The following is a 55705-nucleotide window of genomic DNA, read 5'->3' on the forward strand; positions in this document are numbered from 1 at the left end:
AGAAAAAGCGTGCTTAAGCAAACCAACCGGTTTGATTTTAAATTCCGTTATCCTTCCAAGAACGGGCTGGGCATTTTAAAAAAGCTGATGAAGCCTTAGCTTTCATCCAGCCTTCGCTTTCCTGCCCCGTTAGCTATAACTAATAAAGGCGCACCGTTGTCGGCGCGCCTGTTTTACTTGGATGAATGTTTTCTGCGATGCGGCATATTGCCCTTTGTCTTCACTTCGCCGCCCTCCGTCTCCAGTCCGTCGTCGCCGGGCTTAAAGATCCGGCGCAGCGTCCCCAGCATGGATAGCGCATAAGCAACGGTAACGAAGCTGAATGCAATCTCCAGCACCACGACAAGCCGGGACGTATTATCGACAGGGGCTACATCGCCATACCCGACCGTGACAAACGTCGCCATGCTGAAATACAGGAAGGTAATGAACTGGCTCAGCAAATCCTGACCGAGGTTCTCGCCTTCGAAGGAAACGCCCCCGAACAGCTTATAGATCGACATATACACCACCGTGAAAAATAGAATGCACATCCCCGCCGCCATGCTGATCCGAACCAGGGTCGTTTTCATATCGACATGCTGATGGACAGAGTCTGCAATCTTATCGAAGATATACAGCACATAGAAAATAACGGAGCATAATGAAAACAGCAGGATCAGGGCCCGCATGCCGCCTTCTCCGGGTACGACATGCATGAGATCAATCCAGCCGAGCAGATCCTCGACCGATATCAGGACATAAATGAGCAGCGGCGCCAGCAGCAAAGGCCTGCTGGACCACTTCTTGTCCATGCTGTAAAACAGATAGATCAACAACAGCAAGCCTGCCAAATTGAGCAGCCACATCCACCAAGACATCTCAAGTCCCTCCTTCAGCTTGAGGCCCGCAACCTGCAGGCCGTGCCATTACGTCCTATTACCCTCGAAACGGCACCTCTGCACCTGGAGGTCATTGGCAGCTGGCAAGAACTGACTATAGCCCGTGGTGATGTCCGGATATCTTGTGTTGCGTCGGCCCCAACACTCGCCCGCGGCAGCTCCGAAAGCTTGCGCGATGCGCCGCTAACATTTAACGGTTCTTCTCCATCCACGACACGGCATAATCCACCATGGCCCGCTGTTCAGCCAGTATGCAGTCCGCCTTTCCTACGCGTCCATGGATATACGCATCGGGGCACTGCGCTTCGAACGAAGCCCCTAATGCCTCGAAGTCGTCCGAATGATAGTTGATATCCTGAAACGCCTGCCACTCCGTTACTCCCTGTACCCTGCGGACTGGCGCATGAGCGGTAACCGCCTCCTTGCCCTTCCAATTGGCGCGGTATTCGCTGAGGTGGAACGACGTATTGTTGCCATAACCACTGCCCAGCATAAGCACGTACGCGCCCGCATCATATAAGCGTGCCAGTGGAGACGCTTCGCCTAAGCTATGATCCAGCGGATGGGATTGCATAAGGACTCTGGCATCCCTGCCGCGTGCCGCAAACGAAACATGCGGATGAGCGCTTCGGATAACCCCTTCTTGTTTACGGAACGCTTCCGGAATGATCCCCATTCCCGAAGTGACCGTCAGATCCGGATCATACGGCGGCATGCCCTCGCGGATCAGATTCCACCATTTTGGATCGGCCGGCGGATTTCCCCATGTCTTTGGATCGGTTAAGTTCGCGGATTGCGTCGGCATCACCAGCGTCCCTTCTTCCCCCAGCACGTCTTCGAGTGCCAGTATGACGGCCTCCGGACCGCCGACGATCCACCCGCCCACACTCTTGAGCGAGGAATGGACCAGCAAGGTCATGCCCTTTCGTACGCCCAGAGCGGCCAAATCATCGCTAATATCCTTTGTCGTAATCGGTCTTTCTATGATCAAGCGACTCACCTCAGATTCAATTCGAAGATTTCCTGTCCTATGAAAAAAACACATAAATTATAGCACAACAAAAAGCGCCTGTACCGAAGCCATGCCCCGGTCAGACGCCTTGGGTGTTGAAGTTAACCGATTAAACGCTAAGCCAGCGCTTAAACAGCTGTTTGGTCGTATCCTTGTTCATTTCCGCAATGGACGTTGTCAGCGGAATGCCCTTCGGACAAGAACGCACGCAGTTCTGCGAGTTGCCGCAGCCCTCGATGCCTCCGTCCTGCATCAGCGCCTCCAAACGCTCCTCCTTGTTCATCTCGCCTGTCGGGTGAGCATTGAACAAGCGAACCTGGGAGATCGCGGCCGGTCCGATAAAGTCCGTTTTTTCGTTGACGTTCGGGCAAGCCTCCAGGCATACGCCGCAGGTCATGCACTTGGACAGCTCGTAAGCCCACTGACGCTTCTTCTCCGCCATTTTGGGGCCAGGACCAAGGTCATAGGTGCCATCGATCGGAATCCACGCTTTCACGCGCTTGAGAGCCGTGAACATGCGGCTGCGGTCGATCACCAAGTCTCTCACGACCGGGAACGTCTTCATCGGCTGAATCCGAATCGGCTGCTCCAGCTTATCGATCAAGGCCGCGCATGCTTGGCGCGGCTTCCCGTTAATGACCATGGAGCAAGCTCCGCAAACTTCTTCCAGGCAGTTGGAGTCCCAGCATACGGGTGCGGTGGTTTGGCCCTGCGCATTTTTGGGATTGCGCTGAATTTCCATCAGCGCACTAATGACGTTCATGCCGGGACGGTACGGAATTTCGAATTCCTCGGTATAGGACTTCGTCTCCGGATTGTCCTGACGTGTAATGATAAATTTAACGCTCTTTGAGGCAGCTGCCGTTTGAGACATCGTAAATCCCCCTTCCTTCTTACTTGTCTTTCGAATAGTCGCGAATCCGCGGCGGGATTAAGGAAACATCCACTTCTTCATATGAAATCTGTGGTCCATCCGGCGTCCAGGTTGCTTTGGTTGTCTTGAGGAAGTCTTCATCGTTACGATCCGGGAATTCCGGCTTGTAGTGAGCGCCCCGGCTTTCGTTCCGGAGAAGCGCACCCAGCGTCATGGCCTCGGACAGCTCCAGCATGTTCCACAGCTGACGCGTGAACGCCACGCCCTGGTTGTTCCAGCGGGAGGTATCCGTCATATTGATATTGCGGTAACGCTGCTTCAATTCCTTGATTTTGCCGATGGTTGCTTCAAGCTTGTCATTGTAACGAACAACCGTCATGTTGTTGGTCATCCATTCACCGAGCTCTTTATGGATCACATAAGCATTCTCGGTTCCTTCCATCTTGAGCAGGCCTTCGTACTTGGTGGTTTGCTCTTTCGCTGCGCGGTCAAATACCGTGGAGGATACATCCTCTGCGGATTTCTTCAGGCCTTTGACATATTCGATCGCTTTCGGTCCGGCCACCATGCCGCCGTAAATGGCGGATACCAGGGAGTTGGCTCCCAAACGGTTCGCGCCGTGATATTGATACTCGCATTCGCCGGCTGCGAACAGCCCTGGAATGTTGGTCATTTGGTTGTAATCGACCCACATGCCGCCCATGGAGTAATGGACTGCCGGGAAGATTTTCATCGGGATTTTGCGCGGATCGTCGCCCATGAATTTCTCATAGATTTCGATGATGCCGCCGAGCTTGACGTCCAGCTCTTTCGGATCCTTATGGGAGAGGTCCAGGTAGACCATGTTCTCGCCGTTGATGCCGAGTCCCATATCAACGCAGACGGAGAAGATTTCGCGCGTAGCGATATCGCGCGGCACCAGGTTTCCGTAAGCAGGGTATTTCTCTTCGAGGAAATACCAAGGCTTGCCGTCTTTATAGGTCCAGATCCGTCCGCCTTCGCCGCGTGCCGACTCGGACATCAAGCGGAGCTTGTCGTCGCCCGGAATGGCCGTCGGGTGAATCTGGATGAACTCGCCGTTCGCATAATGAACGCCTTGCTGATACACGGCACTAGCCGCTGTTCCCGTATTGATAACCGAGTTGGTTGTTTTTCCGAAAATAATGCCGGGACCGCCGCTGGCGAGAATGACGGCTTCAGCCTTGAACGACTTGATCTCCATCGAGCGCAGATCCTGGGCGGCAATGCCGCGGCATACGCCTTCGTCGTCGATGATCGCATTCAGGAACTCCCAGTTCTCGTATTTGGTCACAAGCCCCGCGGTTTCCCAGCGGCGAACCTGCTCGTCAAGCGCGTACAGCAGCTGTTGGCCGGTGGTCGCGCCGGCAAACGCGGTACGGTGGCGCTTCGTTCCGCCGAAGCGGCGGAAATCGAGCAGGCCTTCCGGCGTGCGGTTAAACATAACGCCCATGCGGTCCATCAAGTGGATGATGCCCGGCGCCGCTTCGCACATCGCTTTGACCGGAGGCTGATTCGCAAGGAAATCGCCGCCGTATACGGTATCGTCAAAATGCTCCCAAGGAGAGTCACCTTCACCTTTCGTATTTACGGCTCCATTGATGCCGCCTTGCGCGCACACGGAGTGAGAGCGTTTAACGGGTACAAGCGAGAATAGATGAACGTGAGCGCCTGCTTCCGCCGCTTTGATGGTTGCCATCAGCCCGGCGAGGCCGCCGCCCACTACGATAATATTAGATGCCATTTTTCGTTCACTCCCCTTTAACTTAAGACTGTCTTAACTACATCAATCGCTGCCGTCGCCGCCTGGAATTCGGAACCGCGGAATGCTGTCATGGCAAGAACGAACAGCACGCTCATCAATACGAACAAGCCCATGCAGATGTAAGTGGATACCTTCTGCGCGCGCGGACCGACGGTGATGCCCCAGCTGACGAGGAACGCCCACAGGCCGTTAGCGAAGTGGAAGGTAGCGGAAACAACGCCGATGACGTACAGAATAAACAGAACCGGATTGTTCATGATGCCGTGCATCGTGGCGCCCAAATCGTCATGCGTGATTTTGCCGATCATGATTTGGAAGCGCGTATCGTACATATGCCAGATGACAAAAACGAACGTAATAACGCCGGTGATCCGTTGGATGGTGAAGCGGATGTTCCGTTCATAGTTGTAGTTGCCCACGTTGTTATTCGCCTGGTAAGCGATGTATAACCCGTAGACGCCGTGATATAGCAATGGCAGCCAGATCAGGAACAGCTCGAGGAAAAAATCAGCGGCATGCTGTTCAAAAAATGCACCGCGCTCGCGAAGCCTTCCTTTCCACCCTCGAAAGCCTTAAAGTTGGAAATCATATGGCTGAGCAAAAATGCCCCAAGCGGTATGACACCGAGCAAAGAATGCAGCTTTCTGGAATAATACCCTTTCATCAGTTGACGTTCCCCTTTCCAATGTACAGCGTTTTCATTTTCAATCTTTCCTATTTTCAGAACAATTACACTTCCCCTGCCCTAAAAGAGGTTGTTCAAAAAGCCATGCAACGACAAAAAGTTGCCTATTTCAGCAATCGTGTGAACAACTTGTGTCATGTTTCATGTTACTCCTTTTTTTCTTATAATGGAATTGCAATATAATTATTAATCGTTATAATCTATACGCATAAGCAACGTTTTGCACGCATGTCTATTTTAATAGGAGGATTTCCATGTTCGAAGAACTGGACGTGTTCGCCGTCGTCGTGGAGCAATCCAGCATCAATCAAGCCTCCAAGCTGCTCAACTTGTCACAGCCGGCCCTGTCCCGAAAAATAGCCAAGCTGGAGGACCAGCTCGGACTGCAGCTGTTCAACCGCCGCGGCAAAAGGCTGGAGCTTACCTCCATCGGGCAGATTGTGTATACCTTCGCCCTGGAGCAGCGCCAGCAGCAGATCAAATTCTTGCAGACCTTGGCCCATTACCGGGAAGGGGACCAAATCTCGATTAACCTGGGCGCCAGTCTGACCACGCTGCAGACCACCCTGCCCCCGCTGGTCAATGCCTTCATGGAGCGTCATCCGTCAGCCGAAATCAAGCTCATCACCGGCAAGACCCATGAAATCGTGTCTTATGTAAGAGATAAACGGGTGGATGTCGGCATTGTTGCTTCATCCATCAATCAGCCGGGCTTGAACTGCATCCCGCTGTTCGATGACCATCTGGAGCTTGTCATCCCGTCTTCACATCCGCTGGCGGAAATCGAGGATGTGGGCATCGAACAGCTTCAAGGCCTGCCGATGATCATATTTTCGACCGGAACCTGGTACCGCAAGCTGACGGACGATCTGTTTCACCGCTGGGGCATCATGCCCGATATCCGGATGGAGATCGACTCCTTCGAAGCGATCGTCAGGCTGATCCCGACCTGCAAGGCGGCCGCGCTGCTGCCCAAATCCTATCTGAGGCCGCAGCTGCTGTCCGATAACGGGCTCGTCGACATTCATATTCCGGCACTCATCGAAACCCGGCGAACGACTTCGCTGATCTACGGACAAGCCTCGGAGCTGAGCAAGGCGGCCAGCCGCTGGATCGAAGAAACGGAGATCCTGTTCCGCAAGCTGGAGGAAAATAAATCGAAAAAAAACTGACGATATTTCGCAATCGTCAGTTTTTTTCTACTATATTTATTTTTCGAGCATATTCACGACTTCGGACTCAAAGCGGTCCACGTTGTCATTGGAGCCGATGACGACCATAATGTCGCCGGAGTTCACGACGTCCATGGCCGTCGGAGCAACGATAATGCCGGACTGTTTATTCAGCGCCACCACGCTGACGCCGTACCGGACCCTCGTATTAAGCTCGCTCAGCGTTTTCCCGTCCATGCAGTCCGTGACCGTCATCTCCACAATCAGATAATCCTTGGATAATTCGATATAATCAAGCAGGTTTGGCGTCACGAGCTGGTGCGCTACCCGGATCCCCATATCCCGCTCGGGAAAGATGACCCGGTCCACGCCAAGCTTCTCCAGCGCCCGGCCGTGCAGCACCGATATCGCCTTGGCAACGACCATCGCGACACCCAGCTCTTTCAACAGGATGGCGGAGAGGATGCTCATCTGAATGTCGTTCCCGATCGCAACGATCCCGCAGTCGAAGTTGCGGATGCCGAGCGATTTAAGCACTTCCTCATCCGTCGCGTCCGCCACCACCGTATGCGTCAGCAGCTCGCTCATGTCCTCGACGACCTCTTCGTTCCGGTCGATGCCGAGCACCTCATATCCCTGTTCCATCAGCTCCAGCGCCAGACTGGCGCCAAATCGCCCCAAACCGATGATTGCAAATTGCTTTGGTTTCATGTCTCTCCTATACCCCTTATCCAATTATCATTTTGCCTTCCGGATGACGATATAATTCTTTACCCTTTTTCGGCCCTAGTGCATAAGCAAGCGTCAAAGGCCCCAATCGACCCGCAAACATCGTAAGGCTGATCAGGATCTTGCCGAACACGGTCAAATCGGGCGTTAAGCCCATGGAGAGACCTACCGTACCGAAGGCGGATGTCGTTTCGAATAGAATCTCCAGGAAGTCCCCTTCCTCTGTCGTCGACAGAATCATCGAGACGGTTAGAACGAGCAGCAGGGCCAGCAAGGCAATGGTCAGTGCCTTCAGCACCCGCTCCTGGGCCAGGCGATAACGGAACATGACGATGTCTTCCCGCCCGCGCATCATCGCAATGACCGCCCCTACCATAATGGTAAAGGTCGTGGTTTTGATGCCGCCGCCGGTTGACCCTGGAGATGCTCCGATAAACATCAGGATGACGATAAAAAATTGCGTTGCCTGTCTGAGCCCCGTAATATCTATAGTATTCGCGCCCGCCGTACGCGGCGTTACGGATTGGAATAACGCGCCAAAGAATTTCCCGCCCCAGTTCAGGGAACCCAGCGTTCTCGGGTTGGTAAATTCAAATATGAGAATGACGATAAATCCGACCGCAAGCAAGGCAGCCGTCATCGTGAGCACCACCTTGGAGTGCAGGGAGAGCCTCCGCTGTTTTCGGTAATCGATCAGATCGGAGAGCACAATAAATCCAATGCCCCCGGAAACAATTAAGAACATCACGACGAAGTTGACTACCGGATCGTATACATACCCGGTCAAACTCCGAAAATCGCCAAACAAATCGAAGCCGGCGTTGTTAAACATCGTCACCGCATGAAAAACTCCGTAATATATCGCCCGGCCCAGCGGCATTTCAAACGCCCAACGAACCGATAAAAGGACTGCGCCGCAGGCCTCGATGACGAGCGAGTACAGCAGTACTCTGCGTATCAGCCTTACGATGCCTTCCATCGAGGACTGATTCATCGCTTCCTGCAGGATTAGACGGTCTTTGAGCGATATGCGTCTCTTCAGAACCAAGGCGAATAAAGTAGCCATCGTCATGAATCCGAGCCCGCCGATTTGAATCAGCAGCATGATCACGACTTCTCCGAAGGAACTGAATGTCGTTCCCGTATCCACCACGACCAGGCCCGTTACGCACGTTGCCGAGGTCGAAGTGAACAAGGCGTCAGTAAATCCAAGCGGTTCGCCCGTCGTCGTCGAGATTGGCAGCATTAACAGCCCGGTCCCGATGAAGATGATGGCCGCAAAACCAAGCACGAGAATTTGGGGCGGAGACAATGTAAGCCAGTTTAATTTAGCGTTCAATCGGACACCTTCTTTAAAAAAATCAACGAAAAAAGACACTGGAAAACGCAGTGCCTTTCGGTCTGGTTCCTGTGCAACAGCCTACGAGGTTAGCTGACGGATTCGGGCATTTCCACAGGTCGCCCTATTCATTATTCCGGGAATAATGAAATTCACCCCAATTACATGGTTCCCCCATTTTCATTACGAAATTCGGCTGGAATATTCGGTTCCTTCAAGCATGATGTGATTATAACTCAATCCGGTACGTAAACCCAATGCCGTTTTTCGCCCGAAATATCTTTAAAAGAGCGCGAATTGGGCATATTCAAGAATACAAGCGTAGGGTTCTCTAACGTTTTCGAAACCTTTCATTCATTTTCATCGATTTATTTCAATATTCCGATAATTGGGATAAGCTGCTTATGGCTTTCATACTATGTTATATTGACTCTATGCGTTCTTAATCAGGCATATCGAATACCAGTGGGAGTATCAACTTTCTTAGAGGAGGAATTTCATGAATCGTGCAAGAGAGCCCTTGAAGCTGAAGCCCAATCTGAAGCAGCTCATCGCGCCTGCCGCAGTCGGCCTGATTCTGTTCCTATTATTTCAGGTATTTCCGTGGGCGAATCCGGACGATACCGAGATGGCCTCGCCGGATATCATTTCCAAGGAGCAGGCTCGGCAGGCAGCTTCAAGGTTTGCTCAGGAGCATCTGCAGTTTGCGGCTGCGGACACGGACGAAGCCTTGGTTACATATCAATCCAAATCGGAACTTTACGGATATCTGGCGAAGGAGAAGAGACTTTCGGAATATAACAAAACCTATGAAGCCAAATATCCCTATGACGTATACCGCGTTCGCTTCAGCGAGCCTGGAGGCGATGCCCTCAATGTGGACGTGCACATGCAGAATTCCGGCATCGTCGGATTCTCGTATGATTATGCCCGCTCCAGCTTTGACCGGATCGAGCTGAACAAGGGCGAAATTCAGAGGCAGATGCTGCTCGTCGTTGAGGACGGCATGACATTGGCCGAGAAGCAGGCGCTGGCCGAGCCATGGCTTCAGCGGGCGGGTTATGACCTGTCGAATCTGGAGCTGGTTACGAAGGAAGGGGAGCCCCGTCTCAAATATGTGGACCCTGAATCCAGGATCGGGGACTCCAGGCTGGAGCACCGCTTCACCTTCGAGCAGGGGAAATTGCGCTCTTATGAGCCCTCCTTCTCGGTCCCGGCCGCCCACTCCGCTTATGTCAACAAGCAGACGCAGGATGCCACCCTGCTGACGCTCGCCGGGTACGGCCTGTTCACCCTAATCCTGGGCATTCTTGCGATTGTGTACAGCGTAAAGACCAGGGCCTACACCTCGTTTAAGCGCGGCCTGTTCTTATCGGCGCTGCTGTTCGTCATTCAGATGCTGAACACGTACAATCTGATTCCCGTTTTCAAATCCGAAGGCATGTCGCAAACCGGCGTGCTCGGGATGATGATTTTCTATGCCGTCTATTCGCTCGTTTTCTCCGCCCTGCTCTATTTCTCCCTTGTCGGCGGCAGCGGGCTGTGGCATAAAGAAGACGGGCTCAATCCATGGCCGCGCGCCAAAGAACCCGGATACGGGCACTACGTGCTGGACAGCATGAAGCTGGGGTATATGTGGGCCTTCATCCTGCTTGGCGTCCAATCCGTCATCTTTATCGGTCTTGGCCTGACCCTGAATACATGGTCCACCACGGATGCGACGCAGTCGCCTTACAACATGCTGTATCCTTGGCTGTTTCCGTTGATGGCCTGGCTGGCCGGCATATCCGAGGAGGCCGTGTACCGGCTGTTCGGCATCAAGATGGTGAAAAAGATCGTCCGCAATACCTTTGTCGCAAGCTTGATCACCTCGCTCATCTGGGCGCTGGGACATACGCTCTATCCGATATACCCCGTGATCTCCCGGCCGATTGAGCTGGTCATCATCGGTTTGCTGTTCAGCTACATCTTTTTGAAATACGGGTATTTGGCGGCCATGTTCTCCCATGTCATCTTCAACAGCATCCTGATGGGCATCAGCCTGATCATGCTCAAGGATGCAGCCAACTTGTTGACGGGCGCTTTTTACATGGTGCTTCCGGCGATTGTCGCCTATGCGATTTACCGTTTCAACCCGACAAAAAAAGAGAAGCCGTATGTCACGACTCCTCCTCACGAAGTGCATTAAGAATTTCCGTAGCTAATTTTTCACCGATTGAAAGGGGCTTGAAGTCTTCGACTGAAGCCTCTTTTATTTTTTTGACCGAGCCAAAATGCTTCAGCAGCATTTTGCGGCGCTTCTCCCCGATGCCCGGGATCGAATCCAGCTTGGACGTCACCATCGACTTCCCGCGCTGCTCGCGGTGGAAGGAAATCGCGAAACGGTGAACCTCATCCTGAATGCGCTGGAGCAAATAGAACTCCTGGCTGTCACGAGGCAGCGACACCGGCTCCGGCGGGTCTCCGACCATCAGCTGCGTCGTTTTATGCTTGGCATCCTTCACAAGCCCGCAGACCGGGACGAACAGCCCGAGTTCATTCTCCAGCACGTCGATGGCCGCTGAGATCTGTCCCTTCCCCCCATCGACGACAATGAGGTCCGGAAGCGGCAGGTTCTCCTTCAATACACGCTCATACCGCCGCCGGATCACTTCACGCATCGTATCGTAATCGTCCGGCCCCTGCACGGTACGGATCTTATATTTGCGATATTCCTTCTTATCCGGTTTCCCGTTGGTGAATACAACCATGGCCGATACCGGGTTTGCGCCCTGAATGTTCGAGTTATCAAACGCCTCGATCCGGTTCAGCGACTGAAGGCCGATCACCTCGCCCAGATTGGCCGCTGCAACCGAGGTCCGCTCTTCATCGCGCTCAATCAAGCGGAATTTCTCGTCCAGGGACACCTTTGCGTTATCCGACGCCATGCCGACCATCTGTTTCTTCAAGCCCCGCTGCGGCACGTGAACCTTCACGCCCAGCCATTCCTGCAAGGCGGCAGCGCCCCCGGCAGCATCCACGAGGCCGGCGGCCTCCGCCTGCTCCGCCTGGGCTTGAACAAGGATTTCCCGCTGTTCTTCGGATGCATCCGTGGTCAGCTTCTTCTCCGTTTCCGCGGCTTCGCCTGCGTTCCGAGCGCCTTGATCCCCGGCGCTTCCGATTGCCGTCTCTGATCCGGCCTCCTCTGCCAACAAAGGCCCCGGCAGCAGAATTTCCTGCGGCAACGCAGGATTATCGCTGTAATACTGGGCTATGAACGACATGAAATCACTGTGCGCATCCCCGTAGAACGGAAAAACGGACTTGTTGCGCTGCACCATTTTGCCTTGGCGCATGTACAGAATCTGCACGCACATCCAGCCTTTGTCCACGGCATAACCGAATACGTCGCGATCCCGGGTATCCGTTGTCGTGATCTTCTGCTTCTCCATCAGGGTATCGATATGGATGATTTGGTCGCGGAGCTCCTTGGCACGCTCGAAATACAAATCCTCCGCGGCCTCCTGCATCTTCCGCTGCAGTTCCTTCTTGATCTCTTCGTGCCCGCCGCTCAGGAAGGAAGTAATCTCTCCCGTAATCTGTTCATAGGCGGACTTCGGCACTTCCTTGACGCATGGTGCCAAGCATTGTCCCATATGGTAATACAAGCAGACCTCTTTCGGCATAACGCCGCATTTGCGCAGCGGATACATCCGGTCCAGCAGCTTTTTGGTCTGCTGCGCCGCATACGCGTTCGGATAAGGGCCGAAGTATTTGGCTTTATCTTTAAGCACCCTCCTGGTCACTTCCAGGCGGGGATGCTCTTCATTCGTTATTTTGAGGTAGGGATAGGTTTTATCGTCCTTCAGCAGCACATTGAATCTCGGCTGATGGGTTTTGATCAGATTGCACTCCAGAATTAGCGCTTCCATGTTGCTGCCCGTCACGATGTATTCGAAATCGCGGATTTCCGAAACGAGCATCTGGGTCTTCCCGTTATGGCTCCCGGTAAAATACGAGCGTACCCGGTTCTTTAGCACTTTGGCCTTGCCCACGTAAATGATCGTGCCTTCATGGTTCTTCATCAGGTAGCAGCCCGGCTGGTCCGGCAGCAATGCCAGCTTGTGGCGAATATTCTCCTGCGCTTTCTCTTGCTCCTGAAGCCGTTTGGCAGAATCGTCCATGCTATTCCTCCTCTCCAAGGAGATTGTATGATATTAACGTTATAAATATATACCATGATAATGAACCACACAAAGCGCCTCCGGGTTACACCGAAGGCGCTGTATGAAAGCGGATTGCAGTCTATGGCAAATCCTGCTTATTGATGTTTTGCAATGATGCCCTTCAAGGCTTCTTTGGAGTTCAGACCTACGACTTTATCGACAGGCTGGCCGTCTTTAAAGAAGATCATGGTCGGAATGCTCATGACGCCGAAGCGTGCTGCGGATTCCGGATTCTCATCCACGTTCACCTTTGCAATTTTTACATCATCGCCGAGTTCTGAAGACAATTCGTCCAGAATCGGAGCAAGCATTTTACAAGGGCCGCACCATGGCGCCCAGAAATCAACTACAACCGTGCCTTGTCCTTCTACTTCATTGACGAAGGTTTGGTCGGTAACATTGACGATAGCCATTGTATTCTCCTCCTCACAGGATAAGATCGAGTAAAGTGCGAATCATAATTGTCGAATGGGTCGACGAATTTAGTATACCACAATCGGCCGGAAAAAGTGAAATATACTCACCTAAAGAAAGAGGTTTTCACGGGATTTTTATGCAATCTTTACAAATGATTTGCGCATTGGGTATACTACTAGTAACAAGTCGGGTGACTGTCAAGTTTTTCGTGTTCGCACGGCATGTTCACCTTTTGAGGAGGCAAGCACCATGGATGTAAACGTACGCGTTAACGATCCACGGGAGCACATCAATGAAGAACCACGCAATGACTTTGGCGATTTGATGATGGGCTTCGTGGGGATGTTCGGTTTCATGACCATCATCTTTTTCGGATTCGTCATTATCAAATTCTTGGTCGGTTAATATTTGATGATTCCTTGTGCACAGATAAAAAGTCTGATCCTGCCGCGCTCCATGCGCAAGCGGGATCAGACTTTTTACGCTTCAAGGGACGTTTGTCCACTGTGCTCATGTGCATTTTAGCAGACGTCTAAAACTTCCCTCTCTGGTTCTCCCCGAACAAATGAACGACATCCACGAAAGGCGCAATCCGGTTCATCAACCGCTGCCCTTTGTGAAGCTCCTCGCCGTCCTTGCTCGTGAAGCTGAGATGCTGTTCCAGCCCGTCGAGCGGATAGTTCGACGTATAGAAGGTCGGCAGCCGGTTCATCCTGAAATTCAGGATGGAGCCGAGGACATGATCCCGTACCCACGGATTCAAATTCTCCGCTCCAATGTCGTCAAAGATCAGCAGGTCGCAATGCTTCATCGTCTCGACCATGTCCTTCAGCTTCTGGCCGTCCTGCATCATGGTCTTCAGATCTTCCACGAAATCGGGCATATAGACGATCACGCCCGAATGGCCCGCTTTCGCGAGCTCATGCATCAGGTAACCCATCAGGTACGTTTTCCCGGTACCGAACGAACCGGTCAGATACAAGCCGCGCGGGGACAAGCCGTTCTCCTTCGTATCCCGGATATATTTGAAGACCTGGTGCACCGCAGGTGCCCGCAAGCGGTCCTTCGCCATAATCTCCATGTTGTCGTACCCTTCGCTCAAGGCATGCTCGTCAACATAAAAGCTGCGAATCCGCTTTTTGATCTGATCCTCATTGGTTTTTGCAATCTGCAGGGAGCACGGCGCCTTCCGTTCATAGATCTCCACCGTGCCGTTCATCCGCTGGATATCCAGCTTGCTGAAATGTCCCTGGAAATCATTCGGACACCGGTCCAGACCCGGGCAAGCCTGGCAGTGGGCCTGGTCTCCCGCATATTGATACAGCTTGCTTAAATTCAATCGTATGACCCGGTCATCGATCTCCGGATATTCGCTTCGCAGTGCTTGAATCAGAGGATTCCTGAGCAAATCCTCCGTAATTTGCTCGGTTCTGCGCAGGAGCGCAGTACTTTTCATGCTTTCCAGCAGTTCACCAAGGGACTCCATCACCCGTTCCCTCCTCTCTTAAGCAGGATTTTCCTTATCCGCCCTTCTTGTTGCCAGCCTGCATTTCTGCCGCAAACCGCATCATTTCTTCGAACTCCTCATCCGATACGGCCTCCGCCTGATCGGACTCCAAAGCCACTGGAATTTCCGGCTTCACCTTTCCGCCTTTAGCGTATGTACGCGTGCGCTGCGAGGCTGCCTTCTGCTTGCCTTTCATCTTGGCTTGATCCCGTATATACTGAACGGCTTTCTCATAGCTGTTTACTTGCTTCAGCAGCATGTTGGAAGCGATGGCTTCCACGAAGTTGCGGTTGATCCGCTGCTCGCCGCCTGCGGCAATGAGCGACATCAAATAATGAATGAGCACGTTGATGACTTCGCCCGGCAGCTTGTAGCTCAGGTCGATCTTTTCGAAGATGTCCAGAAACTGCGCGGGAACCGAGCCCGGGAAGAACGTCTGCAGGAGCCGTGTATAAGGCTCGTTGCGAAGCATCATATTATATTGGTGAATATCGCATTTGGATTGGAACTGGGCCGGAACCTCGACGTAATATTCCATCTGTACGGCATGCTCCTGCGCAGGCTCGTCCGGATCGTCCGTCATCTCCTGATGCAGGGCAACCACCTTGCCCGCCGTAATCTGCCGCTTCTCCTGCATCTTCATGCCCTGCCTAAAGTGAAGGCTGGCTTTGTGCTGCAAATCGTCCAGGACAACCTCGCCGTGCTCGGTAAAGATGCCGTCCTCGTCAAGCAGGCGGCACAAATCCTGCGTGCTGAGATCGTACTTGCGTACGACGTAATTCACGATGCCCATCTGTTCATGGTCATAGCGAAGACGCTCCACAAAGACGCGATTGCGGGACTCGCGCGGGAATCGCAGAATAATGTCCGCGTAGTTCAGGCCTTCTCCCTGCGGATTCGGCGGCAGCATCGACTTCCTTGATACCGCTACCTCTTCCAGCGCCTGCTCCAGTTCATAATCAATGACATGCGTGTTCAACTCGAAAATATCGTAAAAGGGAACCGAGATGTTCTCCTTGTTCAGGGAAATGCCGGACCATTCCAGGGGTTCCTTGCTCCAAAGCTCTTCCCTCAGCGACAGGACGGCGAATTTCCCCACCTTGTCGCGAAGCAGCAGCGTCAAATGCTGGGTATTGAAGAACTCTGCCGGACTGAGCGGCGCCTGCAGCTCATATTCATAGACATGGTCGTCCGTTTCCGGGACGAACATCCGGCTGGTCTGCAGCAATCCTACCGCTTCCAGCTTGGAGGTTTGCTCAATGAGATAGCGGCGTCCTTTTTCGCTGGGCTCCAGCCCTAATGTCAAAAATAATCTTCGCTGCTGTTCTATGGCCGAATAGCCCACCTTCTCCAGCGGCACATGCGATACGAGAAGACGGTACAGACTGACCGCAAACGCGCCGACCATCGGTTGATATATCGAACCAAGCATTTTGTCGTCCAGGCCGCTTAAGCAGAAGTCACGGTATACGCAGTAACGGTGATTCTCTGTAAAATGTAAAAAATTAGTCATGCGCATCGTTTATGCTCCCCCTGTCGCCCAAAAATAGACTTCCTCTATTCTATCATAAATCCGATGCTCAGAAGTCGGTTCTTTCGCATCAAAAATTATGGAATTCTTGCGTCTGCCTTTTGGCAGAGCTTCCATAAATATAAATGACGGCCCCCACGTATCGAAGAGCCGCCATTAACATTACATTCAATTTGCGCCAAGCGCGATTAAAACATTCTAAACCCTTTAATACGCAATGTCTTAATGGTCCATCCGCTCATGTAAGCCCCGATCAGACCCGCAACTCCCGTTAAGTAATCCACCAACTGGAACGATCCGACGTGAGTCCAGAACGACATTTGGCCCCGATCCCACAAGCTGTATACAACGACCGGCAGAATGACAATCACGAACAGAAAGCACGGAAACCAGGTCGTCTTCATCAACATATTTAGGATAAAACCGATACCGAACATCATGACAAAAAACAAAATCATCAGCACGAGCACAGGAATAAATTGAAGCATGATCGCTGTTTTCACCTCTTCTTTATCACCTACGCATAGCAGCTATCCTACTTTATTGCAGCAAGAAACAGCACACCAAGCTTTAGCTAATAGCTAGTTTACTAAAAATCATGTCACAGATCAACGAACAATCGTGAATACATTGTGTCGGCGTTTGCCCTTCCGACTGCGCTTACAGTACAATATAGGAAGTTAATGCAAGCGGCCATCCGCTTCAATTATAACGAACATAATGTTTAGGAGTGATCACATGAACGAAGCTGCAATGACGCTCGAGGGCTGGTATGCGCTGCATGATTTCCGCACCATCAATTGGCCAGCCTGGAAAGCTGCAGACGAAGAAGTACGCGCATTTGCGCTGGACGAGCTGAATGCGTTCCTTGCGGAATGGGATGCCGTCGAGACCGCCAAGCAGGGCAGCACCGCCGTATATACCATCGTCGGCCAGAAAGCCGATTTTGTTTTCATGCATTTGCGCGAGAAGCTGGAAGAGCTGAACGCGATCGAGAACGCTTTTAACAAAACGACGTTTGCCCAGTTCACCACCAAGGCTTATTCCTATGTCAGCATCGTCGAGCTGAGCAATTACTTGGCCGGCTCCACCGATGAGGATCCGATGCAGAACCCGCATGTCATTGCCCGCCTGAAGCCGGTCCTGCCAAAATCGAAGCATATCTGCTTCTACCCGATGAACAAAAAGCGGGATTTGTCGGACAACTGGTACATGCTGAGCATGGATGACCGCAAATCCATGATGAAGAGCCACGGGATGATCGGCCGCGGTTATGCCGGCAAGGTCAAGCAGATCATCACCGGTTCCGTCGGCTTCGACGATTGGGAATGGGGCGTTACCTTGTTCAGCGACGATGCGCTTCAATTCAAAAAGCTCGTGTACGAAATGAGATTTGACGAAGTGAGCGCGCGTTTCGGCGAATTCGGTCCTTTCTATGTCGGCAACTTGCTCGATCAGGCTTCTTTCACCGACTTGATGAAGGTATAATTCCTTCTGCACATAAATGGCATATCAAAAAAAGGGATGCTCTTCCGAATGAGAGCATCCCTTCTTCTGTTATTCGCCGTCTTCCTCATCTTGCTCTTGCTTGCGCAAGGTTTCAAGATATTCAGCGGTGGCCCGGTCCCGGGCCCGCCCTTTATCCTTGAGGCGCTCAATGGCAGGAAGAATGAGAATGTCGACTTCCTGCTGAACGGTATAAGCCAGATCGTACCGCTCTTGCGACTCCAGGTAGGAGCCGACCTCCATCAGGGCGTTGTAGCGATCCAGTTCATCTCTTGTGAGCAGCCCCCGTACTTGAACGCTGCAATGTCTCATTTATAGGAACCTGCCTTTTTTCAGGACGAGCGGAATGCCTCCGATAATGAAGAGGTAGCGCAGATCAACCAATTTTTTCAGCTGGGCTGCTTTCCATCCCTGATATTTCTTATCCCCGACAACCGCAATGCCTTCGCCCCGGCCGAGGGAAGCAACCGTGCCTTTATTATGGAACTCGAATTTGCGCATGGACTTGTCCCGGATCGCCGCAACGATATTCTGGGCACAGCATACGCCCTGCTGCATCGCCATTTGGGCGGTCGGCGGATAAGGTCTGCCTTCTTCGTTAAAAATGAGGGAGTTATCGCCGATAATATAAATGTTCTCATATCCCGGAGCGCGTAAATATTCATCAACCTTCACGCGGCCTCTCATCGTTTCGAAGCCGGCCGATTCAACCAGACGGTTCCCGCGGATGCCGCCGGTCCATACGACCGTTGCCGCCCGGATCTCTTCGCCGTTGTTCAGCACGACTCCGCCCGGCAGGCATTCCTTAATTGCAATGCCCATCTTGAAGGTAACACCCTTCTTCTCGAGAACGTTCATGGCGTATTCCACCAGCTCGGGGGCAAACCCCGGCAGCGCCGACGGCGCGGCTTCTACGTTATAAATGTTCACCAATGTCGGATCGACGTCATACTCCTTGCACAGTCTCGGAATGCGGTCCGCCAGCTCGGCTACAAACTCGATGCCGCTGAACCCGGCTCCGCCAACCACGAAGTTGATGCGCTCTTGCGGTCTGCGTTCATTCTTATATAAAGCAAATTGATATTCAATATGCTCTCGAATCAATCGTACCGAGTTGATGCTTCGGATCGTCATCGCATGCTCTGCGAGTCCCGGGATCCCGAAGGTCTCCGGCTCGCCGCCGAGTCCAATGACAAGATAGTCATAGGATAACGTTCCATCTTCAAGGATAACCTTCTTATCGTGAAGGCGGATTTCCTGAACCGAGGATTTGACCAAATCGATTTTGAACTCGTCTATCAACTTGGATATGGATACCCGGGTATTCTCAATGCTGTCGGTTCCTGCTGCCGGCATATGCAAATGCGTTGTAATATAATGATAATCATGGCGATTCACCAATGTAACATCGGCCTCATTATAATTCAGCTCTTTTTGCAGCCGCTGCGCTGTCAATATGCCCCCGTAACCCGCGCCAAGGATTACGATCTTCGGTATGCTGCTCATTCTACTGCTCCTTCCAGCTTACTCTTTATATATACAGTATGGTACACATGTTAACATTCTGTGAAATTGCATCCAAAAAAAGAGAAGAGCCCTTATCAGAGCCCGTTTCATCATTTGACCTGATGGTTCATTACGGTTCAAAAACAGCTGTAATCCTGCGGTTTCCTTATGATTGCTGCCGTAACCAATCGATATGAGAACCCTGCAATGAACACAAGTTATCACGTTAATCATATGCATAAACCATGCAAATATCAAGAATTTTTTTGCCATTAAATATGCAAATCATTCCGCCATTTCCCCCCTTACTTGCTAAGTAAGCGCAACCATTCCAATGTTAGGTATTTTAACTCAATTCTCGACTTTTCATGCCGGTTCGGGACGATTATAATAGGTAAGGAATTCATGAATCAGCTTTATCCGGACAAGAACGTCTGTCTGATTCGAATATAAACTCATTTTATGGAGGTGCTTACCGCATGACAACGATGCCACAAGACAACAATATGACGGATCTTTTGATTATCGGTGGCGGACCTGCAGGCATGTTTGCCGCTTTTTACGGCGGAATGCGCCAAGCCTCGGTTAAACTTATCGAGAGCATGCCTCAGCTCGGAGGCCAATTGGCTGCGCTGTATCCCGAAAAATATATCTATGACGTGGCAGGCTTCCCAAAGGTTACCGCCCAGGAGCTTGTGAACAATCTGTCCGCGCAAATGGAGCTCTTTAAAACGGACATCCGTCTTGAAGAGAAAGTCCAAGCTGTGGAAAAGCTTGAAGAACGTCATTTTGTCGTGAGAACGAATCTGGGCGAACACCATGCCAAAGCCGTCATCATTACAGCCGGCGTTGGGGCGTTCCAACCCCGCCGACTGGAGATTGAAGGTGCCGAGAAGTACGAGAAGGCCAATCTTCATTATTTCGTCAACGATCTCAGCCGCTTTAAAGGCAAGAAGGTTCTCATCAGCGGCGGCGGCGATTCCGCGGTAGACTGGGCGCTCATGATCGAACCGATCGCCGAGCAGGTTACGCTGGTTCACCGCCGCGACAAGTTCCGTGCCCACGAGCATAGCGTGGAGCAACTGATGGCCTCGAAGGTGAACATCGTGACACCAACCGAAATCACGGAGCTGCATGGTGAAGATGCCATTACAAAAGTGACGCTGTCGCATATTAAGACCAAAGAGACGCAAGAGATTGAAGTTGACGATGTCATTGTCAATTTCGGTTTCGTTTCCTCCCTCGGTCCGATCTCCGAGTGGGGCATCGCCATCGAAAGCAACTCCATCGTCGTGGACTCCCGCATGGAAACCAGCATCCCGGGTATTTTTGCGGCCGGCGATATCACGACCTATCCTGGCAAGGTCAAGCTCATTGCCGTCGGATTCGGCGAAGCGCCAACCGCCGTCAACAATGCCAAAGTATACTTCGATCCTGAAGCCAGATTGGCTCCGGGACATAGCAGCAACATGAAATTGTAAAGGTTAGCTATTTCCTTAACGCTTCGACATACAGAAAAAAAGGTATCTAACGTTCCAGAGGGCGATGCGCCGCTCAGAACGGAAGATACCTTTTCTATTCTTCTTCAAACCATATGTAGAACTTGGTTGAAAGCTCCCACATTATATGCGTATCATGTCGTAAGTTATCTATTCTATATACGAAAATCTGATTAATGCAGGATGCTGCCGGAATCGGTGTCCAAGTTCCGTTTATGAATTTCGGCTAGCAGTAGAGTGATGAACTCTCGTTCCAACTTCAATTCAACAGCCATATGATAGGAATCGAGAAGCATCTCATCCGTCAACATAGCCATCCCCTCACACCCCTTCCTCATATTTCCTGAATCTATCATATCAGACATGCGAAAACGGAACAACTGTTCGCTTATCCACAACCTCTTGTGGAAATCCTGTGTATAATTTGTTGGTAAGTGTAAGAAACAAGGTCATATCAAAGTGGATTATGGGGATAAATGTTATACACAGGATATGGGGTAAATCTACCATAAAAAAATTGATCAATTATTATATCGGTAGATTACGGTTATTTTTTATTACCCTATTAAAAAATCATATAAACGACTTCTGTTGGGAATATTAAACAAAAAATTCAGCTTGGTCTTGTATTTACTTCCAAAATCCATATCTTGCCTTCGACGTCGAGTCCGTAATCGAATCCCAGTTCCCCGATCCCGGGAAAGCGCGATTCCAGGATCGTGATGCACTGTCTGGTTAAGTGGCGCATTTCATTACGCTTCTCCCTGGCATTGATATGGGGCAGCGACAGCCGCAGAGCATGGCGGCAACGAAGCAGCGTCCCCCCTTTGCAAATGTTCGTCACAAACAGCCCCGGGTTCGCGAGCCGACCTAGCATGGCCCGGAATTCCCATCTTCCTCTTTCCTTGACTACCTTAACGCGGTAATCCAGCGGACGTCCCTGAATTTTAGCCAGATGAATCCCCTGCTGTATCATGTAACGCCGTTTCAGTTTCATTCTGTTCAATACGTGCAACAGGGAATTCAATGTATCTACATGAACAGTACGCCTCTTATGGGTTACCAAGTATCCCGTTCCGTCTTTCTGTATTCGGATGACTCCGTTACCACCGGTGCCTACAATCGGCTTGATCACGACCATTTCGTGTTCATCCAGCATTGAGACCAGGGTATCCCCTCCATACGACTGGGTCGCCGGAATGTAGGGAGCAACCTGCGGATCGGTCAGCAGCGCTTCCGTCTTCAGCCACTTGCTGGCCAATTGTCTTCCCGCCATGCTGCTTTCGCCTCCTTTTATTCATGACATACGTTATCCTATTCTCTTATCCGCACTTTGTCTTGGATGATTGTCCGGGATCGTTATGCCTAATAATTTGACGCATTCATGGCGCGAAGCGAGCCTCCCTTTGCAAATGATGTGATCTATCGTATAGTAAGAGCAGAGCTTTGTCCGTAATAAATCCATCCATGGATAACCATAAAGGAGGCTTTGTCACCTTGGCAGCATTGTTTGAAGTTTTGTACTGGATTGCCATTGTCGGCATGTCGGTTGCCCTTGCAGCCATCACCGTTCTGATCTTTGTCATGGGCTTCAAGTTCATCAAAGACAAGCGCCGCGGACTCGGGGCCGGCTGCATCGTTTTCTCGCTCGTGGCTGCCGGCATGATCGTGCTGATGCTGAACGATACCTTCTTCTTCCCGGTATGATCGGATAGGAAGAACAACAAAATGCAGCTGGCCCCGCCTGCGGGAGTCCGCTGCATTTTTCATTTCTTATGGGCGGCAGCAAAAAAAGACCTCCACGACAATAGGGTCGCAGAGGTCTTTTATTGGTTAGATTCAGAGCACAGTCCCCGAAAACCCGCTGCTTAGCAAGGCTCTTCGTTCGGTTTGCCCGTATCCGTTGCCGTGCGGAAGGAAGATCCGCAGCCGCAAGTTACGGTCGCGTTCGGGTTGTGGATGGTGAATTGGCGTTATGCTTACGGAAGGCTATAAACGGCGTCACTACGCTATTCTCAACGATAGTAACGGGATTGATAATGCGCGATAGGATTAATATTCACGTCGCTAAATGACGGTGTATTACGATAATCCAATTGTACCCAAGTGATCGCGCGTTTGCAAGGCGTTAGTGGCCGAGTTATAAAATTTGGCGGAAAATTTTTCGAATCGGACTCCGTTATATTTTACCATATATTGGCTGCCCGAGTTATTTTTGATTCGCGGATTGTTCGGACACCTGATTTCGGGTTCGTTCGCTGCCTACCCGCCCCCCCTTTCGCGGGATCGACCGTTATGCATTCGTTATTCATCGGGACACTTGCGGATAAGCAATCCGCAATCCACTACGTATTCTCTTAACCCGCATGGTTACGCCATTTGTCCGAATACGTCCGATTATGCATCGTATTCATGCCATTTATACACGGATATAGCGTATAAATATGCGGATTGACCCCCTGAGATTTTCGAGGGCACGTCCGTCCCAGGCATGTGGCCCGGAAAATCGCGCATTTTCACAACGTTACACAATCCGAAGTAATCCGAAGTTTAGATTGCGCCGATTATGCGCGCTACTATGCGAATTATTACGCTAATATCCCGTTTCGGATATTGCGCAAATTGGACACGAATGGACATCGAATTTACTTCCGAATTCACATATTTTCATAGCGTATTAATCACCGAAAAGCCGCGCCAGTAGTCGCCCATAGTCGGTGTAGTCATTATGTGAATTCGCTCAATTTCGGCCGTATTCCGCCAGTGTCCGTCATCTCATTAAGTTAGCGAAAATCCGACTATATGTAAACTTGCGTATCAGCTCGAATTCGTAATTTCCTCGAAATATCTCCGCCAAGCATAGCGTTTTCTCCTTCTTACTTACTTTTCGTAAGTCAAACGTCAAGTTTACACGCAAATAAAAAAGCGAACCACAGCGCACTTAAGACGCTCAAATTACGTCATCCCCTTCCGCTGCAGCTCCGCCTCGATTGCGTCCTCAATTAAACGGTGCATACGCGCTTCGCCGTCGTTCTTCGCCTGCTCTAAGAAGTCGAGAACCGTCCCAGGCTCGCGCGCTGTTCCGCCGCTCTTGGCCGCCACATCATGCAGATATAGCGCGTAGTTGAATCCGTTATTAAACGCATTCGCTACGACGGAACCCGTAATACCGTCCGGTCCTACTTTCGGCGTCGTGTGGTCGATACGTGCACGTAGATTACCGCCGCGGCGACCTTTATAACGGCCGATTGGCGCAATGTTCGTCGCCTTCAATTGCCAGTATTCCAGCGCGTCCCCGACGCCATTAACTGCGCCATCCTGGACGGCCTCGCTCGCCTTATCCATCAGCTTCGCAAATTTAGCGAAGTCCAATTCGAACTCAATCGACATAGTTATTCCCTCCTACGAAAAAAAAGCGGAACCACCAGCGTAATAGTAACCGCCAGCAGTTCCGCATGTAATTAAATCCGGTCTAACACAAGATACCCCTGATTATCCGCATACATCGCTACAGCAACGCGGTCGCCAGCCATAAGCGGAGACATAACGGTCATCTCTACAACTTCCCCGCCATTAATCGTTACCTCACGCATATGGTCACGTAGATGCTCGCAAACAACAACGTCGTCCGCATCTAACTCAACCGGCATGTTATCGATTTTTATTCGGATGTTGGGTAACGGTGCAAGAACCGTCGCAAACTCGATATCAACATCGCGATTATGACCGATCGCTTTAATGACGTGTTTTAACTGGCTAAACCCTCCGCCTTCTATCTGCTCGATCATCTTTCAATTCTCCCTACATCGCCATTTCATACGCCAGCCTTTTCGCAATTCGCTCGATATCCGCTTCTTCGCGTACATGGAACGTATTGCCCGTTATAACGACGTTACCAGAACCGCCGTCACCATAGTTAGCGCCACTCTCGCCTCTCCAGCGCTTGGCCTCTTCGCGAGTTAATACGGCCTCACCGGAGTGCAGGCGTGCCTGGTAATTGTTGTATGGAACATTTCGCAAGCCACCGTTATGCCCTTGGAAGACGCCCGTTACCGAATCCCACAGCGATTTAGATTGCGGCGCCTGCATAACAGCCGGACCACCGAACATAGGCGTATTGTTGTCTGTATCGCTCATTTTCTGATTAAACTCGATCAGACGTTTAGTCTTCGCGGTATTACCGCCTGGGACTAGTTCGAGCAGCTCTTCCGGAAGTTTCAGTGAGTCCATAATACCTTGACGAACACCATCCGCTATTCCTACACCTAATTTAATCGCGGCATCAATAAGCGGTTGGGAATTCTTTAATACATTGGCTATGACTTCGGTAATCTTATCTGCGGCTGCTGTTACCCTCGCTTGTCCGCCATTCATCCACCAATCGTTAAATAATTCACCGAACTTATCGAAGGTAAATTCGATTTTGCTCTCCAACGTAGTCAATCGCTGCCATTCCGGATTGTCCGTAAAATTCGTCTTGATATACGCTTTCGCACGGTCAACCATCGATTGGATTCCGGCTGTAATCTGCGGGCTGTACGCCTCGATGAAATCCGCAGCTCCATTCGCGAGATCCTTAACGAGTGGTAATATCGGCATCATGCCCGCAATCTGCAGCGTTTCGAGTGCACCGCGGAATTGCTCAACCGCACCAGCCGCGTTATCCATTTTCTTACGCGCAACATCGAGCGCCGTAACCTTCGACATTTCCTCGCGGAACTCTTCTACGCCTTCCGAACCCTCTTTAAACAGGATCGTAGCCGCCCGGACCGCATCTGTACCGAACATGAGTTTAAGCGCGTGCTGCCGCTCTTGGTTCGTCAACTTCGCCATAGATTTACGCAAGGTTCCTGCGATATCGTTCAGCGATTTGATGTTACCGGCCGCGTCGAAGAATTGGTTTGATCCGTCCGCCGTCACGAGTCCTAGTGCGCGGAACAATTCGATTTGCTCGTCCGTTACCGGCTGCAGCGTTTGAAGCATCGTTTTCAATGACGTACCGGCGTCCGATCCTTTAAGGCCGCGGTTAGCGAATAGGCCGAGCGCAACGTTGACGTCTTCGAAGTTCATGCCGAGACCAGCCGCAACTGCCGACGACATCGAAAGGGAATAGCGCAATTCCTCGACGCTCGTTGCGGATGCGTTCGCCGTACCTGCGAGAATATTCGCCGCTTGTGCCGCTGTCATGCCGTCTTCCTGGAACGCGTTAAGTGCGGTTGACATGATTTCCGCAGCCGCTGCGAGATCCAGGCTTCCGGCTGTTGCTAGATTGAGTGAAGCATTCAAGGCGCCAGCTTCTACAGTCGCGGGAGTTATTCCGGCCTTAAGAAGTTCTTCTATAGCTTGTCCTGCCTGTAATGCACTGTATTTCGTTTGTGCGCCTTGCTGTAATGCCAATGATTGCATGCTCTTCATTTGTGCATCTGTTGCGCCTGTTAATGCTTGGATTGACGACATTTGTGCCTCAAAATCCATCGCTTTATTTAGCGATTTATAACCGACATAACCCGCCGCACCGATCGCCGCAACCCCGCCATAAAGCGCGCTTCTCCCTATGCTCTTACCAATACCGCCAAGAACATTCTTTGCTTTAGTGCCGAGATTGCTTAACTCCTTCTTTGCCTCCTTGGATGCACGTTCAATCGCTTTTAGCTCATGCGTTACATTGCCGGCACCCTTGGATACTTGTGACTGTGCACGCGATAGTTGATCGTTAGTATCCGAATATTGCTTAGTCGCCCTTTTCGCACGTTCGATCATTTTCTCAACATCGCGCAGGGTCTTCGTAGCACCATCGTCCTTTATCCGGATGCGCCCTTCGAGATTAAAACTCATCGGGCCGTCACTTCCTTCACCAACGCATGATAGGCGCGTTCAAGTTTCGCCGCTGCCCTACTAAGCGCTGCCGTCTGTTTCCGGGACTGCCGCGATCCAAAAGCAAACTCGCTATGGACACGGTCACTATTCGTCATCTCTTCCGCTACCTTCCCCGCCCAATATCCGAACCTCTGCACGAATTGAACTCCCGAATCTCTTAGTAATGCGGCATCCAACGTAAATTGTGCGTACTCGGCCGGAAACAGCTTGCGGAAATCATATTCGCCAGGTTTGCGATATGTCGCGATCTGCTCTAGCAATGGGAGCGCGTCAATAATGCGAATGATTGCTTCACCTTCCGCATCGTTTATCTCGTTAAGTTTCATGCATTACACCTCCGTATAAATGAAAAAGAGCCGTCCGAAGACAGCTCTTGAGAATTTTTATACATTAACTAACTTTCCAATATTGAACGGTAATACCTGTAGCGATAATTTCACCGGTTAGAAAATCTCTTTTCGTAGTAACCGACTGCGCATAGTGGTAACAGTCGGGATTGCTATCGAAGAACTCATTCACTTCTTCGTATTCAGTTACCTGAAATGAACTCTGTAGTATAGACTTACCTACTAAATCTTTTTGTTTAAGTGAGCTTGCATATCTCATTCTACATATCCCCTTTTAAGACTATTATTTTAATTGGTTTATACAAAACTAATCTTGAATGGTCCGTTTTAGGTGCTGTTTAATCACGAACATCGGCGCGTTTCTCCGGATAATGTGTTCACTTATCGAGTCTCCAAAAACCATTTCATATTCCTGACCAGTCTTCTCATTCCGCAAGGTAACCCGCCGCTTGTGACCGTACTCGATCGGCTCAATGCCAATTACCTTAATGTCATTCATCCGTAGCCATCACCCCCATAACCTGCTCGGCCACGTCCGGCATATCCGAACTCACTGTTATGACTTTAGCGCGGTATTTCTTCGCCAGCTTTTCCGCGATCGTGTAACCGAGCATTACAGATTGGATTGCTCCTTCCTCGACGGCCATGAACCGCGCTGGATAGTTACGTTCGAGTTCGTGGACCGGCTTTAACTGGTCGTTAGGAGCGTAGATTTTCGTGATTTCGTATCGAATTCCACCTTCCTCCCACATTTTGTGGTCGACGTGCATCGATTTCATTTTCGTTCATCCCCTTTTCGCAACTTGCGTATCTAAATAGCGACACCTTTCCGAATCCTCGTCGCGCCAAACCTTGCAACGAATATCCGCCCTAGTCATCGCCTGAAGCAAAACACACCCGCAATCGCTTCGAAAATAAGGACAGTAGTGCTTTGCGTCGGCTTGTTTGTCATTCATGTTCCACCTCTCTTTCTAACGCTTTAGAAGCCTCTTCTCAGCTTTCCGGTATAGACACCCTCCCCCGTGAATTTAGAGCCCGAGAACCCGCATCACTACACGATTTTTCACGCCCTAAAACGTTAGGTTTTGGCTGCCCAATACCGACGCCTTGCCCGATCTGCCGCACCTTGCTTCCGTCTGACCTCGCGACACTCTCCGCAATACTTCGTACGGTTCGACGTCTTAACAATCGGAGTTGAACAGCGCTCACATGTCGCCGTGTTCTCTACGCGGTTAAAGTATCGTGACTCTAATTCCGGATCTATCGGCAGCACAGCGCGTTCAAATTCCAGGCACCGCATATCGCCGGATTCGAGGAACGGTAGCGCCTGCGGATCTTCACGGAACCATTGACAGCGTGCCTGTCCGTTGGGTTCGTATCGGCATCCGTCGGTACCGGTGAAGGCTGCGCAGTGATTGCGGGCGAGTGTTTGGATTCTTTTTAAAATTTGGTCCCCCAAGTCTTGACCCCCGTTTGATTTCGTTGTAAAATTAAATTGGGATATTTCAAACTTTTTTACCGATGAGTGCAAAAATAAAAGAGACGATTTAAAGCGCCAGTTTTTTCGAATCTCTTGCGCGCTCGATCGCTTGAATAACATCTGGACCTGTTCCAAATGCTTGAGCGATCCGAACCTGTAATTCTTCTGTAACGGTCCTTCGTCCGCTCTCCACTAAAGAAATTAGCGCCGGACTGACGCGAAGTTTTTCGGCAAATTCAACCTGTGTCATGTCAGCATTGATTCTAACCGCCATTACACCCAACCCATCCATTTTACATTCCCCTCTCTTATTTAAATTTCTTACAAGCTAGTCAAATAAAAAGCGCAGGAACATCCGTTCCCAACTATAAGGATAAATGTCCGAGGTGTCGACAACTCTTCCACTCTTCTGTTAGAGGCTGATCGTGAAGGTTATACGTTACTACCTCGCCGGATAGTTCCTTCCCCTCCTTCTGCGAACGCCAACGCTTATGATTGTTCGGATAATACTGGCGGTCTAAGTCCATCGTCACATTCGTAGGTTTGCGTTTACCTCGTTCTTGCTTAATCCTGGCCCGATCTGCAGCTTCTATTACATCTCCGCGGACGGACTCTCCACGCGTTGTTCTTTCGTACAGTTCTACCGGAGAATAGAACGGGTATTCTTGCGCCTGCCTTTCGCGGTACCGCTTGAGCCTATCGTCATCATTGCGTTCGACTCGCTTACGAATGGCATCCTTTTTGAGACGGCATTTATCTCCGCATACTAATGCGTTAATAGCTGGCGACGTGTCAATAAATTCACAACGGCAAGTCTCGCAAACCTTTAGCCGACGTCTCTCCTTTTCTGACAGCCCTTCCCCGATGCATTCAAGATAATAGGAGTAGCCCAAGAAAGCACGAGCTCCGGCTCCTAGTGGTGGGTACTCTTCGTCCTCACCGGCTTCTATCTTGGCCTTATCGCGCAGTGACAGTCCCTTCGAATGATCTTCCGCCAATAAATAATCCGTAAGCAGTTCAAGCGATTGGCAGGCGTTAAGTGTACGCAGCTTAGGACGACGAGCAGGCTTTCTGTATTCCGTAACGTAACCGTCCGGCTGTGTCTCCCGAAAGTACCGATCGGAGATATCGGCCATATCCGCGGCAATAGCTGTCCGGTCCGTTTGCGAGGTTCCCGCATAAAGACGGTAGTGCTTCCTCTTTGTATTCGGCAGTGCAGCGCGGACTTCCGCCGGCATCTTAGACGCGTGTAATGCCGTGAAATGTTCGCGATGGCGGCGAAATACTTCTTCTCTTGTTATTGGCGGTGCGGCTGGCGCTAATGTGGACATGGACGGTTCCTCCTCTGATTTCGGCGCGGCGGCCGGGTATCATATTATCTTCTTCGAATAATCTTCATCGCAAAGGTATATGTTTTATATACATCTATCGCGATATTCTTTTGACTTGTGATATAAAGGTTTAACTCGTATATATTCGCTAGGAACGAAGTGACGACGCGTGAGGAATAGTGTTCTTCATCTATTCCGAAACAAGTCTTTAAGTTTTTCTTATTTCGTTCTATTCCGTTTAAAGGCGCGGTATTATTTGTTTCTCTTTTACACCTTTCTCTTTTACATCTTTCTCTTTTTACCGTGTGTACAGCGCATACTACGCATAGTGTGTCCTGTGCATACTAACCGTCGTGTGTCCTGTGCGACTTTCCTCTTTTTCTGCGTCTATAAACGGAGTAATCCGGTTTAATAACCTCTCCATCCTCGTTAACGATATATCCGTCATCGGTTACTCGCGGACAGTAAGACGGAAAATACCATTTAAAACGCCTTGTTCCTTCGTAGTGAGACGCGATCCGGATGATACCGTTCGTCTCAAGTATGTCCGCGAGTAATTTAACCCGCGTTCGATCTATGCGCAGCGACGATATGAGCGCTTCATAAGATAGGAAACACGCACCGAACCGGTCGTTATACGATCCATCTGCCCGCATGTGGTTACCGTCAATATACGATTGAAGCGTGAAATAGAACGCCACTATATCGCGAATCTCCGGTTTCCGACCCTTGTCCGCATATACAACGTCATATGCTTCGTTTATAATCCGTGGAAATACCTTGCGGACCAACTCGCGGTTATAGACCTCAAAACCTTGCGGATTGTCTAATAACGTTGTCTTATCGTTTGGTAACGCCTTTCTTACGGTTACAGTTTCGGTCATATCTGACGCCTCCCTTGCGTAAATTAGGGCGCCGAGGATGACGCCCTCTTTTTCTGATTTAGTTAGAAAATTGTTTGAGATTGGTTGAGCCACTCCTTATCTCTTCTCCGTGACCTGTCCCATCATCATTCGATATCATCTTGTATAGAGTCCAATCGACCAATCCCGATGGAGTAATGTTCCACGTGCGAATAACATACTCCTCAGAACTAGTGTCGACATAGATTCTTCGATAATCGAAATCCACTACTTCATGCTCACACTCCATCACAAATGATGCGAGCTTTAAGATCTCTTCTGGGATCTCATTATCAATTTCTTCATCGTCAGTTTCATCCCCGTTCTTACCACCTCCAATTAGTTCATCTATAAACTGATATGCACCACTGAGCTCTGCTTCTAGGTCACCAATAAGAAGCATCATTTCATATGACCGCTCGATGACGGTAGCATTTAACACCGGGTTCCCCTTTTCAAATCTGCTTAACGTACTTGCAGAAAATCCAATCTTTCGCGACGCACCTGCCAACGATATGCCGCGCTCGATACGTGCCATCCGTAACTTATCTCCGACCCCCGCCCATTCTGCTTCGTTTTCTGCAACGAACATTTCACGTTTTGCTGCGAGGTACCGCTCTAATAGCTGAGGATCATGAGGTAACTCTCTAGCCATTTCTATCTCTCTTGCAGATACTCCAACTTGGTTTTTGCCTTTGTTTCCGTCGATTACGTAAAATTCCATTGTTCATCGTCTCCCTTTTCGTTTTAATTTTTGGTTGTACTGTATTATCTACACTGGCGTACAGCGTTCGCACAATCCGGCGTAAATTTTCCTTCCTGCTAACATCAACGACGCTCAATTGAGTTCCGCACATTCTTCTTCGTTTTTTATCGCCTCCTTTTCGCGTTATACCGTAATATAGAAAGCTACGGACTCGATTCGCACACTTTGGCAAAAATTTAAAACTCTTACCCTATACGTTCCCTTTCGGGCGATTTCCGCACACCATTCCGCGAAATATTTCCGGCGTACACTAACTTTGACGAATGCCGATCGGAAACCGTACAGGCTGGCGCTAAATTTTATTGCTTACAATAACTTCAACAACGGCCGAACGCGATCCGCACAAACTCCGTTAAATATTTACTCGTACACATACCTCGACGTACAGAAAATTGGTTTCGCACATTTTCGCGATAGCTCCGCCTCCATTTACTTCAATGCCGATCGGAGGCATTTCGCACAATTCCCGAAAAATAATTTACAATTTCCCGGAACCAAACGTATGTTCGTTCGTATTACATAACAAAAGCGGACGAAGGTTGCCGCCTCCATCCGCAATTGTCTCTACGGCCAGCCTGTCGCCGTGATTACGCGATATTTTCCGGGAGACTATCACATCTCATATCGCGTTGTAAATCGATCGTCTGAACGTTTGGCGCCGTTCAGACGGTTAATCCAGTGTCCGCATAGCGATTCTCTACCGTTGGAGCGGAAGAGATACGGACGGTGGCCACGTTGGAGTCGCGGCCGATTCCGCGCATGGCGATCCTAACCGGTTGCCGCCGGTATGTACGCGGATAAACAAACGACACTGCCCAAGGTCACTTACCGATTCTTGTCCTCCTGTCATCAGCCGTTCGAGCGGCCGCAATCATCGGACTGAGCACTACGCTAGCGCCTCCTTTACTTTAAACCCAGGATTTGAGCGCGCTACTAAAAATGCAAGTAAATCCCCGCACTAACTCCCTCTAATCGACGTTTAAAGAGCTGCCGCGTTTCCTCGCTCCAATCAAGCTGTACCTCAGCGTGTTTGCCAATAACAAGCACGCTCTCCACCTCATCATAAACTTGAAGTTCAACACCCGGCATTATCGGGATATGGCGCACGGTAATTGTTCCACCGTCCCACAGCGACACGGCTTCTATCGTCTCCCTCACGACAGCACCTCCCGAATTATCATTGCGATGAACCACGCTAAGCCGCGGATTAGAAAACGTTGAGTCTTGCGGCTTGTCCGGCGAGTTGTTGTACGTTGGGAGCGTGATAATCTGTTGTTAAGCGTTGCCTGCATTATGCGTCACCTCCACGTAAAAGCCTAAATCGCGTAATTCCGATACCGTCACCTCAACGCAGCCGGCCGTGTAACCTGCGCAGATACTCGCGAATGTTTCCGGCAATGTTAGCGCAAGAACACGGATAGGAACGTCGATTTCCTGCTTGCGCTTGTTCTCCGGCTTCCATACGAGAATGAAACGGTCGATGCGGCGAGAATAACGGTAGCCTACCGGATACAAGCTGGTAACGAGGGATGGTACGTTCGATTCGTGGGAAACTTCTAACATAACTACATTAGTCATTTTGAAACCTCCAATATATTATTTGCACACTATAGTGTTAATTTGATTGCCTTTAGTATACACACTGTAATGTGCACCGTCAATAGCCTAATTGATATTTTTTACACTCTAATTTATAATTTTCTTATTGAATGGAGGGGCAGCATGGCGATTAAAGTTCATTTGTCTCGGATAATGGGAGAAAAGAGAATAAAAATTTCCGAACTCGCGGATATGACCGGCTTACATAGAAATGGTTTAACAAAGCTATATAACGAGAAAACTGACGGCATTAAGTTTGATACTCTGGAGAAACTGTGTCGTGCACTGGACTGTTCCGTTGAGGAATTAATTGAAATTAAAGAGGATGAGAAATAATGAGGATTCTAGGGGAGTCATTGCCGGGTTAGTCATGGCAGCCGTATTACTTATCGCAATCTACTTTTTTGCAATCGGATCATCGCCGAAATGAGTACGGAACGCGAATTACGCCAACTTTATCAAGACGTCCATTTCTTTGCGGCTGCCTTATCGGAATCGCACATCTCCGCTTTGAAGGAAGATCCGGCCGGAGTTTATTCCGAAGTTGAACGCGGATTTATCGATAGGTATACGGCCGATTACGTGCGCGTCCGTAACTTTGAGACCGGTAACAAGGCGTATTACAGTCGCGATACTGCGATGTTTAAGAGAATATGAACGAAGAAAAACGCCTATTTTGCCGCTAATATTTTGCGACAGCTAGGCGTTTTTATTGATCGGGAATATGTGATCACAAGGGTGGATAAATTGCGTTTTATTGAAGAGACGACCTTCATTTGGCAAATAATATTGTTAGTAAAGCACCCACTACACCGCCAATAATTGCTGAAGACGCTTCGTTTAAATTAAGTCTCCTTTGCTCGAATGTATTTATATACTTCAAGACTTGTTCAACTGGGAAGTCCATGAAATTTTCATATTGCATATCTATATCTTTCTTAAAAAAGGTTGATTCTCCATTTGCATAAATTTCCTTCATAGCGTTGTTATATTGCTGTCGAAAAAATATTTCGTCGCGCTCAAATCTTGATATTGATTGGAATAATTCGTTTAGAAGTACACGAATCTTGTAGTATCTTTTGATATTCCAAAATTTGAGGCTGTAGCTCTCTAAAAGCATATCCACCAAAACTTCAATCCGAATCCAGTTAAAGTTTCTTCTATTACTAATCTGCTCAAGCTCATAGTAATATCCTAGTTCACGAGCTATACTTAAATATATGGAACTTTTATATTCTTCTAAGTCTAATGTGTTATTTAGTTCAAAAAAATAACTATGATAGCCCCTTCTGTTTTCTTTAACTAATCGAACTTGAAAATCTTCTGATTCATAACTAGTATATGTTATTATGAATTCACCATGAAATGGACTTGGCCCCATGCTCATAAAGCTAAGAAACTCAGACTTTTTTTCGAGCTCATTCTGCAGGAACTTTTTAACTACATAAACTCCGTCTGACGGCTTGCAATCATCTTTTGGATTAATAAGTTCAACGATTACTACTGGAAAATAGTTATCATAAATAATGTACACTTTAAAATTTTCAGTGTAGGTTTTAGGTGGGTTTATCTTTCTATGTATATCCTCCTGAACTCGCAGAGGAATAAAAAGATCAAATTCTATTATCAGGTTACATGGATTCGGATAAATTCCATTTAATTTATTGTATGACATTTTATCTTCATCTATTTCAAGTTCATTACGGTACAACAGATTCATTGCCACTATTCTTTTAAATGTGTGGTTATTTTCGATTACAATATTATTGATATTACTACATGCATTTAAAATTCTCTCTATTTCATCAACGTAAGTTCGGTAATTCTCTTCCTCATCCTCGGGCTCAGTAGTTCTGTAAAAATGAAAACTCCCCAACCCAAAATATACATTATCCATTATTAAACTCCTCGTTTTATAATCGCTATAGATAAATGGAAAGTAACAAGTATGTAGGCTAGATCTCATAGAATACAATATTACTAGCTTCATCTTATCTGATTTGGAACTGACAGTACCTATGTATATCGAACTGGCAGAGCATTTTTTCTAAATAAAATAATCATATATCAATACCGAAATTTTACCATATTTCGCGATTCTTGTCCGCAAAAAAGAACCGCCCAGTTACAGGACGGTCTGAATATTCTTAGTATGTAGAGCTGGCTACTTATTGATCCTGTTTTGTTTACGGTAATACTCATGAAGTAAATTATTAATAGTTCGTGTCATAGCCCCTCGATCACTTTTTATGTCCTGATCCACTAGTTTAGTAATGTCATTACGTAACCAGAATGTTTTGCGTTTGTGAGTTTTCTCAAACTTTTCTTTCTTCTTTTGCTTGGTTTCAGGATCGTCTATCTCAACTTTTAACGGTCCTCCTGCCCGAATGCTCGTCGCAAGTAACTCTTCACGTAGATTTTTGTCTGACATGTTGTCCATCTCCTTTTTTATTCAGGATATTATTCTATCATACTTCCACTTATTTTAAAGTTTACGCTCTCACCCGGTACAAAGAACACTATTGAAGACTCCACAGTCTTCTTATCCTACGAAATCGGCCGTACTAGAAGGCGGTGTTAAGACGCTCTAGGAATACTACGATATGTTCACGGAGGAACGCGCGAACTTTGCCGAGCAAGAGTACATACTCTGAAATACTCTCGCTCCCGCTTCAACATCGCTCGCGGCGCGGCACTTATCTTGCTGACACAATTTCGTCTATCTTTATCCATTGCCAATCGCCAGGTCCTATTGCAAGTTTAATCTCTCTCCTATGGGTATGCAGAGATGTTACAATTCCATTTAACTTAACATCATCATATTCATCATATAGCATTATCGTAATCATCTTGTGCTCATTCAATGACTCCGCCAACATACACTCGATTAACTCAACCTCTTGAGAATCTAATATTGGCCTTTCTTTGCGCCCCTCTTCTTTACTTTTGATGTTTATGGCAACTTTGTGCTCTGGCAACATCATACGACTTGATTCCCACAGCCCATTACCTTCTAGCCTCTTTCGTTCTGTCATTTATAATGTCCTCCTATCTTAGCTGATCGGTCCAACGCTTGACCTGCGTCCGTTTTGGATACGGCTCGGATTACAATCGAATTTCCGTATTTATTTTTTAGGGCATCAGTCACCCGTTCAAGTGCCATCGATCGCTCCCGCCCCGAATCAAATAAAGACACTTGATATTCCGTATCCGGTGAAAACTGTGACAAGCTTATGCCGACCCGCCGAATCGGCAGGCCGTCCCAATACGCTTCAAGCAACCGGCAAGCCCAGCGATATACCTGATTCGTGATATTAGACGGGTCCTCCATCTTCATTTGACGCGAAAATCCCGTAGGGCGATCGAAGTCCGCTCCCATACAACCGACCGATACAACGTGCCCCATAAAACCAAGACCGCGGCATCGCTGACAAACCAATTCAGTCAGCTCAAGCAGTACAACCTTGATCTCTTCCAGCTTGGTGTAATCCCGAGGGAGGGTCATCATGTGTCCTACAGATTTAGGGTCAACACTGTGCGTACCTGGCCGCACTGGACTATCGTCGATTCCGTTAGCAATTCGCCAATACATTTCCGCAGAGATATCGGAGTTTTTACCGAACTTGCGACGCATCATCTGCTTTAACTTGGCGAGCGGCGTCTGAGCAACGCTACCGATCGTTGGTAGTCCCATTACGTTAAAGTGACGCGTCATCTTGCTGCCGGCCATAAACATACAGCTAACGGGCAGTTTCCAAAGCGTATCGGCCAACGTATCCTTTGACAACGTGTATATTCCGGACGGATTCTTCTTCGCAAAATTGTCGCAGGCTGTCTTAGCGAGGATCTTGGTTTCACCAATACCGAAACGCGCATAGACGCCGGTCGCATCCATAACATGACGCTGAATTGTTTCCGCCAACTCGACGGGCGTGCCAAATAGATGTAGCGAACCGGTCACGTCTAAAAATTGCTCATCGATACTATACGGCTCAACAAGATCAGTATAGCTCTTGTATATTTCCGTGATTTGCATCGAGACGTCAATATACTTTTGCATCCGCGGTTTGATGACGACGAGGTCAGGACATTTCGCAAGTGCCTCGCCTAGTCTTTCCGCTGTCGTTATACCCTTCGCTTTAGCGAGAGGACACGCAGCCAGCACGATTCCGGACCGTCTTTCCGGGTCGCCGGCGACTACCAAAGGGCGATCTTTATATTCTGGGTGGTCTGCTTTTTCAACGGAAGCATAGAAGGACTGACAATCACCTAGAAATACTACTCGGTTGGCAGACATCAGTGCATCCACCCCTTCTCTGCGATTTTTAACCCCAGATAAGTGTAAGATCTCTGCTCAATTTCTGCCTCGATTAATCCCCAAAGCATAGAGAGCTTATGGTGATATCCTCTACAAACAAATTCAACCTCGAGTCCAAGCTTCGTTTTTCGATTTTCGTACACCTTTAAGCCCTTTTTGCGCATGCTCCTACGTGCTTCCGTTAATTCCGCTAATGCTGCAGATTGTAAATGGTCGATCATGGCATTGGTCAGTTCTGGTGTCTTTAAGTCTGATCGGCAAAGGACTCCCCGGTCATGTTCCAGTACATCAAGTAATAAAGGTAATAACGTGTAGTCCTTCACTAGCTTGCTTTCGTCTGGTTTAAGCCCAATACTCAACATATCTATCCACCTCATAACGAGAACGTTTGTTTGTATTATATGCGAACATTCGTTCTTTTATCAATGTAAATTTAACCCTTATGTAATGTCATAACTTACCGCCTGATCCGCATAACCTTGAACGTTATAATTACAGTGAGGTGTTTTTATGTTTGTTGAACCGATGTTACTCGCAACCGCGCCAGCGCCGTTCTCAGATTCCCGCTATATATTCGAACCTAAAATCGACGGCCATCGCTTGATCTTCTCGCAGAAGAACGGCGCCGTTCGCCTATACACACGCCATAACAACGACTGTACACGCCAATATCCCGAAATAGCCGGCGCTCTATTCCCGCATGACATCGTATTGGACGGCGAGATCGCTTGCGTTGACCCGGCGACGGGTATTTCCGACTTTGAATCGGTTATGACGCGGTTCCAGGCGAAGAAGGCGGATAAAGTCGCGGCATTAATCCGAACTCTGCCGTCCACATTCGTCATCTTTGACGTGCTGCAGTATAATGGTAAGGATCTCCGCAAGCTGCCGCTTATGCAGCGTAAAGAAATACTCGCGTCTATTCCGTTACCGTCTGTCAGTTTCGGAGTTGTTCCGTTTATTGAAGGTGCCGGAGAAGCGTTATTTGAGCAGATTGAGGCGCAAGCCATGGAGGGCGTAGTGGGTAAGCGGAAGGATAGCGCTTATGAAACGGGGCGCCGATCGGATAATTGGCGAAAAGTGATAAACTGGTCGTACGCAGACGTATTTATCACCGGCTACCGCAAAGAGGAGTTCGGTTGGCTGGCGGCCGTACCTGCGCTAGACAACGCTAAAATGCGCCCAGCCGGTATTATCGAGCTAGGCGCAAATCCTACGCATAAGAAGGCGTTTTATAACGTTGTAAAGCCGTTGATTACCGGGGAGGACCGTAATTTCGTCTACGTTGAGCCGCGGATTAGAGCGCGCGTGAAGATGCGGAACTGGACGAAATCGGGAATGCTGCGGAGTCCGGTGTTCGAGAGGTTTATTATTTAAGACTTCCCAAGAGGGAATACGCAACTAACCCCCGATTTCCAACTATCTAAAACAAAGTCATTTGAGTAACATTTTCTGCCGGATCTTCTTCTTTTATGCTAATAATACCAAAGTTCCTTATATACTCTTTTAGAAGGGGATCGACGAAGGTGTACACTCCTTTATCTACCCTCGAAATTGTCTCCCTATCTATAAGGTTGGAGATGTTCGTACTAAACTGATTTTGTTCGTAACCAATGTAACTAGAAATAAACTCTAACGGAACATAAGATCCCTCGTAGGCGGCCATAGCCTGGAGTATTAGTTGATATTTTCCATATCCTGCCCTTTTTAACAGTGATTCAAGTTTGTTGCGTCTAACGTCGGTGACTACTCTTTTCTTGGCGCTCTCGTAATCTTCAAGAGTAAGGTGATTATCCTCACTGACAGAGAGCATTTCGCTGCCCAATATGTGGACAGGCTCTGGGAAGCCCACTGATAGCTTATAAACTGATTCAGATAGCGCAGGTTCGTAAGTGAAACCACATTTTTCGAACCCTTTTTTTAAAATCGAGGTTGTTTCTTCCTTTGATAGTCTAGGAATAGGGATGTCTCTTAACGTTCTGAAGATTGAGGCGTGATCCTCTTCTAGTTTTTGAACCGCGCCGGTGATACCTGCACAAAAGAAAGCAACTTTTTTCAAACCTTCTCTATTAAGCTTCTCAGTACACAACTTAAAGAATGACCCAATACCTGAGTCAGGCTTTACTCTATCAAGCTCATCGACAAACAAGAGAATGCCTTGCTTCTTACCTTCCAAAACAGGTTTGTAGCTTTTCTTAATTAGATCACAAAAATCGTTAACTAGATCAGTTACAGATTTTTTAGATTCTTCTTTATAGGAGCTTACTTTGAAACCGTATATGTCCAGTTCAAGATTAAATTTCCCAAAAAACTTGTTCATATTTGTTTCAAGGTCTCTCAATAGACCAGAAACAATATTCTGCGGAGTTTGATCAACATTCGCATCATGCCAAGCGACAATAAAATCGAATTTATCATAACCTAGGTCAATGTTTAATCGGTCAGCCAGTCTATTATCTCCGGTGGCAAGCAACTTCGCCTGGAGTAATAGGGAACTTTTCCCCATGCCTCGATCACCTGTAATGATTGTGTGTTTTGGGTTATCGTTTGCGGTTTGAAATAGCGAATCGACGACTTCATCTACTTGATAATCACGACCAGAAAACCTTTCTGGGTCGTCAACTGGTCTGTTCGGAAAGAAAGGGTCAATAAACCTTCTTTTAACTGACATTACTAATACACCTCTTAACTCGCATATTTAAACGTACAACTCTCGCGAAGATAACGCTTGTTCCCGACCCTAACGCTATTCTCCGTTACTTCCTCTATCTTTCCGCTGCCGATGAGCTCGTCCGCAATAAACACTACGATGGGTGTCCGATCGAGCATCGCGGTATAAAAATGTATATCGGCAGTCAGCGGTTTCATAAATCGTCCCATGACCGAAATTTTACCATATTACGACATGGTTGTCCGCATGAAAGAAAAACTTACACTGACCCGCGATAAGCACCAAGTAAAAGCGGCAGTATTTGAAGTCGAGGTAACGAACCCTAAAGGAATATCGCTAATTGGTCATACAGCTAGAAAAGGCGGAGGTGATCGGCAATCGGTCGGAGTAGGAAATGATAAATAATCTATCGAAGTTTGTCATCATAATGTATAATGTTAATAGATTCCTTATATTGGGAGTGTGTAAATGGGCTCAGAAACCGAAGATCAATTACCAATGAACCTCGATAGTTGCAATGTTATACTTGACACCGCAAAAACTATTTATAACGAAGAGTACGACAGATTTAAACAGATAGAAACGAAAACCGGAGTTGCAATTGGTTTTGTTGGCGTTCTGTTTGGTTTCTTTCTTACGTACTTAAACTCTGTAAAAATAACCAGCAATGATGTCGGTTACTTAATTTACACATTTGGATTAAGATTTATTATTATCGTTCTTTTGACAATAAGTGCATTAAAGTTCATGAATGCTATTAAGGTCGGAGAATTTGTTCAAGTTAAGCTTGACAGAATAGTTGATAAAAACACTGCACGCATGCCTCCAGAGGAAGTAACACTGTCTGTCGCAGCTACTTATCAAGAGGTAATCCAATCAAATGAAAAGAAGATCGACAGGAAAACCGATAAATATAAAGATGGACTAAAATTTATGGTCTACGGTTTCTTGCTTTTCTTGGTATATTTCTGTTTAGAGGAGGTCATCAGATATGTCTAGTCCGAACGGTAGTAGTGGCAATTTTTCTAATAACAATTCTAACAAGCCACCAAGTTTTGGCACTAAGCCTGTTACGAGGGACAAGTTCTCAGAGGGAAGTAGTAATAATACCCGCTCACCGAAACCCCCTGGTAATTCTAAAAAATAATGAAAGAGAAGCGCAGGCAAGCGGAGTAAAATCCGGTAGAGCTGCGCTTTATTTATAACTAAAGACTTAAATTTTTTGCGGATCTCCCCACGATTACAGCCGAAATCAACGCATATAAGCGCGTCGCAGGCGAGGCCATTTTCGAAATAGGTCGACGGCTCAAGTCCGTACGCGACGCAAAGTCGGATAGCGCTGATCCAAACGATAGGAAACTCGCACGACAACGTGAAGAGGCTGGCGGCTGGATTCGGTGGCTTGAGGAACACGTTGAGTTTTCGAGAGGACACGCGGATCGATTTATAAAAGTATGCCAGCGACTCAGTCCGGATGTCTTGTCGACAAGACACACGATCGACGCGCTGTACCATATATCAACGTTGTCTCCCGAAGACCGCGACCGCGAACACGCGCTTAAATCTGGCGATGTAAAAACGCCAGACGAAATGACCGTTAAGGAGCTACGCGAGGTTAAGGCGGCACTAAAGGCGGAACGTGAGGCGCGTGAGAAGGCGGAGGCGGACTACGAGACGGTACGCGATACGCTGGAATCGATGCGACATGAGCACCCGCGTATAGAAGTCCGCACAGAATACGTCACCATCACGGACGAATCCGCAGAATCAACTGGACCAAAACGCCAGGCGAAAGCGGTCGTACTCGAAGGCGGACATTAAGACGCTAAAGGAATACCACGCAATGGTTAGAGGTTAGAGGCGGAGGAAAAATGCTTTACAGACTAGAAACAGCATATACAAAAATTCTGACCGAATTGAGTTATTTCCCACGCAGTTCTTCTAATACTTAGTGATGTTGCGTTTCCGCTCGGCTGCTCAGAGAACATTCTTCTCATTTCTAACACTAGAGGGTGGTTTTCAAGAGCATGATAGAAAAAGTTATTATTAAACGCCCTATTGTTATCAATAAAAATTAATCCTAACCTTACCAAATTGTCTACCGAAGCCGAATAATCCAAGTAATTTTGTTTATTAATATCCTGAAATGGAAAAAAATTGTGGATAATAGGAATATGTCCACCTTGCCCGTCAAAGGCATTTAACACAAGACTCCCACAACCAATATTATTCCGGTTTGAAAATAGAAAACTAAGTGTAGCTGCATCCAGTGGAGACATTTGTTTAATAATTTCAACATACGATGGGTGTGCACCGCTTTTTTTATTTTTGTTCATTGAAGCAGCAATTAACTTAGCGAACATAGACCTGATCTCAACATCCTCAATATAATATTTAGCAGCTTCGAGGGCAGGCGCCACAATGTTTAATCGAGGCTCAACAATGTCTTCAGATGGGATTTTATTTAATTCTTTTTCAATATCTTCTTTAAATAACTTTATTTCATATTCTTTTTTAATCTTAGCCTTCTGAAGTGGAGAAAAGGCTAGATAAAAAAGGCTACCTAGTCCTTCACCGACTTCCTTTGATGATGGTTCTAACACATTTTTCGCAATATCAGTAGGGACTTTTATACTTTTAACTAAATCCTCAAGAAAATTAGCCATGTTTCCCCCTCCAAATTTCCCAACAAGTAAATTAAGCGTCCCATCTATCGATAACAGATTTACCCGTATAATAAAATACAATGATAGGTTCCCAATCAAGCTCCCCGTATATAAGTGTACAGTAATGGTTGGAGATTCTTAGCTCGAGATATATCTATTATCTTTTGTCCTATTACCGAAATTTTACCATACTTCGCTATGGTTGTCCGCAAGTAAAAGACCGCCCAATTAGCGGCGCAAGTTTACCGAAAAGTCGCGTCACATCAACTGTTTACTGGGTTTACGCTGATTACTTAACAGGTATATTGTTCCATTCCAGTGTATTGTCGCAAACTAAAAGAGCCGTATACATACGGTTAATCCGGAATTATAGCGCAGAAAAAGCGGACATAACTCTATAAGAGTATCTTATAGAGTTATGTCCGCTTCACACCGGCTACTCCACTCCATTATCACTTTTTACTACGTTCCTTTAAGGAAAACGCGAGAAAACCCAGTAACGACGCGGCTTTTCAGACAAGTTTAGCACTTTTTTGTGATAACCGTTCCGACGCGATTGCTTTTTTATCGCGAAGAAATTTGGTAGATGACTCGAACCATTGCAGATAAGCCATGAAGCGATTCCAAGACGTATCTCACGTAGGCAATTAATAGATGACGCGCTATCTCTTAAACGGAATCAAACGTAATATCCCGCAATGGAGTAGCAACGACAACATGTCCGCTTTAACCGAGATCCCCGCGATATCAGCCGCTTTATGAGATGAAGGTACGTTTACCCTCCGATCCGATTAAAACGCCTCTTATACGGCTAGAATCGTCAATACCGAGCGAAATATGTACCGAAAATAAAAGACGCCCGACCAACGAAATTAAGTTCCGTTAATCGAGCGATAATTTACAGATTATGATCTTCCGGAATAGCGATATCCCCGAGTTTATCGTATATACTCGAGTCTATCCGGTACTTCCGCGCTAAAGTGTATGGTATGGTGAAATCGCCGAACATATTATCTAAGACGGAATCATAGTCGACATTCTCAGCTTGATCGCGACGCCAAGAAATATACACCCCGTCATTTTCACCGCCTCCAACGTTATCGATTTTCACGTCGAGCGACACTTCATATACATCCGGATTTTCAAATAAAATCTTGGAGTACGCAATTAATGACCCGCCGGCCTTTTTAACGAAATCTTTTTCGTCCCAATATGTACCCGGATTGATTGTTAATTCAATGTACTGCCCCTCTAAATCTTCACTAGACGTAAATCTTCTAAATGTTTCATCTTTGATCGGTATTGCCATCGCGGCCCCTACGTTGTTCTCTAGAGCTAACCTGACGTTTTCCTCTGTTACTTCCGCGCTATGCCATTCAAATACAGGTTCATCAGGTTTGTGGTCCGGTGGAGCTAGTGGCTTGGATTCGGGTTCTTTCAATACTGGTTCCGTCTTAGTTGGATTCTCAATCGGTTCGGCCGTTTGGTATGAAGGAGAAGAACAACCCGTTAATATTATTATTACACAGATAAAAATAGAGACGACTCTTTTCACTAGGCAACCTCACCCTTTTATCCAAATTGTACCATGTACAGTAGTGAATCGGATATGAAAAACTCGCTCAAACATATTTCCTTTTAAATCTCCCCGCCTTCCACTCCGCCAATGCCTCCGCATAGCAATCGTGAAATACCCCCACCGGAGAATAAACGCTAGGCTTCGGTAATCCCGTCCGTAGATCAACGGCCTTAGTGAAATACCGATCGGCAGCCAACGTAATAACCTCCGCCTCAAGTTGACCGCTAAATCTACGCGTCAGCATCGCGTAAGTGTCCTCGAAATAGTGGTCATATAGGCTTGCGGTATCGTTTAGCGGCAGCTTGCGCAATGCTTTAGCCAGCGCGTGTAAAATGGCGTCGTTGTCGCTCTTATCTATTTCTCTTTTAGAGTCAGTAATACTTAAATCATTAATAACTTGTGTCGGTTTCTCCGTCTTCGGTTTTTCCACGTCCGGAATATCCGTATGTGGTAAATCCGGATCTGGATCGTCAATAATCGGACGCTCATAAATAACCGTCTCCATTCCGGTTATTCGGTTCGCTTCATCGCGCGTCTGCCGGCGCTCTACATAGCCGCAGGTCTCGAGTTCTTTTATCGCGGAATATACGGCGTCACGTCCGTCCTTTGAGCGCTTGACTAGGTCCGCAATATACACGCGCCAGTTAGACGGTTTAGACAGGAGATACGCGAGCAGCCCCTTCGCCTTCCACGTTAGACGCTCGTCCGATAAGAAGAACGGGTCCAGTATCGTATAGCCGCTTTCGCGTTTCTGAACACGGACAATGCCGCCAGATGGCTTCGTCATGATTGCGGCCCTTTCTTGCGGATGAACTTGTTAATCGGCGTGTTCTGATCGTGGCTCAAACGTACGTCGCGCGTATCCATCTGCACATAGCGACGCATCGTACGCACGTCTTGCCATCCGCCCATTTTTTGCAACGTGAAGAGATCCGCACCATTCAAGACCATTGAACGCGCCCAGGTATGGCGGTATACGTGCGCTGTCATTTTCTTACCTTCTATGCCGGCTTTCTCTCCGTAATATTTCAGCCGCTTATTAAAGTGATTCGCAGTAACCGGATCGCCGTAACACGATAGAAATAATCGGTCAGTAGTGAAATGTGCGCGGTTCTCATCGATAAGTTGCAGTAGTAATTTCGTAACCTGTGCGGAGATTGGTACGAGACGTGGCTTCCGGTTCTTATTCCGATCGCCAGGTAACGTAATGAATCGCGTCTGAAAATCAATATCGGCCGCCCGAAGACTAAGCATCTCAGATATGCGGAGTCCAGAGTCGAGCATCAAACATATTGCGACGTAATCGCGGAAGCCTACGAAGTCACGACGATCCGGTTGCGCAAGAATAGCCGTCACCTCTTCGTCTGTTAGTCCGTTTGTAAGGTCGACGTCCTGGCGCAATAGCTTAACCGGGCCGGCTGGGTTTACCTCAATTAGTTCATCACGTTCTAATTGATTGAACAGCGCTTTTAACGTCCGCAGACGGATATTAATCGTAGTATCTTCCAGACCAATACGTTGCTTGTCCGAATTTATGTATTTATGTCCGTCGTATCGGCGCGCATCATGTTTCATGTAGAGTACAAAGTCACGTAAGATTGCGGCTGAAACGTCTTCGATATACTCTGCTTCCGGATGGTTAACGCGTAGCCATTTAACGAAGTATCCGTAATGCTTTTCGTAGTCCCTTATCGTACGTTTACGCAGGCCCTCCGCCCTCTTCGCGCTGATTGCCATGTCGAGGGCTTGTTCTAGAGTTAATTGCGGATAGCTCTTATCGGTATTGATTCGTTTCGTGCGCTTTTTTAAAGACATAAAAAACGACCTCCATAACGGTTTTTTACCGTCATAAAGGCCGTGATCCACAATCCCAAAACGCTAATTTTAGGGTTGTGTTTATTCCATATCGCGATTGAGGACTGCGTATTTACCGGTACAATCCGCAATCATGGCGCCTATGCTTCCGCAAGGCTTCCGTTCGTCACATCCGAAACCGTTAGCGCCGAAAACCCGCTGCTTAGCAAGGCTCTTCGTTCGGTTTGCCCGCATCCGTTGCCGTGCGGAAGGAAGATCCGCAGCCGCAAGTTACGGTCGCGTTCGGGTTGTGGATGGTGAACCCGCCCGTCATGCCGGATTCCTCGAAGTCGATTTCGAGACCGTTCAGGTATTTCAGATCGTCCTTCTCGACAACGACTTTCATATCCTGCAGGTCCATATATACGTCCGCTTCCGTTTCTTGATCATCGAAGCCCATTGCATATGAAAAACCACTGCATCCGCCGGCAGTGACACCCAGTCGAAGGAACATATTGGGCGTTTCCTGTTCAGCAAGCATTTCTTTCAAACGTTCTGCAGCTGTTTCGCTGATTGATATCATAGGTCACCCTCCTTTTCGTTCATTCTTTAAGTATACTCCTCTTCGCGAATTCGCTCAAGGTTGAGATGATGGCCATTTTACCATATGGTCAATAACCTATTTCAATTCCTCTATAAGTATTGCTACCCCGAGGGGTCAGGTTTATAATAGGGAAGGAACATGGGCGGCAACTGTTGGATAATTGTCACATCCCCCGGCTAAAATGCGGCAAAGGTTATGGCTGGTCCACAGTTGTATATTTTTTCACAAAGTCATTTATTTATTCAGCCCATTTATCGATTTCGTTGTTACACGACTATAAACGGACCGTTCCCCGCGGGGAGTGATCCACTTTATGATCACTTGATCTGCCGAGTATTCGGAAAGTCAAAGTGTGAACAGGAGGATTGAACATGTCCACGATTGTGACACCATTTACCGATCAGAGAATGGCCGAGATCGTTGCGAAAGTCCAACGCGGCGAACGCCTGAATCTTGAAGACGGTGTGTATTTGTATCAAACCGATGACCTGCTGACCCTCGGGCAGCTGGCTAATGAAGCCAATTTGCGCAAGAACGGGAAAAAGGTTTACTTCATCGAGAACATGAGTCTCTATTTTACCAATGTATGCGAATCCCGCTGCGCTTTTTGCAATTTCCGGAAAGACCAAGGCGAGGAAGGCTCCTATACCCTCTCCGGCGCGGAAATGATTGAGTATGTGGAACAGCATATTCACCCAGGCATCCGTGAATTTCATATCGTTGGCGGACATAATAACCATGTCCCGTTCCAGTACTATGTAGATTCGCTGAAGGCATTGAAGGAACGTTTCCCTGAAGTTACCCTGAAAGCCTATACCGCGGCGGAGATCGAATTCTTCACCCGCATCAGCGGACTCAGCACGAAGGAAGTGCTGCAGGAGCTGCAGAAGGCAGGTCTTCAATCCTTGACGGGCGGCGGAGCCGAAATCTTGTCTGACCAGTACCGTCAGAAGATGAAGGTGGATAAAGCCAACGTGGATCAATACCTCGACGTTCATCGTACCGCGCATAAGCTCGGCATGAAGACGCACACGACCATGCTGTACGGCTCGATCGAGAGCCATGAGGACCGGATCCGCCATATGCTGCAAATTCGGGATCTTCAAGATGAAACGAACGGATTCATGGTATTCATTCCGCTGTCCATGCAGCCGAAGAATAAGAATGCGGGCATCATGCGCCGCAATTCGGCTTACGAAGATTTGAAAACCATTGCCATCAGCCGATTGATGCTGGATAATATCGACCACATCAAGGCTTACTTCATTAATATCGGGCCTCAATTGACGCAGGTCGCTCTCAGCTTCGGCGCATCGGACGTCCATGGCACGATCCTGAAGGAACGCATCAGCCATGCCGCAGGAGCGCTAACGCCAGAAGGGCTGACCCGCAAAGAGCTTGTATGGCTCATCCAAGGCGCCGGCCGCATTCCGGTCGAACGCGATACCTTCTATAACGAGATCAAGGTTTACGAATAAGTCATACCAGCAAAGACGCAAGCAAAGCAGACGTTCCAAAAAACGGAAAACAGGTTAAAGAGATAATATAGCGTGGGTAACCTAAGCCGCTTTCAGCGGCGTTTTTCTTGCGAATCGGCGCTCACCTTCTTATCTCTTGAGAAAGGAAGAAATTTATGAAAAAGCTCGTCATTCTCGGCGGAGGCTATGGTGGTCTTGCCCTAATTCAAGAATTGTTCAGCGGCTATCTTCCTCCGGACGTGGAGGTCGTGCTCATCGACCGCATGCCGTACCAAGGACTCAAAACCGAATATTACGCGCTGGCAGCAGGCACCGTGGCCGATACCGCTGTTCGTGTTAAATTCCCGGTGTATGACCGCCTCCATGTTGTATACGGTGAAGTCCTATCCATTGATCTTGAGAAGAAGCTTGTGAACCTGACGAACAACGATCCAGTGGAATACGATCAGCTGGCCATTGCCCTGGGATGTACGGACCGTTATCATGGGGTACCGGGCGCTGAAGAATTCACGTTCAGCCTGCAATCTTTTGCGGCATCCCGGGAGACCTATTTGAACCTGAACAACCTCAGACCTTATGGTCAAGTTCATATCATTGGCGGAGGCTTAAGCGGCATCGAGCTCGCTGCCGATCTTCGGGAAAGCCGGCCTGACCTGAATATCGCCATTTTGGACCGGGGACAACGGGTGCTTTCTTCTTTTCCTAACCGTTTGTCTGCTTATATTCATCGCTGGTTTGAGGAGCACCACGTGGACATCCACAGCGGCGTATCCGTATCCCGAGTGGAGAAGGACGCCGTGTACAATCTGGATGTGCCGATCGCAACCGATCTGGCGGTATGGACCGCCGGCATTCAACCCGTAAAGGTCGTACAGGATCTGGATCTGCCAAAAGACCGCAGCGGACGCATTCTGCTAAACGAGTGGTATCAGGTTCCGTCCCATCCCGAGGTATATGTGATCGGCGACTGCGCCAGCCTCCCCTTCGTCCCGAGCGCGCAAGCGGCAGGGGCTCAGGCCGAGCAAGTGGGACATGTCATGAAAGCTTTATGGCGCGACGATACGCCTAAGGTATCTCCGCTGAAGCTGAAGGGAACGCTGGGTTCCCTCGGCAAACATGCGGGCTTTGGACTCATGGGCAGCACGTCGGTCATGGGCCGGGTACCAAGGATATTAAAGAGCGGCGTGCTCTGGAAATCCAAGCGTCATTACTAGTCGGATGGTTACGGGCGCTTATGATTCTACTGGGGAGGGACGCCGAGGAGCGAAAGCAGAACGTTAGCTTTCCTCTTCACCGTCCCGAAAGCTTTCGAGCTTGCGGATGACAACCTCAAGCAGCTCTTCAGCCGTAGGGGCTTCAACCCAATCGCCATCCACGTAAGCGAAGGGCATCAAATAGCACTGGCCGCAGCTGGTCAGGCAGCCATATTCGATGACCTGGCAATCGTACTTGCCTTCAAGCGTCTGCAGCACTTTATCCGTGCCGAAATAGGAATTGCTTGTGCAAAACTCAATGATAATGGACATTGTTATTAGACCTGCCTTAAGATTGGCATTTTATTTTGCCGGTTTATGTACTATAATATAGGGAGGAAAGGAGTTGAACAAGATGAGTGAAAACACGCAAACCACTGTATATGATGAAGTGGCTGAAGTGCTTGATAAACTTCGTCCGTTCCTGCAGCGCGACGGCGGTGACGTGGAACTGGTTGACGTTGAAGACGGCATCGTTAAGCTGAAATTGATGGGTGCATGCGGTAGCTGCCCAAGCTCCACCATTACTCTGAAAGCAGGGATCGAGCGCGCCCTGGTTGAAGAAGTAGAAGGCATCCAAGAAGTAGTTCAAGTATTCTAAATCTTCTTTAACTATAAAGAGTCTTGGTTTCCCTCGCGGGACCAAGACTCTTTTTTTTGAGAGAAGGTATAAGTTTTCACCGAAGCGTTAGCAATTCTTGAATCGCATTATATGTTATGGGTCCCCGCAAAGTATTTGGAATAAGTTTCGAAGCACAGACTCCACTTTGTGGGGTTGTTTTATTCCGGCTTGATTAACGGGCGAATCGGGTCCAGCCCGCCGGATATATCCATAATATTGCCGGTTATGAAATCCGATTTATCCAGGCATAAATATTCGATCACCCTGGCGACGTCCTCACCGCTGCCCGATCGTCCGCGAGGAGTCAACCCGTCCTGAATGCCGGATACTTCATCGATGGTTTTCTCTTTGTTCGCACCGCGGATATCCCCCGGACAGATCATATTCACGGTGATCCCATACGGCCCCTCTTCCACGGCCAGCGTCTTCGTAAAGGAGACCAGGCCCACCTTCGCAGCCGCGTAGGCGGAGCGTTGAGGCCATGCGCGGGCTTCACCGGCATGCCCGAAACCAAAGTGGATGATGCGTCCCCATTTTTTCTCCCGCATGGCAGGCAGAACGCGATGGTCCAGCAGCATGACGCCGGTTAAATTGCCATTTACCATATGTACGATTTCGTCGCGGCTGTACTCCGAGAACAGACGGCGTTCCCGGATGAACGGTCCAGCATTGTTAACCAGGATATCGACGCTGCCCAGCCGCTCCTCCGTCTGATCCACCAATGAATACAGCTCAGGCTCGCTGGCGATATCGGCTTTAATTGCGATGGATTTCACGCCAAACCCCTCGATTTCACGGGAAAGCGCCTCCGCTTCATCCTTGCTGTTCACATAATTTATGGCTATATGACATCCCTGCCGGGCTAACGACATTGCCGTCATTTTTCCCAAACCTGTCGCACTGCCTGTAATCAGCGCCACTTTTCCCTTCAAGGCTTTCCCTCCTCAGATGGATATCCTTCCTTCAGTATAAAAGATTTGATAAGGCCGAACAACTTGCTTCCGACCAGGAATGGCCATTCGACAGAAAAAGAAAGAAAAAAGGGCCTATCCGCAAAGACCGATGGGTCTCTTGGATAATGCCCTTTCTTCACATATACGATGAATTCATATACTACATATCGAGCTTTACTGCTCGAATTAGAATGCCGGGATGACGGCACCTTTATACTCTTCTTCAATAAAAGTTTTCACGTCCTCGGAAGTCAGCGCCTTCGCCAGTTTTTGGATGGCGTCGGAGTCCTTGTTGTCCGGACGGGCTACCAGCAGGTTGGCATAAGGATTGTCCTTGTCTTCGATGAAGAGCGCATCCTTCGTTGGGTCCAGTCCCGCTTCCAGCGCGTAGTTCGTGTTGATGACAGCCAGATCCAGCTCATCCAGCATACGCGGCAGCATGGCGGCTTCAACTTCCTTGAACTCCAGGTTCTTCGGATTTTCCACGATATCCTTGGCGGTTGCTTCCAGCTTGCTTTCGTCGTTCAGCTTAATCACGCCGTTCTTGGACAGCAGCGTCAATGCACGGCCAGCATTAGAAGGATCATTTGGAATGGCTACAACCGCTCCATCCTTCAGGTCATCCACAGATGTAATGGTTTTGGAGTACGCACCCAGCGGCTCCACGTGCACGGCGATCACGGACTCCAGGTTCAGCTTGCGCTCTTTGATTTCGTTATCCAGGTAAGGCTTGTGCTGGAAGAAATTCGCGTCGATTTCTTTGGAATCCACTTGCGTATTCGGCAGCACATAATCCGTGAATTCTACGATTTCCAGGTTTACGCCCTCTTTTTCAAGCGCAGGTTTGATATGCTCGAGAATCTTGGCATGCGGTGATGGCGAAGCCCCTACTTTCAAGGTTACGGTCTCTTGACCGCCGCCTCCCGTTGTTCCCCCTGGCTCGGATGCGTTATCCGCAGGCTTGCTGCCGCATGCAGCCAGCACCGTAACCAAGGTCAAGCTGATCAATGCCAATGTCCATTTTTTCATTCTAAAACTCTCCCTCCGAAAAATATATTATCTATATATTGTCTTTCTTGAAGCCTCATCAATCCGTTATTTTCTTGTAAAATGCCGCACCAGACGATCTCCTGCCATCTGCAGCAGCTGGACCAGGACAATCATCAGCACGACAGCCAGAATCATGATCTCGGTCTCATAACGGTAATAGCCATACTTGATGGCCAAATCCCCTAAACCGCCGCCCCCGACTTGACCGGACATCGCGGTGTAAGATACCAGGGTTACAATCGTGATGGTCATCCCGGCAAGCAGGCCCGGACGCGCCTCCGGAAGGAGCACCCTCCATACGATTTGGCTTGTCGAAGAGCCCATGGCATGAGCCGCCTCAATCACGCCTTTATCCACTTCATTCAAAGCCGTTTCCACGAGCCTTGCAAAGAATGGAGCAGCGCCGATCACCAGCGGCGGAATGGTGCCCAGCACGCCGTACGAAACGCCTACGATCGACTTCGTAATCGGGATCATCGCCACGATCAGGATGATGAACGGAACCGAGCGCAGAATGTTTACAATGAACGACAGAATCGTGTAGCCGAAGCGTACCAACCCGGACGTGGACCTTGCGGCCATGTAGAGCAGCACGCCGACAGGCAGTCCGATGATGAAGCTGAACAAGGCCGAAGCTCCCAGCATCCGCAGGGTATCCAATGTTGCCGTCCATATCTCTTTCCAGTCGATCTGGGTAAAATCAAGTCCGAACATCAATGAATCACCTCCACGTCTAGTCCTTGTTCAAGCAGCTTCCGGATCGTATCTTCAATCGAGCGCTCTTCCCCTTCGAAACGGACGATGAGCTGGCCGTAAGGCGTATCTTTGATCGTAGAGATCGTACCCTGCAGAATCGCAAAATTCACGCCCGTCTCATGAACGGTATGCGACAGGATCGATTCGTACGTTTTCGATCCCAGGAACGTGATTTGAACCGCTCTTGAGGGGCCGTTTACCTGACCCTGCATAGCCAGCCGCAGCGCTTCGCCGCTGTCCATCTCCTGGCGGATGAATTCCTGCGTCACTTCATGCTTCGGCTTCAGGAACACTTGCGTTACCGGTCCTTGCTCTACGATGCCGCCCTGATGAATAACGGCGACCCGGTCGCATATGCTCTGAATGACATGCATCTCATGGGTAATCAGCACGATCGTCAGATGAAACTTTTTGTTAATGTCCAGCAGCAGGCGCAGAATCGAATCCGTCGTTTGCGGGTCAAGGGCCGAAGTGGCCTCGTCGCACAGCAGCACTTCCGGATCGCTCGCGAGCGCTCTGGCGATGCCCACCCGCTGCTTCTGGCCCCCTGACAGCTGGGACGGGTATTTGTCGCGATGCGCCTCCAAGCCGACCAAAGCCAGCAGCTCGGATACTTTACGCTCCAGTTCGACCTTCGGCGTCTTGATCAGACGCAGCGGAAACGCAATGTTATCGTACACCGTCGCGGAAGACAGCAGGTTAAAGTGCTGAAAAATCATACCGATTTTACGGCGCTCCGCCTGAAGCTGCTTCTTGCCGAGCGACGTCAAATTTTTGCCGTTCACCCACACCTCGCCCGAGGTGGGACGCTCCAGTAAATTGATGCAGCGGATCAATGTACTTTTCCCTGCACCGGAGTGTCCGATCACTCCGAAAATTTCTCCTTTTTCAATCGACAAATCCAATTCGGACAACGCAGTTGTTAATGACCCGGCTTTTCCGTACTGCTTCGTCAATTGCTTGAGCTCAATCAATCCGATAATCCTCCTTTTTCCTTAGCTTCATATCTATTTACCCAAAAGAAAAGAGCCTCTTTTTGTAGAATCAAAAAGGGCCCTCTTTACGTAAAAGTCAACGCCTTTTCTCATCTGTCAAAGCTGAAGGTATCCCATAGCTTTGAAGGAATTAGCACCATGTCACTTCAAGCGTCATCGCATTAAGCAATGGTACGCAAGAAGTCGGTTGCCGGGCTTCATCGGGCCTGTCCCTCCGCCTCTCTCGATAAGAAAACATCGATATGAAATTTTTCCGATTAAATTGATCTGATTTGATAACATGTAATGAATGCAATAGTTAGTATAGATTCTTTTCAGGCTTTTGTCAAAAGGAATTTCATGGCGATTTTGTGCCTAAGCCCGCACACCATTTTCAGTCCACAGCTTGTTCGTATATTTATACGAGGCGGCCAGGCTGCGGCATACCATATCGATGCCCTGTTGGAGATCGTCCAGGTGCTTGTCGATATCCTCCAGCTCGATTTTGTCGGACAGTCCTTGATGGCGCTGCCACAAATCATCCTGCATCTCGGAGTTCATGTAGTGAATTTCAGCATTGCGCCTTTTGCGGAGCGCGTTCAGCGGTGCTTTGTAGCGATCCTTGATCGCTTCCAGCTCTTCAGCCAGCTCACCGTGGGCCTTAAGATATTTGAACTGCCGCAGGACCGTAAAATAAGAAAAATGCGCCTTTACCTTGGAGGTATGCAGATCAAACAAATCGTTCAGCACCGTGCCCAGCTTGTCAAGGATCGAGAATACGCGGATGAAGCCGTTTTTGTAAAAATACACATATCGTTGATATTCCCCTTGCTCCTGAATCGACATATCATCGATGTAACCCGATTTGACCGATTGACTGAAATGCTTGGCCGCATTCCAGCTCTGCTCCAGCTCATCCAGGGAGACGATCAGTCCCCGGGTCCAAATCTCCAGCTTGCGAAAATCATGCGTCGGATCTTGATTTTTATCCATTTCCTTCTGCAGCAGCCGGGTTGTCTTAACCATCGATTCGATGGCTTCCTCAAGCAGGCCGTTGTTCTGCCGGGGCTGTTCCCCAAGTAACATTCGAAGCATGGCGGTACCCCCTCGCGTCATCAGATTAATCTTGGTTCTTGATCTCGATAGTGCCAATGCCAATATAGTCATTCCAGCGCTCAGCGGCCGTCTTCACGGCGATATCCTCGCGCGGGGGCAACTCATCCGGATCGCCATCAGGCCCTTCGGCATCCCCTTGACTGTCATCATCTGCTGCGCCAATCTGGGCTCGTCCTGTTAGGATGCCCCCGAAACGGGAAGACAACTCCATAGCATGGAGCGACTTGTGATTCTCCGGTGTTATTAAATATAAACAAATTCGTTGCCTTATCAAACCTTTTCGATACGGCTGCCGGCAGCACCTTTCTATACAACAAAGCCCTCGAACTCCGGTCCGGGGACTTTGCATGCAAGAATGCCATAGAATATTAAATATCTTTGCGGATTAATTGGCGTTCTTCCTTATACGATCTTTTCGCGGGGCACGTCGTGGCCCTTCCGTATTTCAGCTTCGAGCGGCTTGCTGAGCTGCCATACCCGGACGCTTAAATAACACAGTACGCCGAACAGCGCCGAGATCAGCAGCGTATGACCCAGTGCGGAGAATACGTAAACTTCCTCGTTATGCATCGTAGCCATAATGAGGGCGCCGCTGAACACCTGCAGCAGGCACAGCACGGTTGCCGAAATGCCCAGCATCTGGATCTCCCGGTTATCGCGATTGCGCCAATATGCAAAATGCCCCATCACCGCCACCACGATCAGCAGCAGAAGCGCGGCCACGCGGTGCATAAAGGCGATGCCGACCCCTCCGCTCAGCTCCGGTATCACTTCTCCGTTACACAACGGCCAGCCGGAGCAGCCTTCCCGGGAATCCGTATGGCTGACGAATGCACCGATATACACCACGATGTAGCTGTACAAAGTCGTGCCCCAGACCAAATTGCGGAAGCCCTTGCCCACCCGCGGCAAACGCTCCAGGT

The 55705-nt window shown here is 48.9% G+C and carries 62 protein-coding genes, 2 pseudogenes and 2 riboswitches (1 of these 66 cut by a window edge); of the genes and pseudogenes, 14 read left to right on the plus strand and 50 right to left on the minus strand.

Features of this window, described 5'->3' with window-relative positions; genetic code table 11:
* Positions 1-173: 173 nt before the first annotated feature.
* From HMPREF9412_RS16800 to HMPREF9412_RS16820, 5 genes and pseudogenes are all read right to left on the minus strand, one after another.
* Complete coding sequence (locus HMPREF9412_RS16800) at positions 174-860, minus strand: potassium channel family protein (RefSeq protein WP_009592880.1); 687 nt, start codon at positions 858-860, stop codon at positions 174-176.
* A 211-nt stretch (positions 861-1071) separates the two neighbouring features.
* Positions 1072-1872, minus strand: a complete 801-nt coding sequence (locus HMPREF9412_RS16805; protein WP_009592886.1) for an aminoglycoside N(3)-acetyltransferase — start codon at positions 1870-1872, stop codon at positions 1072-1074.
* 130 nt (positions 1873-2002) lie between these two features.
* Positions 2003-2767, minus strand: a complete 765-nt coding sequence (gene sdhB, locus HMPREF9412_RS16810; protein WP_009592902.1) for a succinate dehydrogenase iron-sulfur subunit — start codon at positions 2765-2767, stop codon at positions 2003-2005.
* 19 nt (positions 2768-2786) lie between these two features.
* Positions 2787-4529, minus strand: a complete 1743-nt coding sequence (sdhA, locus tag HMPREF9412_RS16815) for a succinate dehydrogenase flavoprotein subunit (protein WP_009592884.1) — start codon at positions 4527-4529, stop codon at positions 2787-2789.
* A gap of 17 nt (positions 4530-4546) precedes the next feature.
* Positions 4547-5214 (minus strand): annotated as a pseudogene (locus HMPREF9412_RS16820) (succinate dehydrogenase cytochrome b558 subunit).
* Between the two features lie 275 nt (positions 5215-5489).
* Between HMPREF9412_RS16820 and HMPREF9412_RS16825 the strand changes: the two are divergent.
* Positions 5490-6407 (plus strand): LysR family transcriptional regulator, encoded by a 918-nt coding sequence (locus HMPREF9412_RS16825; protein WP_009592853.1) that lies wholly within the window; start codon positions 5490-5492, stop codon positions 6405-6407.
* Positions 6408-6443: 36 nt separating this feature from the next.
* Here HMPREF9412_RS16825 and HMPREF9412_RS16830 read toward each other — a convergent pair whose 3' ends face one another.
* Together HMPREF9412_RS16830 and HMPREF9412_RS16835 are read right to left on the minus strand one after the other, a co-directional pair.
* On the minus strand, positions 6444-7118 hold the full coding sequence (locus HMPREF9412_RS16830; RefSeq protein WP_009592874.1) for a potassium channel family protein: 675 nt from the start codon (positions 7116-7118) through the stop codon (positions 6444-6446).
* Positions 7119-7134: 16 nt separating this feature from the next.
* The gene (locus HMPREF9412_RS16835) at positions 7135-8475 is read right to left on the minus strand and encodes a TrkH family potassium uptake protein (RefSeq protein WP_036672544.1); all 1341 of its coding nucleotides are present in this window, start codon (positions 8473-8475) and stop codon (positions 7135-7137) included.
* A 63-nt stretch (positions 8476-8538) separates the two neighbouring features.
* Positions 8539-8683, minus strand: a riboswitch (cyclic di-AMP (ydaO/yuaA leader).
* A 291-nt stretch (positions 8684-8974) separates the two neighbouring features.
* On the opposite strand from HMPREF9412_RS16835, the gene HMPREF9412_RS16840 reads away from it, so the two are divergent.
* Positions 8975-10663: a CPBP family intramembrane glutamic endopeptidase gene (locus HMPREF9412_RS16840; RefSeq protein WP_009592906.1), complete on the plus strand. Its 1689-nt coding sequence runs from the start codon at positions 8975-8977 to the stop codon at positions 10661-10663.
* Here HMPREF9412_RS16840 and uvrC read toward each other — a convergent pair.
* Both uvrC and trxA read right to left on the minus strand, forming a co-directional pair.
* The gene (gene uvrC / locus HMPREF9412_RS16845; protein ID WP_009592907.1) at positions 10635-12638 is read right to left on the minus strand and encodes an excinuclease ABC subunit UvrC; all 2004 of its coding nucleotides are present in this window, start codon (positions 12636-12638) and stop codon (positions 10635-10637) included. The two genes, HMPREF9412_RS16840 and uvrC, sit on opposite strands and share 29 nt — an antisense overlap.
* 137 nt (positions 12639-12775) lie before the next feature.
* Positions 12776-13093 carry a thioredoxin gene (trxA, locus tag HMPREF9412_RS16850; protein WP_009592891.1) on the minus strand — a complete coding sequence of 106 codons (318 nt, stop codon included), beginning with the start codon at positions 13091-13093 and terminating at the stop codon, positions 12776-12778.
* Positions 13094-13346: 253 nt separating this feature from the next.
* Between trxA and HMPREF9412_RS32430 the strand changes: the two genes are divergently transcribed.
* Complete coding sequence (locus HMPREF9412_RS32430; protein WP_006212594.1) at positions 13347-13502, plus strand: hypothetical protein; 156 nt, start codon at positions 13347-13349, stop codon at positions 13500-13502.
* A gap of 127 nt (positions 13503-13629) precedes the next feature.
* Here HMPREF9412_RS32430 and dnaI read toward each other — a convergent pair whose 3' ends face one another.
* The 3 genes from dnaI to HMPREF9412_RS16865 form a co-directional block, all read right to left on the minus strand.
* Positions 13630-14583: a primosomal protein DnaI gene (gene dnaI / locus HMPREF9412_RS16855; RefSeq protein ID WP_009592849.1), complete on the minus strand. Its 954-nt coding sequence runs from the start codon at positions 14581-14583 to the stop codon at positions 13630-13632.
* A gap of 34 nt (positions 14584-14617) precedes the next feature.
* Complete coding sequence (locus tag HMPREF9412_RS16860) at positions 14618-16123, minus strand: helicase DnaB (RefSeq protein ID WP_009592861.1); 1506 nt, start codon at positions 16121-16123, stop codon at positions 14618-14620.
* A 200-nt stretch (positions 16124-16323) separates the two neighbouring features.
* Positions 16324-16623: a YuiB family protein gene (locus HMPREF9412_RS16865; RefSeq protein WP_015737411.1), complete on the minus strand. Its 300-nt coding sequence runs from the start codon at positions 16621-16623 to the stop codon at positions 16324-16326.
* 250 nt (positions 16624-16873) lie between these two features.
* On the opposite strand from HMPREF9412_RS16865, the gene hemQ reads away from it, so the two are divergent.
* Positions 16874-17623 (plus strand): hydrogen peroxide-dependent heme synthase, encoded by a 750-nt coding sequence (hemQ, locus tag HMPREF9412_RS16870; protein WP_009592867.1) that lies wholly within the window; start codon positions 16874-16876, stop codon positions 17621-17623.
* Between the two features lie 69 nt (positions 17624-17692).
* Here the strand turns inward: hemQ and HMPREF9412_RS16875 are convergent, their stop codons facing one another.
* A complete protein-coding gene (locus HMPREF9412_RS16875; RefSeq protein WP_009592851.1) occupies positions 17693-17953 on the minus strand; it encodes a hypothetical protein in 261 nt (86 codons plus the stop codon).
* Positions 17954-19147 carry an NAD(P)/FAD-dependent oxidoreductase gene (locus HMPREF9412_RS16880; protein ID WP_009592911.1) on the minus strand — a complete coding sequence of 398 codons (1194 nt, stop codon included), beginning with the start codon at positions 19145-19147 and terminating at the stop codon, positions 17954-17956.
* A 479-nt stretch (positions 19148-19626) separates the two neighbouring features.
* Here HMPREF9412_RS16880 and HMPREF9412_RS16890 point away from each other — a divergent pair, with 479 nt between their 5' ends.
* A complete protein-coding gene (locus tag HMPREF9412_RS16890; RefSeq protein ID WP_009592883.1) occupies positions 19627-20628 on the plus strand; it encodes an NAD(P)/FAD-dependent oxidoreductase in 1002 nt (333 codons plus the stop codon).
* A 191-nt stretch (positions 20629-20819) separates the two neighbouring features.
* Here the strand turns inward: HMPREF9412_RS16890 and HMPREF9412_RS16895 are convergent, their stop codons facing one another.
* Entirely contained in the window at positions 20820-20963 is a 144-nt protein-coding gene (locus HMPREF9412_RS16895) for a sporulation histidine kinase inhibitor Sda (protein ID WP_006212600.1), read from the minus strand.
* A gap of 296 nt (positions 20964-21259) precedes the next feature.
* Positions 21260-21922 (minus strand): YheC/YheD family protein, encoded by a 663-nt coding sequence (locus HMPREF9412_RS16900; RefSeq protein ID WP_009592895.1) that lies wholly within the window; start codon positions 21920-21922, stop codon positions 21260-21262.
* Positions 21923-22143: 221 nt separating this feature from the next.
* Here HMPREF9412_RS16900 and HMPREF9412_RS16905 point away from each other — a divergent pair, with 221 nt between their 5' ends.
* Complete coding sequence (locus HMPREF9412_RS16905; RefSeq protein ID WP_009592898.1) at positions 22144-22353, plus strand: hypothetical protein; 210 nt, start codon at positions 22144-22146, stop codon at positions 22351-22353.
* A gap of 161 nt (positions 22354-22514) precedes the next feature.
* Here the strand turns inward: HMPREF9412_RS16905 and HMPREF9412_RS33350 are convergent.
* From HMPREF9412_RS33350 to HMPREF9412_RS16970, 14 genes and pseudogenes are all read right to left on the minus strand, one after another.
* Positions 22515-22613: pseudogene (locus HMPREF9412_RS33350) on the minus strand (iron-sulfur cluster assembly accessory protein); the annotation flags it as partial.
* A 988-nt stretch (positions 22614-23601) separates the two neighbouring features.
* Positions 23602-24036 (minus strand): hypothetical protein, encoded by a 435-nt coding sequence (locus tag HMPREF9412_RS16910; RefSeq protein ID WP_009592871.1) that lies wholly within the window; start codon positions 24034-24036, stop codon positions 23602-23604.
* A 71-nt stretch (positions 24037-24107) separates the two neighbouring features.
* Entirely contained in the window at positions 24108-24434 is a 327-nt protein-coding gene (locus tag HMPREF9412_RS16915; RefSeq protein ID WP_009592850.1) for a DUF2577 family protein, read from the minus strand.
* A 13-nt stretch (positions 24435-24447) separates the two neighbouring features.
* A complete protein-coding gene (locus HMPREF9412_RS31740) occupies positions 24448-26481 on the minus strand; it encodes a phage tail tape measure protein (protein ID WP_009592858.1) in 2034 nt (677 codons plus the stop codon).
* Positions 26478-26849, minus strand: a complete 372-nt coding sequence (locus tag HMPREF9412_RS16925; protein ID WP_009592877.1) for a hypothetical protein — start codon at positions 26847-26849, stop codon at positions 26478-26480. Before HMPREF9412_RS16925 ends, HMPREF9412_RS31740 begins: the two co-directional genes overlap by 4 nt.
* Positions 26850-26913: 64 nt before the next feature.
* Complete coding sequence (locus HMPREF9412_RS16930) at positions 26914-27129, minus strand: hypothetical protein (protein ID WP_009592881.1); 216 nt, start codon at positions 27127-27129, stop codon at positions 26914-26916.
* 232 nt (positions 27130-27361) lie between these two features.
* Complete coding sequence (locus HMPREF9412_RS16940) at positions 27362-27649, minus strand: hypothetical protein (RefSeq protein ID WP_036672548.1); 288 nt, start codon at positions 27647-27649, stop codon at positions 27362-27364.
* Positions 27650-27948: 299 nt separating this feature from the next.
* Positions 27949-28329, minus strand: a complete 381-nt coding sequence (locus HMPREF9412_RS32570; protein ID WP_139083992.1) for a hypothetical protein — start codon at positions 28327-28329, stop codon at positions 27949-27951.
* Between the two features lie 88 nt (positions 28330-28417).
* Positions 28418-28642 (minus strand): helix-turn-helix transcriptional regulator, encoded by a 225-nt coding sequence (locus tag HMPREF9412_RS16945; protein ID WP_006207349.1) that lies wholly within the window; start codon positions 28640-28642, stop codon positions 28418-28420.
* A gap of 73 nt (positions 28643-28715) precedes the next feature.
* Positions 28716-29681: a hypothetical protein gene (locus HMPREF9412_RS16950; protein ID WP_009592893.1), complete on the minus strand. Its 966-nt coding sequence runs from the start codon at positions 29679-29681 to the stop codon at positions 28716-28718.
* Between the two features lie 344 nt (positions 29682-30025).
* The gene (locus tag HMPREF9412_RS16955; protein ID WP_036672551.1) at positions 30026-30565 is read right to left on the minus strand and encodes a hypothetical protein; all 540 of its coding nucleotides are present in this window, start codon (positions 30563-30565) and stop codon (positions 30026-30028) included.
* Positions 30566-30623: 58 nt separating this feature from the next.
* On the minus strand, positions 30624-31307 hold the full coding sequence (locus HMPREF9412_RS31745; protein ID WP_050802827.1) for a helix-turn-helix domain-containing protein: 684 nt from the start codon (positions 31305-31307) through the stop codon (positions 30624-30626).
* 975 nt (positions 31308-32282) lie between these two features.
* On the minus strand, positions 32283-32507 hold the full coding sequence (locus HMPREF9412_RS16965) for a hypothetical protein (RefSeq protein ID WP_009592852.1): 225 nt from the start codon (positions 32505-32507) through the stop codon (positions 32283-32285).
* Between the two features lie 117 nt (positions 32508-32624).
* Entirely contained in the window at positions 32625-32927 is a 303-nt protein-coding gene (locus HMPREF9412_RS16970; RefSeq protein WP_009592854.1) for a hypothetical protein, read from the minus strand.
* Between the two features lie 144 nt (positions 32928-33071).
* Here HMPREF9412_RS16970 and HMPREF9412_RS16975 point away from each other — a divergent pair, with 144 nt between their 5' ends.
* Both HMPREF9412_RS16975 and HMPREF9412_RS16980 read left to right on the plus strand, forming a co-directional pair.
* Positions 33072-33284 carry a helix-turn-helix domain-containing protein gene (locus HMPREF9412_RS16975; RefSeq protein WP_009592903.1) on the plus strand — a complete coding sequence of 71 codons (213 nt, stop codon included), beginning with the start codon at positions 33072-33074 and terminating at the stop codon, positions 33282-33284.
* Between the two features lie 90 nt (positions 33285-33374).
* The gene (locus tag HMPREF9412_RS16980) at positions 33375-33605 is read left to right on the plus strand and encodes a hypothetical protein (protein WP_036672553.1); all 231 of its coding nucleotides are present in this window, start codon (positions 33375-33377) and stop codon (positions 33603-33605) included.
* A 115-nt stretch (positions 33606-33720) separates the two neighbouring features.
* On the opposite strand, the gene HMPREF9412_RS16985 is transcribed toward HMPREF9412_RS16980, so the two are convergent.
* The 5 genes from HMPREF9412_RS16985 to HMPREF9412_RS17005 form a co-directional block, all read right to left on the minus strand.
* A complete protein-coding gene (locus tag HMPREF9412_RS16985; RefSeq protein ID WP_009592845.1) occupies positions 33721-34845 on the minus strand; it encodes a hypothetical protein in 1125 nt (374 codons plus the stop codon).
* Between the two features lie 267 nt (positions 34846-35112).
* Positions 35113-35379: a hypothetical protein gene (locus HMPREF9412_RS16990; protein WP_036672555.1), complete on the minus strand. Its 267-nt coding sequence runs from the start codon at positions 35377-35379 to the stop codon at positions 35113-35115.
* A gap of 265 nt (positions 35380-35644) precedes the next feature.
* Positions 35645-35983 (minus strand): YolD-like family protein, encoded by a 339-nt coding sequence (locus HMPREF9412_RS16995; protein ID WP_036672557.1) that lies wholly within the window; start codon positions 35981-35983, stop codon positions 35645-35647.
* Positions 35980-37245 (minus strand): DNA polymerase IV, encoded by a 1266-nt coding sequence (locus tag HMPREF9412_RS17000; RefSeq protein ID WP_009592864.1) that lies wholly within the window; start codon positions 37243-37245, stop codon positions 35980-35982. Before HMPREF9412_RS17000 ends, HMPREF9412_RS16995 begins: the two co-directional genes overlap by 4 nt.
* A complete protein-coding gene (locus HMPREF9412_RS17005; protein WP_036672559.1) occupies positions 37245-37628 on the minus strand; it encodes a hypothetical protein in 384 nt (127 codons plus the stop codon). Before HMPREF9412_RS17005 ends, HMPREF9412_RS17000 begins: the two co-directional genes overlap by 1 nt.
* A gap of 148 nt (positions 37629-37776) precedes the next feature.
* Between HMPREF9412_RS17005 and HMPREF9412_RS17010 the strand changes: the two genes are divergently transcribed.
* Positions 37777-38643: an ATP-dependent DNA ligase gene (locus tag HMPREF9412_RS17010; RefSeq protein WP_009592859.1), complete on the plus strand. Its 867-nt coding sequence runs from the start codon at positions 37777-37779 to the stop codon at positions 38641-38643.
* A 46-nt stretch (positions 38644-38689) separates the two neighbouring features.
* On the opposite strand, the gene HMPREF9412_RS17015 is transcribed toward HMPREF9412_RS17010, so the two are convergent.
* Both HMPREF9412_RS17015 and HMPREF9412_RS17020 read right to left on the minus strand, forming a co-directional pair.
* Positions 38690-39937 carry an ATP-binding protein gene (locus HMPREF9412_RS17015; protein WP_009592885.1) on the minus strand — a complete coding sequence of 416 codons (1248 nt, stop codon included), beginning with the start codon at positions 39935-39937 and terminating at the stop codon, positions 38690-38692.
* A gap of 14 nt (positions 39938-39951) precedes the next feature.
* Positions 39952-40134, minus strand: coding sequence for a hypothetical protein (locus HMPREF9412_RS17020; RefSeq protein ID WP_009592899.1), 183 nt, complete (start codon positions 40132-40134; stop codon positions 39952-39954).
* Between the two features lie 271 nt (positions 40135-40405).
* On the opposite strand from HMPREF9412_RS17020, the gene HMPREF9412_RS17025 reads away from it, so the two are divergent.
* Positions 40406-40936, plus strand: coding sequence for a hypothetical protein (locus tag HMPREF9412_RS17025; RefSeq protein WP_009592894.1), 531 nt, complete (start codon positions 40406-40408; stop codon positions 40934-40936).
* A gap of 480 nt (positions 40937-41416) precedes the next feature.
* Entirely contained in the window at positions 41417-41758 is a 342-nt protein-coding gene (locus tag HMPREF9412_RS33355) for a hypothetical protein (protein WP_009592916.1), read from the plus strand.
* 62 nt (positions 41759-41820) lie between these two features.
* Here the strand turns inward: HMPREF9412_RS33355 and HMPREF9412_RS31750 are convergent, their stop codons facing one another.
* From HMPREF9412_RS31750 to HMPREF9412_RS17055, 5 genes are all read right to left on the minus strand, one after another.
* The gene (locus tag HMPREF9412_RS31750) at positions 41821-42603 is read right to left on the minus strand and encodes a DUF4393 domain-containing protein (protein WP_009592882.1); all 783 of its coding nucleotides are present in this window, start codon (positions 42601-42603) and stop codon (positions 41821-41823) included.
* 898 nt (positions 42604-43501) lie between these two features.
* Positions 43502-44158, minus strand: a complete 657-nt coding sequence (locus HMPREF9412_RS17040) for a hypothetical protein (RefSeq protein ID WP_139083994.1) — start codon at positions 44156-44158, stop codon at positions 43502-43504.
* 67 nt (positions 44159-44225) lie between these two features.
* The gene (locus HMPREF9412_RS17045; protein ID WP_009592897.1) at positions 44226-44969 is read right to left on the minus strand and encodes a helix-turn-helix domain-containing protein; all 744 of its coding nucleotides are present in this window, start codon (positions 44967-44969) and stop codon (positions 44226-44228) included.
* Entirely contained in the window at positions 44966-45997 is a 1032-nt protein-coding gene (locus HMPREF9412_RS17050) for a tyrosine-type recombinase/integrase (RefSeq protein ID WP_009592878.1), read from the minus strand. Before HMPREF9412_RS17050 ends, HMPREF9412_RS17045 begins: the two co-directional genes overlap by 4 nt.
* A gap of 202 nt (positions 45998-46199) precedes the next feature.
* Positions 46200-46559 (minus strand): HesB/IscA family protein, encoded by a 360-nt coding sequence (locus HMPREF9412_RS17055; protein ID WP_009592872.1) that lies wholly within the window; start codon positions 46557-46559, stop codon positions 46200-46202.
* A gap of 392 nt (positions 46560-46951) precedes the next feature.
* On the opposite strand from HMPREF9412_RS17055, the gene mqnE reads away from it, so the two are divergent.
* Together mqnE and HMPREF9412_RS17065 are read left to right on the plus strand one after the other, a co-directional pair.
* Positions 46952-48058: an aminofutalosine synthase MqnE gene (gene mqnE / locus HMPREF9412_RS17060; protein ID WP_009592862.1), complete on the plus strand. Its 1107-nt coding sequence runs from the start codon at positions 46952-46954 to the stop codon at positions 48056-48058.
* A 155-nt stretch (positions 48059-48213) separates the two neighbouring features.
* Positions 48214-49272, plus strand: coding sequence for an NAD(P)/FAD-dependent oxidoreductase (locus HMPREF9412_RS17065; protein WP_009592908.1), 1059 nt, complete (start codon positions 48214-48216; stop codon positions 49270-49272).
* Between the two features lie 63 nt (positions 49273-49335).
* Here the strand turns inward: HMPREF9412_RS17065 and HMPREF9412_RS17070 are convergent, their stop codons facing one another.
* Positions 49336-49584, minus strand: a complete 249-nt coding sequence (locus HMPREF9412_RS17070; RefSeq protein WP_009592888.1) for a YuzB family protein — start codon at positions 49582-49584, stop codon at positions 49336-49338.
* Positions 49585-49666: 82 nt separating this feature from the next.
* On the opposite strand from HMPREF9412_RS17070, the gene HMPREF9412_RS17075 reads away from it, so the two are divergent.
* Positions 49667-49912 carry a NifU family protein gene (locus HMPREF9412_RS17075; RefSeq protein WP_006212609.1) on the plus strand — a complete coding sequence of 82 codons (246 nt, stop codon included), beginning with the start codon at positions 49667-49669 and terminating at the stop codon, positions 49910-49912.
* 179 nt (positions 49913-50091) lie between these two features.
* Here HMPREF9412_RS17075 and HMPREF9412_RS17080 read toward each other — a convergent pair whose 3' ends face one another.
* The 7 genes from HMPREF9412_RS17080 to HMPREF9412_RS17110 all read right to left on the minus strand — a co-directional run.
* Positions 50092-50865, minus strand: coding sequence for an SDR family oxidoreductase (locus HMPREF9412_RS17080; protein ID WP_009592869.1), 774 nt, complete (start codon positions 50863-50865; stop codon positions 50092-50094).
* Between the two features lie 207 nt (positions 50866-51072).
* Entirely contained in the window at positions 51073-51915 is an 843-nt protein-coding gene (locus HMPREF9412_RS17085; protein ID WP_009592889.1) for a MetQ/NlpA family ABC transporter substrate-binding protein, read from the minus strand.
* Between the two features lie 66 nt (positions 51916-51981).
* Positions 51982-52650 carry a methionine ABC transporter permease gene (locus HMPREF9412_RS17090; protein ID WP_009592866.1) on the minus strand — a complete coding sequence of 223 codons (669 nt, stop codon included), beginning with the start codon at positions 52648-52650 and terminating at the stop codon, positions 51982-51984.
* Complete coding sequence (locus HMPREF9412_RS17095) at positions 52650-53666, minus strand: methionine ABC transporter ATP-binding protein (RefSeq protein WP_009592848.1); 1017 nt, start codon at positions 53664-53666, stop codon at positions 52650-52652. Before HMPREF9412_RS17095 ends, HMPREF9412_RS17090 begins: the two co-directional genes overlap by 1 nt.
* A 107-nt stretch (positions 53667-53773) precedes the next feature.
* Positions 53774-53920, minus strand: a riboswitch (SAM riboswitch).
* A 121-nt stretch (positions 53921-54041) separates the two neighbouring features.
* Positions 54042-54761 carry a Cthe_2314 family HEPN domain-containing protein gene (locus HMPREF9412_RS17100; protein WP_009592887.1) on the minus strand — a complete coding sequence of 240 codons (720 nt, stop codon included), beginning with the start codon at positions 54759-54761 and terminating at the stop codon, positions 54042-54044.
* 25 nt (positions 54762-54786) lie between these two features.
* Positions 54787-54993, minus strand: a complete 207-nt coding sequence (locus HMPREF9412_RS17105) for a hypothetical protein (protein WP_009592868.1) — start codon at positions 54991-54993, stop codon at positions 54787-54789.
* Between the two features lie 191 nt (positions 54994-55184).
* Positions 55185-55705 carry the 3' portion of a COX15/CtaA family protein gene (locus HMPREF9412_RS17110; RefSeq protein WP_009592910.1) on the minus strand. Its footprint extends 454 nt past the window's final position, so only the last 521 of its 975 coding nucleotides appear in the window; the start codon falls outside the window, past its right edge; its stop codon occupies positions 55185-55187.

It is taken from the genome of Paenibacillus sp. HGF5 (genome assembly GCF_000204455.1).
Classification (GTDB): Bacteria; Bacillota; Bacilli; order Paenibacillales; family Paenibacillaceae; genus Paenibacillus_AQ; species Paenibacillus_AQ lautus_A.

Excerpts from the sequence above, each read along its gene's own strand:
- HMPREF9412_RS16800 (WP_009592880.1), bottom strand. The coding sequence starts at position 860 with ATGTCTTGGTGGATGTGGCTGCTCAATTTGGCAGGCTTGCTGTTGTTG.
- sdhB (WP_009592902.1), bottom strand. The coding sequence starts at position 2,767 with ATGTCTCAAACGGCAGCTGCCTCAAAGAGCGTTAAATTTATCATTACA.
- sdhA (WP_009592884.1), bottom strand. The coding sequence starts at position 4,529 with ATGGCATCTAATATTATCGTAGTGGGCGGCGGCCTCGCCGGGCTGATG.
- HMPREF9412_RS16825 (WP_009592853.1), top strand. The coding sequence starts at position 5,490 with ATGTTCGAAGAACTGGACGTGTTCGCCGTCGTCGTGGAGCAATCCAGC.
- HMPREF9412_RS16830 (WP_009592874.1), bottom strand. The coding sequence starts at position 7,118 with ATGAAACCAAAGCAATTTGCAATCATCGGTTTGGGGCGATTTGGCGCC.
- HMPREF9412_RS16840 (WP_009592906.1), top strand. The coding sequence starts at position 8,975 with ATGAATCGTGCAAGAGAGCCCTTGAAGCTGAAGCCCAATCTGAAGCAG.
- uvrC (WP_009592907.1), bottom strand. The coding sequence starts at position 12,638 with ATGGACGATTCTGCCAAACGGCTTCAGGAGCAAGAGAAAGCGCAGGAG.
- trxA (WP_009592891.1), bottom strand. The coding sequence starts at position 13,093 with ATGGCTATCGTCAATGTTACCGACCAAACCTTCGTCAATGAAGTAGAA.
- HMPREF9412_RS32430 (WP_006212594.1), top strand. The coding sequence starts at position 13,347 with ATGGATGTAAACGTACGCGTTAACGATCCACGGGAGCACATCAATGAA.
- dnaI (WP_009592849.1), bottom strand. The coding sequence starts at position 14,583 with ATGGAGTCCCTTGGTGAACTGCTGGAAAGCATGAAAAGTACTGCGCTC.
- HMPREF9412_RS16860 (WP_009592861.1), bottom strand. The coding sequence starts at position 16,123 with ATGCGCATGACTAATTTTTTACATTTTACAGAGAATCACCGTTACTGC.
- HMPREF9412_RS16865 (WP_015737411.1), bottom strand. The coding sequence starts at position 16,623 with ATGCTTCAATTTATTCCTGTGCTCGTGCTGATGATTTTGTTTTTTGTC.
- hemQ (WP_009592867.1), top strand. The coding sequence starts at position 16,874 with ATGAACGAAGCTGCAATGACGCTCGAGGGCTGGTATGCGCTGCATGAT.
- HMPREF9412_RS16875 (WP_009592851.1), bottom strand. The coding sequence starts at position 17,953 with ATGAGACATTGCAGCGTTCAAGTACGGGGGCTGCTCACAAGAGATGAA.
- HMPREF9412_RS16880 (WP_009592911.1), bottom strand. The coding sequence starts at position 19,147 with ATGAGCAGCATACCGAAGATCGTAATCCTTGGCGCGGGTTACGGGGGC.
- HMPREF9412_RS16890 (WP_009592883.1), top strand. The coding sequence starts at position 19,627 with ATGACAACGATGCCACAAGACAACAATATGACGGATCTTTTGATTATC.
- HMPREF9412_RS16895 (WP_006212600.1), bottom strand. The coding sequence starts at position 20,963 with ATGGCTATGTTGACGGATGAGATGCTTCTCGATTCCTATCATATGGCT.
- HMPREF9412_RS16900 (WP_009592895.1), bottom strand. The coding sequence starts at position 21,922 with ATGGCGGGAAGACAATTGGCCAGCAAGTGGCTGAAGACGGAAGCGCTG.
- HMPREF9412_RS16910 (WP_009592871.1), bottom strand. The coding sequence starts at position 24,036 with ATGTCGATTGAGTTCGAATTGGACTTCGCTAAATTTGCGAAGCTGATG.
- HMPREF9412_RS16915 (WP_009592850.1), bottom strand. The coding sequence starts at position 24,434 with ATGATCGAGCAGATAGAAGGCGGAGGGTTTAGCCAGTTAAAACACGTC.
- HMPREF9412_RS31740 (WP_009592858.1), bottom strand. The coding sequence starts at position 26,481 with ATGAGTTTTAATCTCGAAGGGCGCATCCGGATAAAGGACGATGGTGCT.
- HMPREF9412_RS16925 (WP_009592877.1), bottom strand. The coding sequence starts at position 26,849 with ATGAAACTTAACGAGATAAACGATGCGGAAGGTGAAGCAATCATTCGC.
- HMPREF9412_RS16930 (WP_009592881.1), bottom strand. The coding sequence starts at position 27,129 with ATGAGATATGCAAGCTCACTTAAACAAAAAGATTTAGTAGGTAAGTCT.
- HMPREF9412_RS16940 (WP_036672548.1), bottom strand. The coding sequence starts at position 27,649 with ATGAAATCGATGCACGTCGACCACAAAATGTGGGAGGAAGGTGGAATT.
- HMPREF9412_RS16945 (WP_006207349.1), bottom strand. The coding sequence starts at position 28,642 with ATGGATGGGTTGGGTGTAATGGCGGTTAGAATCAATGCTGACATGACA.
- HMPREF9412_RS16950 (WP_009592893.1), bottom strand. The coding sequence starts at position 29,681 with ATGTCCACATTAGCGCCAGCCGCACCGCCAATAACAAGAGAAGAAGTA.
- HMPREF9412_RS16955 (WP_036672551.1), bottom strand. The coding sequence starts at position 30,565 with ATGACCGAAACTGTAACCGTAAGAAAGGCGTTACCAAACGATAAGACA.
- HMPREF9412_RS31745 (WP_050802827.1), bottom strand. The coding sequence starts at position 31,307 with ATGGAATTTTACGTAATCGACGGAAACAAAGGCAAAAACCAAGTTGGA.
- HMPREF9412_RS16970 (WP_009592854.1), bottom strand. The coding sequence starts at position 32,927 with ATGACTAATGTAGTTATGTTAGAAGTTTCCCACGAATCGAACGTACCA.
- HMPREF9412_RS16975 (WP_009592903.1), top strand. The coding sequence starts at position 33,072 with ATGGCGATTAAAGTTCATTTGTCTCGGATAATGGGAGAAAAGAGAATA.
- HMPREF9412_RS16980 (WP_036672553.1), top strand. The coding sequence starts at position 33,375 with ATGAGTACGGAACGCGAATTACGCCAACTTTATCAAGACGTCCATTTC.
- HMPREF9412_RS16985 (WP_009592845.1), bottom strand. The coding sequence starts at position 34,845 with ATGGATAATGTATATTTTGGGTTGGGGAGTTTTCATTTTTACAGAACT.
- HMPREF9412_RS16990 (WP_036672555.1), bottom strand. The coding sequence starts at position 35,379 with ATGTCAGACAAAAATCTACGTGAAGAGTTACTTGCGACGAGCATTCGG.
- HMPREF9412_RS16995 (WP_036672557.1), bottom strand. The coding sequence starts at position 35,983 with ATGACAGAACGAAAGAGGCTAGAAGGTAATGGGCTGTGGGAATCAAGT.
- HMPREF9412_RS17000 (WP_009592864.1), bottom strand. The coding sequence starts at position 37,245 with ATGTCTGCCAACCGAGTAGTATTTCTAGGTGATTGTCAGTCCTTCTAT.
- HMPREF9412_RS17005 (WP_036672559.1), bottom strand. The coding sequence starts at position 37,628 with ATGTTGAGTATTGGGCTTAAACCAGACGAAAGCAAGCTAGTGAAGGAC.
- HMPREF9412_RS17010 (WP_009592859.1), top strand. The coding sequence starts at position 37,777 with ATGTTTGTTGAACCGATGTTACTCGCAACCGCGCCAGCGCCGTTCTCA.
- HMPREF9412_RS17015 (WP_009592885.1), bottom strand. The coding sequence starts at position 39,937 with ATGTCAGTTAAAAGAAGGTTTATTGACCCTTTCTTTCCGAACAGACCA.
- HMPREF9412_RS17020 (WP_009592899.1), bottom strand. The coding sequence starts at position 40,134 with ATGAAACCGCTGACTGCCGATATACATTTTTATACCGCGATGCTCGAT.
- HMPREF9412_RS17025 (WP_009592894.1), top strand. The coding sequence starts at position 40,406 with ATGGGCTCAGAAACCGAAGATCAATTACCAATGAACCTCGATAGTTGC.
- HMPREF9412_RS31750 (WP_009592882.1), bottom strand. The coding sequence starts at position 42,603 with ATGGCTAATTTTCTTGAGGATTTAGTTAAAAGTATAAAAGTCCCTACT.
- HMPREF9412_RS17045 (WP_009592897.1), bottom strand. The coding sequence starts at position 44,969 with ATGACGAAGCCATCTGGCGGCATTGTCCGTGTTCAGAAACGCGAAAGC.
- HMPREF9412_RS17050 (WP_009592878.1), bottom strand. The coding sequence starts at position 45,997 with ATGTCTTTAAAAAAGCGCACGAAACGAATCAATACCGATAAGAGCTAT.
- HMPREF9412_RS17055 (WP_009592872.1), bottom strand. The coding sequence starts at position 46,559 with ATGATATCAATCAGCGAAACAGCTGCAGAACGTTTGAAAGAAATGCTT.
- mqnE (WP_009592862.1), top strand. The coding sequence starts at position 46,952 with ATGTCCACGATTGTGACACCATTTACCGATCAGAGAATGGCCGAGATC.
- HMPREF9412_RS17065 (WP_009592908.1), top strand. The coding sequence starts at position 48,214 with ATGAAAAAGCTCGTCATTCTCGGCGGAGGCTATGGTGGTCTTGCCCTA.
- HMPREF9412_RS17070 (WP_009592888.1), bottom strand. The coding sequence starts at position 49,584 with ATGTCCATTATCATTGAGTTTTGCACAAGCAATTCCTATTTCGGCACG.
- HMPREF9412_RS17075 (WP_006212609.1), top strand. The coding sequence starts at position 49,667 with ATGAGTGAAAACACGCAAACCACTGTATATGATGAAGTGGCTGAAGTG.
- HMPREF9412_RS17085 (WP_009592889.1), bottom strand. The coding sequence starts at position 51,915 with ATGAAAAAATGGACATTGGCATTGATCAGCTTGACCTTGGTTACGGTG.
- HMPREF9412_RS17090 (WP_009592866.1), bottom strand. The coding sequence starts at position 52,650 with ATGTTCGGACTTGATTTTACCCAGATCGACTGGAAAGAGATATGGACG.
- HMPREF9412_RS17100 (WP_009592887.1), bottom strand. The coding sequence starts at position 54,761 with ATGCTTCGAATGTTACTTGGGGAACAGCCCCGGCAGAACAACGGCCTG.
- HMPREF9412_RS17105 (WP_009592868.1), bottom strand. The coding sequence starts at position 54,993 with ATGGAGTTGTCTTCCCGTTTCGGGGGCATCCTAACAGGACGAGCCCAG.